This window comes from Janibacter sp. LM, assembly GCF_039631275.1.
Taxonomy (GTDB): Bacteria; Actinomycetota; Actinomycetes; order Actinomycetales; family Dermatophilaceae; genus Janibacter; species Janibacter terrae.
Genome location: NZ_JBDIVG010000034.1, coordinates 1 through 52529, shown reverse-complemented (window position 1 = coordinate 52529; position 52529 = coordinate 1). Strand labels below are relative to the sequence as shown.

59 protein-coding genes and 1 pseudogene are annotated in these 52529 nt (G+C 69.2%); 35 read left to right on the top strand and 25 right to left on the bottom strand.

The window, feature by feature from the left end:
* A partial coding sequence (locus tag ABC138_RS15945) for a transposase (protein ID WP_345914295.1) occupies positions 1-732 on the bottom strand: 732 nt, incomplete at its 3' end.
* A gap of 89 nt (positions 733-821) precedes the next feature.
* Here ABC138_RS15945 and ABC138_RS15940 point away from each other — a divergent pair.
* On the top strand, positions 822-1325 hold the full coding sequence (locus ABC138_RS15940) for a hypothetical protein (protein WP_174522862.1): 504 nt from the start codon (positions 822-824) through the stop codon (positions 1323-1325).
* Between the two features lie 60 nt (positions 1326-1385).
* Here ABC138_RS15940 and ABC138_RS15935 read toward each other — a convergent pair whose 3' ends face one another.
* Positions 1386-2150: an IclR family transcriptional regulator gene (locus ABC138_RS15935; RefSeq protein ID WP_068329746.1), complete on the bottom strand. Its 765-nt coding sequence runs from the start codon at positions 2148-2150 to the stop codon at positions 1386-1388.
* Between the two features lie 72 nt (positions 2151-2222).
* Here ABC138_RS15935 and pcaH point away from each other — a divergent pair, with 72 nt between their 5' ends.
* From pcaH to ABC138_RS15890, 9 genes and pseudogenes are all read left to right on the top strand, one after another.
* Positions 2223-2996, top strand: coding sequence for a protocatechuate 3,4-dioxygenase subunit beta (gene pcaH / locus ABC138_RS15930; protein ID WP_032491514.1), 774 nt, complete (start codon positions 2223-2225; stop codon positions 2994-2996).
* Positions 2989-3543: a protocatechuate 3,4-dioxygenase subunit alpha gene (gene pcaG, locus ABC138_RS15925; protein WP_068329749.1), complete on the top strand. Its 555-nt coding sequence runs from the start codon at positions 2989-2991 to the stop codon at positions 3541-3543. Before pcaH ends, pcaG begins: the two co-directional genes overlap by 8 nt.
* Positions 3540-4745, top strand: a complete 1206-nt coding sequence (locus ABC138_RS15920) for a lyase family protein (RefSeq protein WP_068329753.1) — start codon at positions 3540-3542, stop codon at positions 4743-4745. The genes pcaG and ABC138_RS15920 overlap by 4 nt, the downstream gene beginning before the upstream one ends.
* A complete protein-coding gene (locus ABC138_RS15915) occupies positions 4738-5526 on the top strand; it encodes an alpha/beta hydrolase (protein ID WP_068329756.1) in 789 nt (262 codons plus the stop codon). Before ABC138_RS15920 ends, ABC138_RS15915 begins: the two co-directional genes overlap by 8 nt.
* On the top strand, positions 5523-5906 hold the full coding sequence (gene pcaC, locus ABC138_RS15910) for a 4-carboxymuconolactone decarboxylase (protein WP_068329759.1): 384 nt from the start codon (positions 5523-5525) through the stop codon (positions 5904-5906). The genes ABC138_RS15915 and pcaC overlap by 4 nt, the downstream gene beginning before the upstream one ends.
* The gene (locus ABC138_RS15905) at positions 5899-7089 is read left to right on the top strand and encodes a thiolase family protein (protein ID WP_032491509.1); all 1191 of its coding nucleotides are present in this window, start codon (positions 5899-5901) and stop codon (positions 7087-7089) included. The genes pcaC and ABC138_RS15905 overlap by 8 nt, the downstream gene beginning before the upstream one ends.
* On the top strand, positions 7086-7784 hold the full coding sequence (locus ABC138_RS15900; protein WP_032491508.1) for a 3-oxoacid CoA-transferase subunit A: 699 nt from the start codon (positions 7086-7088) through the stop codon (positions 7782-7784). Before ABC138_RS15905 ends, ABC138_RS15900 begins: the two co-directional genes overlap by 4 nt.
* Positions 7781-8437 carry a 3-oxoacid CoA-transferase subunit B gene (locus ABC138_RS15895; protein ID WP_032491507.1) on the top strand — a complete coding sequence of 219 codons (657 nt, stop codon included), beginning with the start codon at positions 7781-7783 and terminating at the stop codon, positions 8435-8437. Before ABC138_RS15900 ends, ABC138_RS15895 begins: the two co-directional genes overlap by 4 nt.
* 580 nt (positions 8438-9017) lie before the next feature.
* Positions 9018-10296, top strand: a pseudogene (locus ABC138_RS15890) (IS256 family transposase).
* A gap of 19 nt (positions 10297-10315) precedes the next feature.
* On the opposite strand, the gene ABC138_RS15885 reads toward ABC138_RS15890, so the two are convergent.
* From ABC138_RS15885 to ABC138_RS15785, 21 genes are all read right to left on the bottom strand, one after another.
* Positions 10316-11131: an RES domain-containing protein gene (locus ABC138_RS15885; protein WP_032491504.1), complete on the bottom strand. Its 816-nt coding sequence runs from the start codon at positions 11129-11131 to the stop codon at positions 10316-10318.
* Positions 11128-11517 (bottom strand): hypothetical protein, encoded by a 390-nt coding sequence (locus ABC138_RS15880; RefSeq protein WP_345914294.1) that lies wholly within the window; start codon positions 11515-11517, stop codon positions 11128-11130. Before ABC138_RS15880 ends, ABC138_RS15885 begins: the two co-directional genes overlap by 4 nt.
* Before the next feature lie 114 nt (positions 11518-11631).
* Positions 11632-11784, bottom strand: coding sequence for a hypothetical protein (locus ABC138_RS15875; RefSeq protein ID WP_345914293.1), 153 nt, complete (start codon positions 11782-11784; stop codon positions 11632-11634).
* A gap of 74 nt (positions 11785-11858) precedes the next feature.
* Positions 11859-12770 (bottom strand): hypothetical protein, encoded by a 912-nt coding sequence (locus ABC138_RS15870; protein ID WP_345914292.1) that lies wholly within the window; start codon positions 12768-12770, stop codon positions 11859-11861.
* Between the two features lie 211 nt (positions 12771-12981).
* On the bottom strand, positions 12982-14334 hold the full coding sequence (locus tag ABC138_RS15865; protein ID WP_032491498.1) for a hypothetical protein: 1353 nt from the start codon (positions 14332-14334) through the stop codon (positions 12982-12984).
* A 237-nt stretch (positions 14335-14571) separates the two neighbouring features.
* Complete coding sequence (locus ABC138_RS15860; RefSeq protein WP_032491497.1) at positions 14572-15078, bottom strand: hypothetical protein; 507 nt, start codon at positions 15076-15078, stop codon at positions 14572-14574.
* A gap of 114 nt (positions 15079-15192) precedes the next feature.
* Positions 15193-16137, bottom strand: a complete 945-nt coding sequence (locus ABC138_RS15855; RefSeq protein ID WP_345914291.1) for a hypothetical protein — start codon at positions 16135-16137, stop codon at positions 15193-15195.
* Positions 16086-16664: a hypothetical protein gene (locus ABC138_RS15850; RefSeq protein WP_032491495.1), complete on the bottom strand. Its 579-nt coding sequence runs from the start codon at positions 16662-16664 to the stop codon at positions 16086-16088. The genes ABC138_RS15855 and ABC138_RS15850 overlap by 52 nt, the downstream gene beginning before the upstream one ends.
* A gap of 12 nt (positions 16665-16676) precedes the next feature.
* A complete protein-coding gene (locus ABC138_RS15845) occupies positions 16677-19913 on the bottom strand; it encodes a BTAD domain-containing putative transcriptional regulator (RefSeq protein ID WP_032491494.1) in 3237 nt (1078 codons plus the stop codon).
* On the bottom strand, positions 19910-20320 hold the full coding sequence (locus ABC138_RS15840; protein WP_345914290.1) for a hypothetical protein: 411 nt from the start codon (positions 20318-20320) through the stop codon (positions 19910-19912). Before ABC138_RS15840 ends, ABC138_RS15845 begins: the two co-directional genes overlap by 4 nt.
* Entirely contained in the window at positions 20320-20754 is a 435-nt protein-coding gene (locus ABC138_RS15835) for a TadE/TadG family type IV pilus assembly protein (RefSeq protein ID WP_032491492.1), read from the bottom strand. Before ABC138_RS15835 ends, ABC138_RS15840 begins: the two co-directional genes overlap by 1 nt.
* On the bottom strand, positions 20751-21197 hold the full coding sequence (locus ABC138_RS15830; RefSeq protein WP_032491491.1) for a TadE family protein: 447 nt from the start codon (positions 21195-21197) through the stop codon (positions 20751-20753). Before ABC138_RS15830 ends, ABC138_RS15835 begins: the two co-directional genes overlap by 4 nt.
* Before the next feature lie 16 nt (positions 21198-21213).
* Positions 21214-21438, bottom strand: coding sequence for a hypothetical protein (locus tag ABC138_RS15825; RefSeq protein ID WP_032491490.1), 225 nt, complete (start codon positions 21436-21438; stop codon positions 21214-21216).
* A gap of 63 nt (positions 21439-21501) precedes the next feature.
* Positions 21502-22404, bottom strand: a complete 903-nt coding sequence (locus tag ABC138_RS15820) for a type II secretion system F family protein (RefSeq protein ID WP_032491489.1) — start codon at positions 22402-22404, stop codon at positions 21502-21504.
* Positions 22401-23267, bottom strand: coding sequence for a type II secretion system F family protein (locus ABC138_RS15815; protein ID WP_032491488.1), 867 nt, complete (start codon positions 23265-23267; stop codon positions 22401-22403). The genes ABC138_RS15820 and ABC138_RS15815 overlap by 4 nt, the downstream gene beginning before the upstream one ends.
* Positions 23264-24871: a CpaF/VirB11 family protein gene (locus tag ABC138_RS15810; RefSeq protein ID WP_032491487.1), complete on the bottom strand. Its 1608-nt coding sequence runs from the start codon at positions 24869-24871 to the stop codon at positions 23264-23266. The genes ABC138_RS15815 and ABC138_RS15810 overlap by 4 nt, the downstream gene beginning before the upstream one ends.
* Entirely contained in the window at positions 24871-25623 is a 753-nt protein-coding gene (locus ABC138_RS15805; protein ID WP_345914289.1) for a hypothetical protein, read from the bottom strand. Before ABC138_RS15805 ends, ABC138_RS15810 begins: the two co-directional genes overlap by 1 nt.
* A 55-nt stretch (positions 25624-25678) precedes the next feature.
* Entirely contained in the window at positions 25679-26311 is a 633-nt protein-coding gene (locus ABC138_RS15800; protein WP_345914288.1) for an SAF domain-containing protein, read from the bottom strand.
* Positions 26312-26474: 163 nt separating this feature from the next.
* On the bottom strand, positions 26475-27236 hold the full coding sequence (locus ABC138_RS15795; RefSeq protein ID WP_345914287.1) for a hypothetical protein: 762 nt from the start codon (positions 27234-27236) through the stop codon (positions 26475-26477).
* A complete protein-coding gene (locus ABC138_RS15790) occupies positions 27236-28219 on the bottom strand; it encodes an AAA family ATPase (RefSeq protein ID WP_345914286.1) in 984 nt (327 codons plus the stop codon). The genes ABC138_RS15795 and ABC138_RS15790 overlap by 1 nt, the downstream gene beginning before the upstream one ends.
* A gap of 352 nt (positions 28220-28571) precedes the next feature.
* Complete coding sequence (locus ABC138_RS15785; protein WP_345914285.1) at positions 28572-29357, bottom strand: hypothetical protein; 786 nt, start codon at positions 29355-29357, stop codon at positions 28572-28574.
* 281 nt (positions 29358-29638) lie between these two features.
* Between ABC138_RS15785 and ABC138_RS15780 the strand changes: the two genes are divergently transcribed.
* The 8 genes from ABC138_RS15780 to ABC138_RS15745 are packed head-to-tail and all read left to right on the top strand — an operon-like array spanning position 29639 to position 38844.
* A complete protein-coding gene (locus tag ABC138_RS15780; RefSeq protein WP_032491481.1) occupies positions 29639-29869 on the top strand; it encodes a hypothetical protein in 231 nt (76 codons plus the stop codon).
* A complete protein-coding gene (locus ABC138_RS15775) occupies positions 29866-30921 on the top strand; it encodes a conjugal transfer protein (protein ID WP_032491480.1) in 1056 nt (351 codons plus the stop codon). The genes ABC138_RS15780 and ABC138_RS15775 overlap by 4 nt, the downstream gene beginning before the upstream one ends.
* 5 nt (positions 30922-30926) lie before the next feature.
* Entirely contained in the window at positions 30927-31229 is a 303-nt protein-coding gene (locus tag ABC138_RS15770) for a hypothetical protein (protein ID WP_032491479.1), read from the top strand.
* A complete protein-coding gene (locus ABC138_RS15765) occupies positions 31226-31747 on the top strand; it encodes a hypothetical protein (RefSeq protein ID WP_345914284.1) in 522 nt (173 codons plus the stop codon). Before ABC138_RS15770 ends, ABC138_RS15765 begins: the two co-directional genes overlap by 4 nt.
* 20 nt (positions 31748-31767) lie before the next feature.
* Positions 31768-34356, top strand: a complete 2589-nt coding sequence (locus ABC138_RS15760; RefSeq protein WP_345914283.1) for an ATP-binding protein — start codon at positions 31768-31770, stop codon at positions 34354-34356.
* Positions 34353-36608, top strand: coding sequence for a hypothetical protein (locus ABC138_RS15755; RefSeq protein ID WP_345914282.1), 2256 nt, complete (start codon positions 34353-34355; stop codon positions 36606-36608). Before ABC138_RS15760 ends, ABC138_RS15755 begins: the two co-directional genes overlap by 4 nt.
* Positions 36605-37234 (top strand): hypothetical protein, encoded by a 630-nt coding sequence (locus ABC138_RS15750; RefSeq protein WP_345914281.1) that lies wholly within the window; start codon positions 36605-36607, stop codon positions 37232-37234. Before ABC138_RS15755 ends, ABC138_RS15750 begins: the two co-directional genes overlap by 4 nt.
* Complete coding sequence (locus ABC138_RS15745; protein WP_345914280.1) at positions 37234-38844, top strand: M23 family metallopeptidase; 1611 nt, start codon at positions 37234-37236, stop codon at positions 38842-38844. The genes ABC138_RS15750 and ABC138_RS15745 overlap by 1 nt, the downstream gene beginning before the upstream one ends.
* 168 nt (positions 38845-39012) lie before the next feature.
* On the opposite strand, the gene ABC138_RS15740 is transcribed toward ABC138_RS15745, so the two are convergent.
* Complete coding sequence (locus ABC138_RS15740; RefSeq protein ID WP_345914279.1) at positions 39013-39195, bottom strand: hypothetical protein; 183 nt, start codon at positions 39193-39195, stop codon at positions 39013-39015.
* 422 nt (positions 39196-39617) lie between these two features.
* On the opposite strand from ABC138_RS15740, the gene ABC138_RS15735 reads away from it, so the two are divergent.
* From ABC138_RS15735 to ABC138_RS15655, 17 genes are all read left to right on the top strand, one after another.
* On the top strand, positions 39618-41672 hold the full coding sequence (locus ABC138_RS15735; RefSeq protein ID WP_345914278.1) for an FtsK/SpoIIIE domain-containing protein: 2055 nt from the start codon (positions 39618-39620) through the stop codon (positions 41670-41672).
* Between the two features lie 54 nt (positions 41673-41726).
* Complete coding sequence (locus tag ABC138_RS15730; protein ID WP_345914277.1) at positions 41727-42065, top strand: hypothetical protein; 339 nt, start codon at positions 41727-41729, stop codon at positions 42063-42065.
* A gap of 20 nt (positions 42066-42085) precedes the next feature.
* Positions 42086-42346, top strand: a complete 261-nt coding sequence (locus tag ABC138_RS15725; protein ID WP_345914276.1) for a WhiB family transcriptional regulator — start codon at positions 42086-42088, stop codon at positions 42344-42346.
* Positions 42343-42618 carry a hypothetical protein gene (locus tag ABC138_RS15720; RefSeq protein ID WP_345914275.1) on the top strand — a complete coding sequence of 92 codons (276 nt, stop codon included), beginning with the start codon at positions 42343-42345 and terminating at the stop codon, positions 42616-42618. The genes ABC138_RS15725 and ABC138_RS15720 overlap by 4 nt, the downstream gene beginning before the upstream one ends.
* Entirely contained in the window at positions 42615-42911 is a 297-nt protein-coding gene (locus ABC138_RS15715) for a hypothetical protein (RefSeq protein WP_345914274.1), read from the top strand. Before ABC138_RS15720 ends, ABC138_RS15715 begins: the two co-directional genes overlap by 4 nt.
* 98 nt (positions 42912-43009) lie before the next feature.
* Positions 43010-43804 (top strand): helix-turn-helix domain-containing protein, encoded by a 795-nt coding sequence (locus tag ABC138_RS15710; RefSeq protein ID WP_345914273.1) that lies wholly within the window; start codon positions 43010-43012, stop codon positions 43802-43804.
* 174 nt (positions 43805-43978) lie between these two features.
* Positions 43979-44845, top strand: a complete 867-nt coding sequence (locus ABC138_RS15705; RefSeq protein ID WP_345914272.1) for a hypothetical protein — start codon at positions 43979-43981, stop codon at positions 44843-44845.
* Entirely contained in the window at positions 44842-45108 is a 267-nt protein-coding gene (locus ABC138_RS15700) for a hypothetical protein (RefSeq protein WP_345914271.1), read from the top strand. Before ABC138_RS15705 ends, ABC138_RS15700 begins: the two co-directional genes overlap by 4 nt.
* 39 nt (positions 45109-45147) lie before the next feature.
* On the top strand, positions 45148-45360 hold the full coding sequence (locus tag ABC138_RS15695; RefSeq protein WP_345914270.1) for a hypothetical protein: 213 nt from the start codon (positions 45148-45150) through the stop codon (positions 45358-45360).
* Positions 45361-45391: 31 nt separating this feature from the next.
* Entirely contained in the window at positions 45392-46297 is a 906-nt protein-coding gene (locus tag ABC138_RS15690) for a hypothetical protein (RefSeq protein ID WP_345914269.1), read from the top strand.
* Positions 46297-46476, top strand: coding sequence for a hypothetical protein (locus ABC138_RS15685; RefSeq protein WP_345914268.1), 180 nt, complete (start codon positions 46297-46299; stop codon positions 46474-46476). The genes ABC138_RS15690 and ABC138_RS15685 overlap by 1 nt, the downstream gene beginning before the upstream one ends.
* 161 nt (positions 46477-46637) lie before the next feature.
* Positions 46638-46841, top strand: a complete 204-nt coding sequence (locus ABC138_RS15680) for a type II toxin-antitoxin system HicA family toxin (RefSeq protein ID WP_345914267.1) — start codon at positions 46638-46640, stop codon at positions 46839-46841.
* Between the two features lie 105 nt (positions 46842-46946).
* Positions 46947-47507 carry a helix-turn-helix domain-containing protein gene (locus ABC138_RS15675; protein ID WP_345914266.1) on the top strand — a complete coding sequence of 187 codons (561 nt, stop codon included), beginning with the start codon at positions 46947-46949 and terminating at the stop codon, positions 47505-47507.
* 16 nt (positions 47508-47523) lie between these two features.
* Complete coding sequence (locus tag ABC138_RS15670; protein WP_345914265.1) at positions 47524-50094, top strand: hypothetical protein; 2571 nt, start codon at positions 47524-47526, stop codon at positions 50092-50094.
* Positions 50095-50140: 46 nt separating this feature from the next.
* Positions 50141-50737, top strand: coding sequence for a hypothetical protein (locus tag ABC138_RS15665; protein WP_345914264.1), 597 nt, complete (start codon positions 50141-50143; stop codon positions 50735-50737).
* Between the two features lie 2 nt (positions 50738-50739).
* Positions 50740-51417, top strand: coding sequence for a helix-turn-helix domain-containing protein (locus tag ABC138_RS15660; RefSeq protein WP_345914263.1), 678 nt, complete (start codon positions 50740-50742; stop codon positions 51415-51417).
* A gap of 304 nt (positions 51418-51721) precedes the next feature.
* The gene (locus tag ABC138_RS15655) at positions 51722-52162 is read left to right on the top strand and encodes an endonuclease domain-containing protein (RefSeq protein WP_345914262.1); all 441 of its coding nucleotides are present in this window, start codon (positions 51722-51724) and stop codon (positions 52160-52162) included.
* A 16-nt stretch (positions 52163-52178) separates the two neighbouring features.
* On the opposite strand, the gene ABC138_RS15650 is transcribed toward ABC138_RS15655, so the two are convergent.
* Complete coding sequence (locus tag ABC138_RS15650; protein ID WP_345914261.1) at positions 52179-52466, bottom strand: hypothetical protein; 288 nt, start codon at positions 52464-52466, stop codon at positions 52179-52181.
* Positions 52467-52529: the final 63 nt, after the last annotated feature.

Sequence of the window (52529 nt, the reverse complement as noted above, 5' to 3'; positions counted from 1 at the left end):
CGCCCAGGACGAGGAGTGTCGGGAGTTGTCGGCGAAGCTGGTGATTGCGACGCGTGCAGGCTTGTTGGCGGTGTAGCGGAACCCGACGGTGCGGGACTTGCCCGAGGCGCGGGTGACGGGGACGGCACCACACATGGCGGCGACCTGTTCGGGGTTGTCGCAACGCTCAAGCAGAGCCCCGATCTCCGCAATCAGTGCTGCCAGGCTGACCGTGGCAGCACGGGGAAGCGTCTGGAGCAAGGTCGTCTTGGGGCGAGCCGCGAGCGCGCTGGCGAGGTCGCGTTCCAGACGGGTGATCTCGGTGTTGAGCAGCCCAATCTGAGCGACCGAGCCATGGACGACTGATTCGAGGATCCTCGGTGCGAGCGGGCTCGCGCTGGCAGGAGCCGCCCGGAGCCGGCTGAGGAGCTCTGCCGGGGACTTGCCGCCGCGGTAGCTGTGTCGACGGCAGAACTGACCCATCCGCCGCTCGCCAAGCAGTGCTGCGGCCTGAGGTGTCGGATAGTCGCTCAAGAACGCGAGCGCGATCTGAGAGGTCAGCTTCTGGAAGACCACAGCGGCGCCGGGCCAGTGCTCGGCCAGGACAGCCCACAGCTGGTTGGACGCCGCGGTGCGCGCCTCGACCAGTGCCGTTCGTGCCCGCACCAACGCGGCGAGTTCACGAGTCGCCTGCTCAACGGGCTCGACCCGGCGCAGCCGATGGCCGTCGGTTCTGGCGTAGTCGGCGAGCATGAACGCGTCACGAGATCTGACTTCGCACCGGCCAAGCCCCACCGTGGACGGGCGGCCTTGAAAGCGGCAGACTCGACCATCCAGACCGGGTGACCAGCGCCAGCGATCAAGCCGACGACCAAGCCTTCTCCGCGTTCGATCGCGACCGGCACTTGCGCCACGTCGCCTCCCTCGACGAGCTCGGCAAGTTCGCAGAACAACTTCATGAGTTGGTCCTCGGTGTGCTGAACCAGCCATCTCTTGATAACCGCGCCCTGGTCATCGATGAGGCACACCGCGTGCACGGTCGAGCCCCAGTCCGATCCACAGAACATCTGTTGACCTCCCGGCCGGACATCGCCGCTGGAGCCGGGCCGACCGTCGGATCCTCATTGTTCGGTCCTCACCGGGGCTGCTCTCTCGCGCCGATCAGGGGACCCGGCAACGACGAGGGCGACCAGCTCAAACAGGCCATCGAGTGGCGAGACATCGAGGCCGTCCCTCGCCGTTCCCGACGAACAGACCAACCTGGCCTGCCGGGCCATACTCGTCCAATGAGGCAGCGGCCGATCTCCTTGCTGGTCTTGCCTTCGGCCAGCCGTCGCTCGATGTAGGCGCGGGTCGCAGGATCGATACGCAATCATGTCAGGAGTTCTGGGTTCATGCCGGACTGATTAACTCAACTCCTCCAACGACCGGCCGATACCCTGAGCGGCCACCTGGAGGGCCGCGACCAGGCGGGGGCGGTGCCGCTTGAGTGTGGGTACGACGACGCCGATGGCCGCGACCACTTCGCCGCCGGCTGCGCTGCGGTGTACGGGCACCGCGACTGAGCAGGCACCGAGGGTCATCTCCTCCTCGGTGATCGCGTAGCCGTCGCGGCGGACCCGCGCCAGTTGCCCGCACAGCAAGGAGCGCTGTGTGATGGTGTAAGGCGTCATCCGCGACAGGTCACCCAGCACCTGTTCTTGCATCCGCGCGGGTGCATGGGCCAGCAGCACTTTGCCGACACCGGTGGCGTGCAGCGGCAACCGCGATCCGGCCGTGCTGACCACCGGCACGGATGCGCGGCCGGAGAGCCGGTCGACGTATAGCGCCTGCGTGCGGTCCCGGACGGCGAGATGCACCGTCGCCAGCGTGGCGGCGTGCAGGTCGTTGAGGAACGGCGAGGCGATCTCACGGAGGCCAGACTGCAGCGGGGCTAGCAGGCCGAGGTCCCAGAGCCGACGGCCGATGACGTACTCCCCGGACGGCCGGCGCACGAGCATCCCCCCGCGCACCAGCTCGCCGGCCAGCCGGTACGCCGTGGGGGTGGGTAGATCGGCCCGTCGGGCCATGTCGCTCAAGGTTAGATGCCGGTGGGCGGTGTCAAAGGCGGACAGCAGCGCGAGCGCCCGGGAGACCACGGTGGCGCCGGGTGTGGAGGTGTTGCCTGCCATTTGATCCATGTCTTTCGCTCAGCGAAAGTTCAGTGTCGCTGAGAGAGGTGGGGCACGTCTACCTTGAGGACCGTGAGCACACCGCAGAGTCCCGACCTGGCGCCCCAGTCGGTCATCAGCGAGGAGATCGGGAAGATCCACGCGGATGCCCCGGCCGGCGAGACCCAGCCCATGATCGACTTCCCGCCGTACCGCAGTTCACTGCTGCGGCACCCCACCAAAGGCCTCCACCACGCCGACCCCGAGGGCATCGAGCTGATGGCACCGGTATTCGGCCATTCCGACGTCGACCCACTCGAGGCGGACCTCACGATCCAGGGCGGCGGCGACCCGATCGGCGAGCGGATGGTCGTCACGGGGCGCATCACCGACAGCGACGGTCGGCCGGTGCGCCACCAGCTCGTGGAGATCTGGCAGGCCAACGCCGCCGGTCGTTACGTCCACAAGCGTGACCAGCATCCCGCGCCACTCGACCCGCACTTCACGGGCACCGGCCGCTGCCTCACCGATGCCGACGGCTCCTACCACTTCACCACGATCAAGCCAGGTCCCTATCCGTGGCGCAACCATCACAACGCCTGGCGCCCCGCGCACATCCACTTCTCGCTTTTCGGCACCGAGTTCACCCAACGGATGATCACCCAGATGTACTTCCCCGGGGACCCGCTTTTCGCACTCGACCCGATCTACCAGTCGATCACCGACCAGGCGGCGCGCGACCGACTGGTGGCGGCCTACGACCACAACGTCACCTCACACGAGTTGGCGACCGGCTACCGCTGGGACATCGTGCTCACCGGCAGCCACGCCACCCCGCTGGAGCGAGAGGGTCACCACGATGCCTGAGCAGTTGCCCGCTACCCCGGGTCAGACCATCGGCCCCTTCTTCCACTACGCGCTGCCCTACGAGGGGGGCCACGAACTGGTGCCGGCCGCCACGCTGGGAGCGGTCCGCCTCCGCGGCACCGTGTACGACGGCAACGGGTCACCTCTGCCCGACGCGATGCTGGAGATCCGGCAGGCCGACCCGGGCGGGACCATCCCGCAGCTCGAGGGTTCGTGGCGCCGGGACCGCGATTTCACCGGATGGGGCCGCTGCGCCACCGACCCGGCTGGACGCTACTCCTTCACGACGCTCGAGCCCGGCGCCGTCGACGGAGGCGCGCCCTTCTTCGCGGTCGTGGTCTTCGCACGTGGTCTGCTCAACCGGCTCTTCACGCGGGCCTACCTGCCCGGTGAAGCGGTCGGGTCCGATCCCTTCCTGGCTGGGCTCTCCGCCGAGCAGCGCGAAACGCTGATGGTGGTCCGCGAGGACGACGGGAGTCTGCGCTTCGACGTCCACCTGCAGGGTGACCGGGAGACTCTCTTCCTGGCCTTTCCGGGGCACGCATGACGGGCTACTCCCTGCTGACCCCCGGCTCCCATCGCAGCGCCGGGGCCCTAGAAGACGCCGCGTTGGTCGGGGCGATGCTCCAGGTGGAGGTTGCCTGGCTGCGTGCGCTGGCTCGGGTCGGTGCCGTCGACGGCGACCTCGCCGGGCAGGTGGCGAAGGTCACGCAGGACTGGGAGGTCGACATGGCGGCGCTGGCCGCGGAGTCTGAGTCCGCCGGCAACGCCGTCGTCCCGCTGGTGAGACTTTTCCAGGAGGCCGTGGGCCAGGACGCCGCGCAGGTCGTGCACCGCGGGCTGACCAGCCAAGACGTTGTGGACACCGCGCTGGTGCTGTTGGCCCGCGACGCGCTGATGCGGATGGGTGACGACCTCGCCGCCACCTCGCGCGCGCTCGCGGCGCTCGCCGGTCGGCACCGTTCGACGCTCATGGTCGGGCGCACGCTCACCCAGCACGCAGTGCCGATCACGTTCGGGCTGAAAGCCGCCCAGTGGCTCGCCGGTGTCCTCGATGCTGTGGCGCAGGTCGACGACGTTCTCGGGACGCTGCCGGTGCAGTGCGGTGGTGCGGCGGGAACCCTGGCCATGGTCGGCGAGCTCACCGACGAGCCACTCGCCGCAGCGCGGGCCTTCGCCGACGAGCTGGCCTTGGACTGGCCAGGTGTGCCGTGGCATACCAACCGTTCCGTGATCACCCGCATCGGCTCGGCCGTGGTGAGCACCTGCGACGCCCTCGGGGTGGTGGCCGCCGACGTCTCCACGCTGTCCCGGCCCGAGATCGGCGAGCTGCGCGAGGGCACGGTCGCAGGTCGTGGCGGCTCCTCGACCATGCCGCACAAGCGCAACCCGGTGCTCAGCGTGCTGATCCGCAGCGTCGCACTGCAGGCACCGCTGCTCGGTGCCCAGCTCCATCTCGCCGCGGCCCAGGCGGTCGACGAGCGACCGGACGGTGCCTGGCACTCCGAGTGGCCTGCGCTGGTCCGGCTGCTGGAGGCGGGCGTGACCGCGGCGTCTCAGGCCGCGGAGCTGACCGCCGGGCTGGAGGTCGACGGGAAACGGATGGGAGACCGTGTGGCTGCCGCCGCCGACGAACTTCTGTCCGAGCGGGGTGGCGGGGGGAAGCCCGCCGACTACCTCGGCTCGACCGACGCCTTCATCGACACCGTGCTCGCCCGCGTGCCCGAGGGAAGGGCTGCGCATGGCTGAGCCGGACCTGACCGCGACTCGCCTCGCCGGAGGACCTGAGTCACCTCGGCTGCTGGTCGTCGGCCCATCTCTTGGCACCTCGGTCGAGGCACTGTGGGAGGCGACAGCACGCCGCCTCGTCTATGACTTCGAGGTCGTCGGCTGGGACCTGCCTGGGCACGGCCGCAGCAAGCCGGCGACCGGGCCGTTCACGGTCGGCGAGCTGGCCGCGGCGGTGCGCCGCCTCGCCGCCGACGTCGCTGGCGACCGACCCGCGGCGTACGCCGGCGTTTCGCTGGGAGGCGCCGTCGCGCTGGAACTTGCCCTCGATCCCGGCGTGTTCACCGCAGTCGCTTGCATCGCGAGTGCGGCGAAGATCGGCGAGCCCTCTGCTTGGCATGAACGGGCCGCCCTGGTGCGCAAGGCCGGCACCTCCGTGATGGTCTCCGGCTCCTCCGAGCGCTGGTTCGCGCCCGGCTTCCTGATGCGCGACCCGGCCACCGGCACCCGGCTGCTCCTCTCGCTGGCCGACGCGGACAAGGACTCCTACGCCCTGGCCTGCGAGGCGCTCGCCGACTTCGACGTGCGGGACCGGCTCGCCGACGCCACGGTGCCGCTGCTCGTCGCCCCAGGCGACCAGGACGTCGTGATCTCCCCGCACACCGCCCGGAAGATCACCGCGGACCGTGCGCCGAACAGCTCGATGAACGTGTTCACCGGCTGTGGCCACCTGCCGCCGGCCGAGGACCCCGACGCGGTCGCCCGGGCCCTGAACGACTTTGCGACCGGAGGGAAACGATGAGCGACACCTACGACGACGGCATGCGGGTGCGCCGCGAGGTGCTCGGAGACGCGCACGTCGACCGCGCCGAGGCACACAAGACACCGTTCACCACCGACTTCCAGGAGCTGATCACCCGCTACGCGTGGGGCAGCGTCTGGACCCGCCCCGGCCTCGACCGGCGTACCCGCAGCGTCGCGGTGCTCACCGCGATGATCGCGCTCGGCCACTGGGAGGAGTTCGCCATGCACGTGCGCGCCGCGCGCACCAACGGGCTGACTCCTGAGCAGATCGCCGAGGTCATCATCCAAGCAGGCATCTACTGCGGCGTGCCTGCCGCCAACCACGCCTTCGCCGTCGCACAAGGGACGCTCGACTCCCTGGAGACCCCTGATGAATGACGCGTTCGTGTACGACGCTGTCCGCACCCCCTTCGGCAGGTACGGCGGGGCGCTGGCGGCGGTGCGCCCCGACGACTTGGCAGCCCTGGTGATCCGCACGCTCGTGGAGCGGACCGGTCTCGAGGGGGGCCAGGTCGACGAGGTCGTCTTCGGCAACGCCAACGGGGCCGGCGAGGACAACCGCAACGTCGCCCGGATGGCCGGTCTGCTCGCCGGGCTGCCCCCCTCGGTCCCGGCCTCGACGGTGAACCGGCTGTGCGGCTCCAGCCTGGACGCCACCATCGCCGGCGCCCGCCAGCTCACGCTCGGGGAGTCCGACGTGGTGCTGGTCGGTGGTGTCGAGTCGATGTCCCGCGCCCCGTGGGTGCTGCCCAAGCCCGAGCGGCCCTACCCGGCGGGCAACGCGGAGCTGGTCTCGACCGCGCTGGGGTGGCGGCTGGTCAACGCGGCGATGCCGACGGAGTGGACGGTCTCACTCGGTGAGGCCACCGAACAGCTCCGAGAGCGCGAGGGCGTGGCCCGCGAGGACCAGGACGAGTTCGCGCTCCGCTCCCATCAGGCCGCCGCGAAGGCGTGGGACAGCGGCTTCTACGACCCACTGGTCGTGGCCGTCCCCGGCGTCGACCTCCCCCGTGACGAGTCGATCCGCCCCGACTCCACGCTCGACAAGCTCGCCGGATTGAAGCCGGTCTTCCGCAAAGATGGGACGGTCACCGCAGGCAACGCCTCACCCCTCAACGACGGGGCGTCCGCCGCACTCCTCGGCAGCGCCAACGCCGCCCGGCAGATCGGCACCGAGCCGCTGGCGCGAATCGCAGCCTGGGGTGCGTTCGCTAACGAGCCACAGTTCTTCGGCTTCGCGCCGGTGGAGGCGGCGAACATCGCCGTGCGGCGTGCCGGCATCACCTGGCGCGAGGTCGCAGCAGTGGAGCTGAATGAGGCCTTCGCTGCCCAGTCGCTGGCCTGCATCCGCGCCTGGGACGTCGACCCCCAGATCGTCAACCGGCACGGCGGCGCCATCTCGATCGGCCACCCTCTCGGCGCGTCCGGCACCCGGATCCTCGGTGCCCTGGCCCGGTCGCTGGAGTTCACCGGCGAACGCTGGGGCGTGGCCGCGATCTGCATCGGCGTGGGCCAGGGCCTGGCCGTCGTCCTGGAGAACACCCGGGGGGGCGGCGCGTGAGCGCGTCCCAGTTCGTGGAGACCGCCAAGGAGGCGGTCGCCGATGTCGCCGATGGAGCCACTGTGATGATCGGCGGCTTCGGCACCGCGGGTCAGCCGGTGGAGCTGATCGAGGCACTGATCGAGTCCGGGGCCAAGGACCTCACCGTGGTCAACAACAACGCCGGCAACGGTGACCGCGGCCTCGCTGCGCTCATCCGCGAGGGTCGGGTCGGCAAGATCATCTGCTCCTTCCCGCGGCAGTCCGACTCCCACCACTTCGACGAGAAGTACCGCACCGGGAAGATCGAGCTCGAGCTCGTCGCGCAGGGCAACCTTGCTGAACGGATTCGCGCTGCCGGTGCCGGCATCGGCGGCTTTTTCACCCCCACCGGCTACGGCACGCCGCTGGCCGAGGGCAAGGAGGTCCGCGAGATCGACGGCCGCCACTACGTGCTGGAATACCCGATCCATGCAGACGTGGCACTAATCAAGGCCTACGCCGCCGACCGGCTCGGCAACCTCGTCTACCGCAAGACCGCCCGCAACTTCGGGCCAATAATGGCCGCCGCCGCGAACACCACGGTCGTACAGGTGCACGAGATCCGGCCGCTCGGCGGCATCGACCCCGAACACGTGGTGACCCCGTCGATCTACGTCGACCGCGTCGTCGAGGTGCCGTCCGAGCGCCCGGCGACCCCCGAGGAGGGGCGATGAGCATCACCGCAGAACGCATGGGATCCGGCCCGCTCGCCGCAATCGTGGCGCGCGACATCCCACCGGGTTCGTTCGTGAACCTGGGCATCGGCCAGCCGACCAAGGTCTCCAACCACCTCGCCCCTGGGGCCGACGTCATCCTGCACACCGAGAACGGCATGCTCGGCATGGGGCCGGAGGCACACGGCGACGAGGTCGACCTCGACCTGATCAACGCCGGCAAGGTCCCGGTCACCGAGCTGCCCGGCGCGTCGTACTTCCACCACGCCGACTCGTTCGCGATGATGCGCGGAGGCCACCTCGACTACTGCGTGCTGGGCGCCTTCCAGGTCTCGCCCACGGGTGACCTGGCGAACTGGCACACCGGCAAGCCCGACGCCATCCCAGCCGTCGGCGGGGCGATGGACCTCGCCATCGGCGCCAAGCAGACCTTCGTGATGATGAGCCTGCTCACGCGGGACGGTCACTCCAAGCTGGTTCCCGAGTGCACCATGCCGCTGACCGGCGTCGGCTGTGTCAGCCGCGTCTACACCGACCACGCGGTGTTCCTCCTCGAGCCCCAAGGGGTGGCCGTGCGCGACCTCTTCGGCATCTCCTTCTCCGAGCTCCAGGACCTCGTCGAGGTTCCCCTCGCCGACAGGACGGACTCCTGACGGCAGTCACACCCTGGAGGCATCGAAGCTTCTGGGAGTGACCAGGGCCCGGGTCAACCAATTGCTACGACGCCGACGTGCCGGGGATCCCGATCCGCTGACCACAACGACGATCGCCAAACCTTGATAGCCCGCGAGGCCGCAAAATCTACAAGAAGAGAGCCGCGAGCATCGAACCCGTCTTTGCCCAGATCAACCACAACCGCCGCATCCGAACCCTCTCTCGACGAGGCCTCGCCGCCGCGGACAGCGAGTGGAAGCTCATCTGCGCCACCCACAACCTCCTAAAGGCCTACCGGATGGCCTGAGGGCCAGGCCATCCGCCGGACTACCCGCGGTCCGGTCACCTCGTCAGGCGGCTGAGATATTCGTGCGACAGCCTCCCGACCGCAAGATCGCGTTCTCTTCACAAGCTCGGCATCGGGAAGGAGACCCTGGGTGAGTCCCGCCGAGTGGTGTAAGTAGCCGGCGGCCCCTTGGGCCCTTCGGGAACCGATGTCGTGTCGGTCCCACACATGAAGGGGCCACCGCGTGAGGCTCTGCGAGAACGACCAAGAACTCGTAGAGAAGGAATCACACGATGGCCCAACTCCAGTCTGCCCTGCTCCAGCTGCTCGGTACTGCGCGACACGGACGAGGACGAGGTGATGCGCCGGCTGCTCGGTTCGGCGCTGCAGATGCTCGTCGATGCCGAGGCCACCGAACACATCGGTGCTGCCAAGCACGAGCGGACCACGGCCCGCACGACTCAGCGCAACGGCACCCGTGAAAAGCTCGTAGCCACTACCGCAGGTGACGTCACGGTGAAGATCCCCAAGACTCGCACCGGGTCGTTCTTCCCCTCCCTGCTCGCCCCGCGCCGGCGGGTCGACAAGGCTTTACACGCGGTGATCTGCGAGGCCTACGTCCACGGGGTATCCACCCGCAAGGTCGATGACCTGGTGGCCGCCCTGGGCATCGAGTCGGGGATCTCCAAATCCGAGGTCTCCCGCATCTGCGCGACCCTGGATGAAGAGGTCGGGGCGTGGCGGAACCGGCCGCTGGACCACACCTGGTTCCCCTAAGTTTTCCTCGATGCCACCTACTGCAAGGTCCGCATCCGCGGGCGGGTGGTCTCCCAGGCGGTGGTCATCGCCACCGGGGTGTCCATCGACGGTCGCCGGGAGATCCTGGGCCACGCCGTCGGCGACAGCGAGAACGAGACCTTCTGGACCGAGTTCCTGCGCTCGCTGCGCGACCGCGGCCTGGCCGTGAGCAGCCCGGACAACCCGCTGGGGGTGCAGCTGGTCATCTCCGACGCCCACCGGGGCCTGACCAGTGCGATCGGCGCGGTACTGCCCGGGGCGGCCTGGCAGCGCTGCCGAGTGCACTTCATGCGCAACGTGCTGGCCAAGGTCACCAAAGGCAACGCCGAGATGGTCGCCGCGACCATCAGGACCATCTTCGCCCAGCCCACCGCGCCCTTGGTGCGCGAGCAGGTCGACACCGTTGCAGACATGCTCGCCACCCGCTTCCCCGCCGTGGCCGACATGCTGCGCGAGGCCAAGGCCGACATCACGGCCTTCGCTGACTTCCCCGAGGCCCACTGGCGCAAGATTTGGTCCAACAACCCCATCGAACGGCTCAACCGGGAGGTCAAGCGCCGCACCAATGTCGTGGGCATCTTCCCCAACGTCGCCGCCCTGGACCGGCTCGTCGGCGCGGTCCTGATCGAGGCCCACGAGGAGTGGCAGGTCTCCGATCGGCGCTACCTCTCCGAGGCCTCCATGGCCCAGCTCAACCCACCCGCACCGACTGCGATCACCGCGGCCCGACACACCGCGGAGGTCATGGACACCCCCGCCCTGCAAACGGCATAGTCAACATCAGCAGAGCCGCTCACGCAGCAGGCCTACTTACACCACCCCCCGGGGCCTCCATCGGCGCGTTGCGGTCCGGAGGCTCGATCCGGGTCTCGTGGAGCACCCTCGTCGGCTCTGAGATGGGCTCAGCGCCGTCGGCTACGCGGCGCAGCCAGACGGCCCAACATGCTGCATTGCTCCCGTGCTTGGAGCTGAACTCCAGACCGTGAGCCAGCGATCCGTCGTCGAGGATCTGTTCGTAGATCCACCGGGCCGCGAGGACCGTCCAGCGGCGATCTTCTCCGCATAGGTCCCCGAGGGTGAGACGACCCTTGCCAGTCTCGTGGAGCAACCGCGCCAGGCCGTGATTCAGTGCATCGAGCGAGTCTTGGTGGGCGATGTCGACGAACCATCCCGAGCTCGGCAGCATCAACCTGTAGAGCGCCCGTGCCTCGCGCCAGCCCTGGACGATCTTCTTCGGGTGGATCGACCACAAGTCATCCCAGTCAGCGGTGATGGCTTCGATCAGTGTGCGGTGATCTCCAGAGCCTTCTTCCGTGAAGACATCACTCAGTCGTGTGTTGCGCAGCCCCGGGGAGGGGGCGAGGTAGGCGAGCACCTCGCGGAAAGCAGTCTCTGGGTTGGCGGCGGCGTAGACCGTTGCCGCCCCCGTCGCGTCATAGCGACCCCACGATTGGATCGCCTCGCGGGTCGGGGTCATCTCGCGGACCTGGGGCCCTAGCGCCCCGTAGGACGGCTTGGCGATGCGCACCACCCGACGGTCGTGGTGGGCGACGATCCGCAGCCCAGTGCTCGTGCACCGGCGAGCGGCATCGCTCACCGTGGGCCTCATCCGTCAGTGCCCTCGACGAACGCCTGAGCGGCCTGCAACGTCAACGTGACTTCACCCTCGCGCAGCACCTCCAGCGGCGACCTCTCCCCCAAGCGGGGGTTGGCACCGATGAACCAGTTGCGCGCGACGTACTCATTCTCTGCGGAGGACAGCGTCTGCCACGCCCGATGGGCAGCGATGAGCCGAGCGGCCGCCTTGTCTCTGGGGTTGGGTCCATCGGCCCGCTGCCACTTCGATGCCTGCTTGCTGTCCTTGGCGCCGGCCAGGAACGACACAGCGGTCACCCCCAGACCACTGACAAGCTGCCGGGTGGTCTCGTGAATGTCCTGCGTCGTGGCCCGCTCATGGGTGGAAACAGCCAACCTGTTCATCGCGACCCCTCTCATCCGTGAGCACCCCATTGTAGCCACCAAAAAGCCACTTAAATACCCCCCAAAAACTTCCCATGTTGCGGAGGAGCTATCACGAGGTGACGTCGTCCACCACGAGGCCCGACGAGGTCAACGGGTCCTCTCCTCCGTCAGGATCGACCAGACCCAGAAGACCCCCGAGATGACCAGCGCCCAGGTCTGGACGGTGGCCCATCCCGAGGTTGCTGCCAGCGCGACAAGCACCCCCATCCCGAGTGTCGAGATCATCAGTCCCCAGCTCATCGTGAATCCCTCCTGCTGCCGCGTTGGTTGTCGTGCTGCTCTGATCCTGCCGATGCCTTGTGACAGCACCCTGGTCAGGCGACGTGGTGCAGGGCGATCCAGTTGCGGCGCAAGCCCTCGAGGATGTCGGGCCGCTGGGCTCGTTTCGCGCAGACCTCGACTGCGTCCTTGGTGACTCCGAGGCGATCTGCAGCGCCAGCGATGTCCAGGCCCCAACGGATGCAGTCCTCGAGGTCGTCCAGATGCATCCGCCGGCGTCCGGACCCGAGGTCGCTGACCTCTTGCCATGGCGCGGGCTGCGCGTCGGGGTCGTCGATGCTCTCCTCGTCCCAGGCCATCGGTGGGGCCCACCCCTTCAGCAGGGCTTCGCGGCGCATCCGCTGCGAATGGGCGTGTTCGTACCGGCTCGAGCACGGCGGCTCCTGGTCCCACAGCTGCTCGTACAGTTCCCGCACGTGCAGCGCGAACCGGGCCACGGTCGGCTCCGCCTCGTCCTTGGTCAACGCCAGGCGCAGGTTGGTCGAGCTGCACCCGGCGTGCTCGGCCAGACGCACCGCGGTCCAGCCCTGCGCGATCAGTGCCCGCAGACGCCTGCGGGTGCCTGCGCCGTCGACGAGCATCGCTGGCGGCGTCTCGGCAGTCACCTCGTGGCGGCCGGGCAGGACCTCCAGGAGCTTGTCCTGGGTGCTGGTGCGGGTTCGGTGACCGGCGATCACTCGCCGAATGGTCACCGGCGCGATGCCGCTCTCGCGAGCTATGGCGCGGATGCTCAACCCGCTGCTGCGCAGGTGCTCGATGTGGGCTCTCGCGTGGGCGCCGGTCACGTAGTGGTCGACGGCGAGACGCCCGTACGCGATCCGGCGGTTGCGGTCGGCCCCGTAGACGCGCCACGCCTCGCGGCACTCGACGCGGCGGCATCCATGGTCGACGTAGCAGCGCCAGGTGCCGTGCTCGATGGTGCAGTCCGGGCTGTGTCGGTGGGCCATGCTCATGCTCCTGTCGTCTCGCGGTGGCTGGGAAGGGGACTCATCCTGGGCGCGTTGTGCGACGCGGCTCGGCCCTGCTGTCGATCGAGCGATCGGCTCTTCTGGTGGCGTCGCTGGAGGCACGCTCGCCGCGCCTCCTGGGAGGGCCCGCTGGATCGGCTCGTGGGCGTTGAGGGCGGTCCCGGGTGCAGCGGGTTCAGTGCACGCTCGGTCATCGTGAGATCACGTCCGGGAGCGCTGCCATGAGGTCCTCGACGCTTGGGGCGCTGGTGGGCTCGTGCTGCTCGTGGCACCAGTCGCACAGGCCACGGGTGAGGCGTTCCTGGTCAGCGTCGAAGGCCGTGCGGCCGCAGTCGCGGCAGGCGTCGCCGAGTCGGGTGTCGATTGCCAGGGCGGTCAGCCCGGAGCGGGCTGCGGGGATCAGAGGTTGCTGGAGCTCTTCGGCATCGTCGAGGTCTCCGGCGATGCTGGGGCTGGTGAGGCAGTGGGCGATCGCCTGCGGGGTCAGGCCACGCTCGAGGGCGGGTGCGACGGCCTGGGCGAGGATCCCGTTGAGCCACCGCCGGCGGGCGCCCCACTTCCAAGCACGGTCCAGCTCGAGCAGGTCGACGACGTGGTTGATACCGGTCGTGGAGTAGATCCCACCCGTCGGCCGCGTGCGGCCGCTCGTCGCGCTCGATGCGCGGTCACTCAGGTGACGAGCACTACGTGAGGAGGAAGGAATGTCGTCGGGGGTTAGAACCCTCTCGGGGGGTAGATCCCTATAGGACCCCACATCTGACGACAGGGCCGACCCCACATCTGTGTCCGGGCCCTCGTGGCCGATGCCCGGCTCGGCGGGCTGCCCCTGGGCGCCGTCTCGAGCCTCGTCGACCACGGCAGCCTCGGCGGCGCCAGCGAAGCCCAGAACCTCGTTCTCCGTCTCGACCGGCGCCTGCTGCTCATCATCGACTCGCTGCAGCATCCACAGCCCCGGCGCGGCCGGCACACGCTGCACCTGCAGCACCCCAAGACCGACCAGGACGTCGACGTGCCGGCGGAGCGTGCGCGCGCTGACGCCCACACGCTCCGCGATCTCGGCCGATGAGTCACTGGTCCAAGCCCGCGCGCCCATCGCCGACGTCACAAACGCCCAGGTGCGCACCTCACCCGCGCCGCATTCCCCCGCCTCCAGCGCGCGCACGATGGCCCACGGGATGACGTCGTAGGAGCCATGCAGGTCGAGGAACTCGTAGCGGGTGAGGCCGGTGCCCCTGTCGACCCGGGAGGTCGCGATCGCGCCGGCCTCGATCAGTCGCGCCGTGACCCGGCCGACCTGCTCGGTACGAGCGCCGGGGTCACGGCCGAGCTTCTCGGCGATCTTCGCCTGCCCGACCGTGACGTCCCGCGCGCCTCGCGAGCGCATCGAGAGCAGCACGACCAGCTGTGCGTACTCGGCGGCGGCGAGCACATCGCGCCACCTGCGGGGCACGTGCACGCCGTGCTGGCCGCGCCGGGCTGCGCGCAGGAAGCGCTCATCGGTGGCGTAGTCGGTGGCCATCGTCGCGGTGATCAAGAGGACCACCGCAGTCCGTAACAAGACGACGTAACAAGGGCCGTAACAGGTGGCGTAACACGCCACATAACAAAAGGTGCAGGAGGGTAGGCGGTACCCACCTCCGGTGCTACAGTCATGAATGACTCCCACGGAGTTTCTGGAAACCGAGAGGTCGAGCCGGCGAAAGCAAGACCCTCAATCGTGATCAGCAGTTGGCGCTGCTGATATCTGGAGCGGCCCCCTCGGGGGCCGCTTCTTCGTTGTCTAGCTAGCCAGACGAACCTCCTCTTGAGCGTCCTGAGCAGTGAAGTCGAGCTTGTCCTGGGTGCCGATGACTTCGGCGTCCTGACCGATGGCGATGCGGAAAATCGCGCGCAGGTACTTGCTGACGTCCACGCCGAGGCTCTCGGCGATCCCCTCGATCTCGACCGCGAGCGGCTCGTCGAGCTTGATCGGCAGTCGAACCGACAAGCCCTTCTCCGGCAGCGCGAAGTCGCTCGGTGAAATCTGGCGGACCAAGCGCACGAGGTCATCCCCCGTACTCGGAGCCATGGTCAGAGGCACCGCGATCTGGTCCATCCGGTCACTGCTGAAGCTGTGGGCCAGGGAGATCAGGATCTCCCTGTACGTCGCGGCCTGAACTCCCGAACGAGCTGCACGGTTTGCCAGGGCCGTGGACATGGCTGGCGAGACGCGCGGGTTCCACTGCCGACGGTCGACGCCACGGGGCGGGCGACCGCCGCGACGGTGGGGCGAAGTCGTGTGTGCCATGTGCGTCACCCTTCCATGTCGGTTAGCGAAAACCCGGAACTCGATCCGGTGTGTCGTGGACCAGTAAGTGCCGTTGCCGCTCGGGTTGTGACATCCGATCCAAGAATTTTTTCCTCAGCCCCCGGCTTGGACGCCGATGGCCTGGACTTCGCCGATGGTGACGTTGCTGCTGGCGGTCGACGTCACGTTCTCGGCAGGCCGGTTGACTCCGGTGTAGGTGACCTCGTGGTGGAAGGTTGCCGTGACCGTGTACTGGCCCGCCTGGGTGTATCCCTTGGGTACGCCGCAGTCGGGGCTGGTGGCCCAGCCCATGGACGGGTCGTAGGCGGTGCCGGAGCCGTTGCAGGTGATCGTCGTGCCGTTGCCGAGGTCCCAGGTGACCTTGGTGACCCGGTCCGAGACCGTGACCGTCCGGCCGCCGGCCGACGCGGACTCGCTCTGCGTGGGAAGCGCCTGAGTCCACAACCAGACGGGGACCCCGACAGCGCCCTGGCACCCGTCCCCGGTGCACGGCGCAGACCCGATGCGTGGCTTAGCGAGCCGGATCTTTGCCTTGGCGCGCTCCGCGAGCTCCTCCACCGACACAGTCGTGCGGCGCGTTGTGTTCGTGGTCGTAGTCGTTGTCGTCGAGGCGACCTGCTGAACAGTCGGCGCTGCCGGATCGGCCGTGGGGCAAGGCGCCGACGGCGGCGGCCCACCGCACCCTCCAGGCAGGACCGCGCCGTAGATGTCCCGCTGGATGCCCGCCGTCAGCTGCGCGATCCGCTGGGCCTCAGTCAGCACCACCGGCTGTGCGCTCGATGATGGGGTGCTCGGGCCAAGGATCGTCTGCAGGATGGGATTGGTCGTCGTTGTGGTCGTCGTGGTCGTCGTGGTCGTACTCGTTGTGGAGCTGGAGGTGTCCTCTACTGTCACCTCGCAGATCAGCGTCGGGCAGGCCAGCGCAGGAGTCGCTGCTAGCCCGACTGTGGACGCCGCGATGAGTGTCGCAGCGGCACCTCTGGTGATCACCCTTCGGTGGCGCACGGTCCCTGCTCCTTGATGCTGTCGATCAGCCATGTCCCCTCCTGCTCCCCTTCTCCTGGCACGGTGCGCACCAGGAACTCGGCTTTCGATCCAACCTTGACGGGCTTGCCGTTCTGGTCGCCCCGGATGTCCTTACCCTGCTTATCCAGCAGGCGCGCACTTCGCTCAATGCAGACTGTTGAGGCCACCTGAGGTCCACCGACGACTCCGGGCTTGCGGTCCCAGGAGGTGGATTCGGTCTCGATCGAAGCCACCTTGTCGGCACCCTTGACGGTCTGACCCTTCTGCTTCGCCGCCTTGATGGCCGCGTCCTGCTCGGTCACCAGACTCTCGGTGTAGAGGGTCTCGGGGTACGGGTCGAGACCTGGCCGAGCGAATGCCGTGCGGATGGTCTTCTCAGAGGCCTTGATCGCGGCCTGCTTCTCGGCGTCCTTGTTGTCCTGACCGCTGGAGGTCGCGGTGCTCTCCGGCGGCGGCTTGGGGTCGTCACCGCACCCGGCCAGCGTGATCGCGGCCGCGGCAGCGGCGACGATGGCGGTGATGGGTCGGGTGGTGCGCATCTGGAAATCTCCTCAGGTGTGGACGGGCTCGGGGGTGGCTTCGGTCTGGGCGGCGCGCACTCGGGTCAGCACGTCGTTGATCAGGTCGATGGTCTCGTCTTCGAGGTCGCCGTACTCGTCGAGACGACGCCGGCAGTCGGCGATGACCTGCTGCGCGCGACCAGGGCGGCCGGTGCTCCACGCGGCGGCGATCGCATCGCGCCACAGCGCCTCGCTGACGGGCTCGACGTCCAGGCCCTTGGCAGCCGCGAGGGTCGCGGTGCGGGCGTCACCGATGTCGAGGGCCCTGCGGGCGAGCTCGTGGGCCACGTCGGCGACGGCCGCGACGATCTCCTGCCGGTCGGTGTCGGCCCACGCGTACCGGTCTTCCTCAGTGCCAGACAGGGGCTGCCCGGTGACCAGGTCGAGCGCTGCACGCAGGTGCGACGTGGGGGTCTGGTCCAGGCCGTCCTGGACGAGCTCCTGGAAGAGCCACCAGTCGACCGCAGTCGACTGGTCCAAGTGATAGCCGTCCTGGTCGACGATCGCGACGTAGGGCTGCCCCTGATCGCCGTGGCCGAGCCAGTTACGGGCCGACGCCATGTACTGGTTGCGCTTCTGCCCGGCCTTCTTGGACCGGTCGAGCGGGAAGATCGCCTCGGTGAACGTCTGCGGCCCGGCACCGCCGTGCAGCGCGAGGTAGGCCACGACCTCGGTCATGCGCCTCGGAGCGGTCGGCTTCTTGCCGGCGGCCCCTGCGACGTGGACCGGCCCGAGGAGTCGGACCTGCGGCCTGTCGGTAGGCAGTTCCCCGACAGGCGTCTCGACGTCGACGACGTCCTCTCCCCCATTCGCGGGCTCCTCGAGGTCCCCGTCGAGAGGCTCCGCTTCGGAGGCGATGACCGGCTCCTCGTCGAGGTCCTCGCCATCGCTGACCTCGAGCGCATGGTCTTCGCTGGACGTCGGCTCGTCGACCGGCTCGTCTTCGCGGTCCTCTTCGAGGTGCTCATCCTCGGGGCGCGTGGACTCGACCGAGCCGGCTTCCTCGACCTGAGTCATGTCTGCCGGCTCCACCTCCTCAAGAGCGTCGAGGCCGTAGGGGTCATCGTCGATGTCGGTCATCGCCGGCGAGGCCGTGGGGATGGTCTCGAGGTCGATGGCCTCCAGAGTGATCCCGTCAGCCCACTCGGGCCCGTCAATGCCGTCGAGGTCGTCCGCGGCGCGGAAGGCGTCGAGGGTGGCCTCGTAGGTGGCTCGGGGCAGCATCTGGGGGGTGACCTGCAGTCCTATCGGGGCCAGGGTGGCGTGAGCACCGTGGACTTCGTCGCCCTCGAGGGTCAGGGTCCACTCCCCCGTCGGGGTCTGGCCGGCGGTCACGGACGCGACCGCCACTCGGGGGGTGGCCTGCAGGACTGCGTCGAGGCGCTGCTGCTGGTCGAGGTCGATGGGGCCGGTGAGCAGGATCAGGTGAGGGGTCCACGACTCGTCGACGACGCCGTCGGTGCGAGCCTGCTGGGCATCAGTGACGCCAGCTTCGGTCAGGGCTCCGCGGACCACGCCGGCGGAGTATTCGAGGGCGGTGAGGATCTCGTCGAGGGTGTCGACGTACGTGGCTCGGTCGGAGCCGATGGCGTCGATGAGGTCCGGCAGGACACCCACGAGCGTGATGCGGGTGTCATCGCTCCACTCGCACCCGAGGAGCTCGACGGTCATCGCGGTCAGTACCGCAGTGCTGAGCTCCTCCTCCCCGACGAGCGAGAGGCTGCGCAGCTCTTCGAGGTTGAGCAGCAGGTGGGCCCGGTCGGCGTCGTATCCGATGGTCACCAGCGACGGGTACGGCGCGATCTGCTCGGCGGCGTCCTCGACGCTCAGCAGGACCTCGTCGGTCATCTCCTGACGCTGCAGCACCCACACGCCGGGACCGTCCTGGGCGAAGGGCTCGGGCAGGTCCTGATCGGCGTCGACGAGGTACAGCTCGAGGGAGTCCTCGCACAGACGGGCTGCGCGCAGCGCCGGCATGGGCTGCTCGAGCGCGGTGAGGTGGGCTGCCAGGCTCCGCAGGACCCTATCGAGGTCAGCAGCGGCGACGGGGTCGGCCGCCGCCCTCAGCTGGGCCTCGGCCACGGCAGCCTCTCCCGCGGGGAGCTTCACGCGCCGGCCCGGCTGACGGTGCTGGGACTGACGCTGCCGCCGACGGGCGAGCAGCGTCAGCAGTCCTGCGGCAGCGAGAGAGCCCAGACCCGCCGCTGTGACGACGACGCTTCGCCTGTCTTCCGGCTGCTCGACCGAGGGCGTGGCGGCCGAGCTCGTCGGGGTGGAGGTCTGAGTCGGCGCCGGGGTCGTGGTGGGCGTCGACTGGGGGGTGGCGGTGGTGGGCGGGTCGCTCGGAGGGGATGCAGTCTCCGAGCGACCCGCGGCCCCGGCCGTCTGAGGGGATGTAGTGGCCGGGGTGGACGCCTCGGAGGAGGGACTCTCCGGGGCGCCGGTCTTAGCCTGGCGGTCGCCAGGGGTGCTCTGCGTGCTGGGGGTGGCCTTGGCGCGCGACTGATCGGTCGGCGTGTGGTCATCCACGCTGGTCGAGTTGGGGACGGTGATGGTCCACCCCGGGTGGATCAGGTCAGGGTCGCTCAGCCGCTGCCCGTCGGGCTGGACCCGTTCCTGGCTGGCGTCGACCAGCTCGTCGTAGCGGGACCCGTCACCGAGCTCGTCCTCGGCGATCTCCCACAGGGTGTCCCCCTGGGCGACGGTGACGTCGCTGCTGCGTGGAGGCGACGTCGGTGCCTTCTCGCTGGTGGTGGCGGCGGTCTGCGCGGCCACGTGGCTGGCTTGGGTGGCCGGGGCCATTGCTGCCGTGCCCGAGGCGCTGGCCTGAGGGGCGGCAGCGGCTGCGGGAGTGCTCGCGCTGACGCCGAGCATGGCCACGGCCGCGACGATGGCGCCGACGAGCACCGCCGACGACCCTTGGGTAAGGCCCAACGGTCCGCGCAGCTGCGGGACCTTCACGTGAGTGAGCGCGGCCCACCCTTCGACCAGGGTGCTGACCGCGAAGGACGCCCAACCGAGCCATCCGACGATCGTCATCAGCGCGATGAACATCGACCCGGAGGCGTCCGGGGTGCTGACCGCGGTCCACGCCTCCTGCAGGCTCGGCAGGTGGTCAGGCAGGGGGTTGCCGCCCAGGACCGCCAGAGCGACCGGGACACCGACGAGCGCGGCGAGCAGCGCGACCAGGGCGAGCAGACCGGAGATCAGGGTGCGTGCGCGGCTCATGAGGGTCCTACCTGCTCGGGGGACGCCGAGGCTGTCCCGGTGACGGTGCCGCCCTTGACGAAGGGAGTGAAGGTGGGCGACCAGGTCCCGGTGGTCGTGACGGTGACGGTGTTGCCGCTGACGGTCACGGTTCCCTCGTGGCTGGTGCGGCGCAGGTATGCGCGCGCGGCTGCGGCCCCCCGAGAGGGGTCGACGGTGCTGGTCTGGCCGGCGATGACGTCACCGGTCAGCTCCTGGCTGGCTGCTCGCGCAGCTTCCAGGGCGGCGAGCTCAGTCTGGTGGGTGGCGCGGATCTTGCTCGAGCCGTCGTAGATCATCCCGGCCAGCGCGAGGAGGCCGACGGTGACGACGACGAAGTAGACGCTTGCGGCGCCGCGCTCGTCTCGCAGTCGTGTCAGGGGCCGCATCACTGCCTGCCTCGGTAGCGGTCGAGAACGGACGATCCTTCGCCGGTGACGGTTCGCGTGCCGGGCAGCCCGGGGACGGCGAGGTCACCCAGGGGCACGGGGCAGGTGACGGTGACGGTGATGGCGCCGCTCTCCCCCGGCGCGGAGTTGAAGGCGCTGGTGTCGACGGCGATGTCAGCGGGGCAGTCCAGCCCCTTCTGCGTGAGCACGTCCTGGGCAGCTTCACGGGCGGACCCGCTGGCCTCCCCCGGGGTGCGGGAGATCGACGCAGCTCGCGCGGCGGCGTAGGCGGCGGAGTCGACGTTCATGTTGGCCTGGCCCACGCGCGCGAAGCCCATGGTCAGCGCGAGCACGATCAAGACCGCGGGCGCGATCAGGATGACCTCGAGCGAGACCGCTCCGTGGTCGTCATGGATCCTGTGGGCGGTGCTCATGGGGCGGTCACCCGCTCCACGGGGCTGGAGGCGTGCACGTCGATGCCAGGCAGCGGCAGGATCGGGACGATCTGGGGGTACTGCGCCCGAACGCGGACGGTGACGGTGTCCGCGGACCGGTCCGCGTCGACGTCGAGACCCTCGAGCTCGCTCTGGTCGAACCGCGACAGATAGGTCGTGGTCGCGGCCTGGGCGTCGTCGGCTGTGGCGCCGTCGACCCGGCCGGACTCGACACCGAACTGCGCAGCCGAGGTGGCCACGTTGCGCCAGTGGTACATCATCCCGGCCTGCACGCAGGCGAACACGAGGCCGATCATGATCGGGGCCAGGATTGTCGTCTCCAGCGAGATAGCGCCGCCGTCACCACCGAGCAGACCCCTGCGCGCCCCGACAGCGCGGCGTGCGCAGTCGAGGCGTTGGGGGGTGCGTGCTCGGCTCGTCATCAGGGGGCCTGTCGGCTCAGAGGCCGGCGCCCTTGGACCGGACGGCCGCGATGATCAAGCCACCGACGGCGACAGCGGCAGCGGACAGGCCGATGGCCACGAGGATCGTCTCGATCGAGATGGCCCCGGACTCGTCCTTGGAGCGCTCGATCGCCGCCGCGGCGCGGTCGCGCGAGGACATGAGGATGGCAGTGGCGATCGCCGACAGGACGATCGTCAGGTGGGTGACGGTGCGAATCATGGTTTTCCCCTCTGGTGTGTGGTGCTTAGGCCCATTCCAACGGACATGTCAAGATTTTTCGCTTCAACTCCCGATCAGGCTGATGCCCATAGGGAAGAGCAGCGACGCCATAAACAGCATGATTAGGACCGCCAGGGGCGCCGACAGGCTGGTCGTGGCGTCGGAAGCGCGGACCTGCTCCTTGGACAGCAGCCGGTCGCGCATGCTGGCCGCGCGCGACATGAGGCTGTCGGTGATCGACCCTCCGGAGCTGGTCAGGCGGGTGATGTCGGCGATCTCGTGCAGCTCCGGCACCTGCAGGTCGTCCGCGAGCTCGTCGAGGGCGTCCCACGGGGGGACGTTGGACCACTGCGCGCGCTGCAGAGTCTCGCGGATGCGGGTGAACATCCACTCGTCTGAAATCCGCGCGGCGCCGCTCATGGCGGAGACGACGCCCTCGTGTCCCAGCCGGCGGATCGCCACCAGGCGCAGGTAGGAGATGGTCGCGAACGCGAACTCCTCCCGGCGTTCCTTGGCCTGGTCGCGCACGACAAGGTCTGGGGCGAACCACAGCACGCCGGCGATGAGCAGGCCGACGCCGAAGGGGACGGCGAACGGCAGGCCGAGGTTGAGCGCCGAGAGCAGCACTCCCAGCATGGCCAGGACGACGAACCCGAGGAGAGGCACGAGGAGCTTCTGGGCCCAGAAGCGGCGGGTGGAGATGCCCAGCAGGTCCAGGTCGGCTTCGGGGGCTGTGGCCCAGCTGCGTCCGGCGACCAGTCGCTCGAGGCCAGCGCCGAGTCTCTCGATGCCTTCAGCAGGTGCATCGCTGGTCTTGGTGGGGCGCGCGGTGGCGGCGAAGTTGGCCGGGGAGAGGTTGCCGATGGCCACGTCCAGGCGGGTGTGCACGGGCATTAGTTCACGGGCGATGAGCGTCAGGCCGATACCGACGCCCATCCCGCTGAGCACGACGAGCATCCAGGTCATCGGGATCCCTCCTGGGGGCGGGAGAGGAAGCGTGGTGAGGGCGTGGTCGAGGCGCGCTGGCGCAGCCAGTACAGGACCGCGGCGAACAAGCACGACAGGGCGAGTAGCACGGTCTGTCCCAGGGCGGTGTCGCGGTAGACGCTGCCGAAGGGGGTGAGGAAGACCAGGACGATGACGGACGCGATCGTGATGATGCTGATCCACCGTGACTCAGTCAGGGGCTTGGCGCGGTCCACCTCGATCTCGCGTCGGGCGCGGACTTCGACCGCAACCTCGGCTGCGATGGCTTCCAGCGCTGCGGAGAGGCCGGCCCCGGAGAACTGCGCGGCTTGAATCAGCGACGCGGCGATGTAGTCACCGGTCTGTGAGTCGAGCTCCTCCGCGAAGGAGTAGAGGGATGCCTCCAAGGGCGCGTTGCCGCGCAGCCGGGCGACGAGCCGCTCGACCTGGGGGCGGATGGCTGTGGGGGTGGAGGGCAGCGTCTGGACGATGGCGGTGGCCATCGAGGCGTTGGACGAGAGGATCCCGCGCAGGGCGCGGACCCATTCCTCCAGCGCCTCGAGCTCGTCGGGGTCGACGCCCTTGTTGGGGCGCACCAGTCGCATTCCGCCGACGGCGGCCGCGGGGGCGATGAGGATCATGACGATCCAGCCGAACAGCGCGGCGACGACGACGCCGACGGCCAGAGCCGCTCCTGCGGCGATGGTTTCCTGCCGGGTCAGGGACAGCAGCCCGGATCCGGCGGCCTTCTTGCGCCGTGTGCGTCGGGGTCCGCGAGGAGCGGCGGGATCCGCAGGGGTGAAGCCGGCAACGACCAGCACGATGCCCAGCGCCAGGCAGATGCCGATGAGTGCGCCGATCATGCCGCTCCCTCCTCGTCGTTGGGGATGATCAGGTCCAGGGGGCGATCCCAGGTGGAGTAGCCCTCTGTGAGCCACTTCGGGTCGAACCCGCGTCGCCGCAGATCGGTCAGCCACGGGGGGCGCTTGCCGGTGGGCACGGCCCGCCCATCGGGACCGGGGGCCCACAGTGGCTCGATCTCGATGGGGTTGAGGTCGTTGCTGACGTCCAGTGCGATGACCTCGTCGACGAAGCGGTGCTTGCGCCCGCCCTCGAGCTCGGACTCGTCGATGACGCCGATGTGGACGATCAGGTCGACGTGCTGGGCCACCAGTCGCGTGGCGTCCCGGTCAGAGATGTTGGCCATGTGCGAGGTGATGAGCGTGACCATGCGCGAGATGGTGTCGACACCGGACTTGGCGTGGATGGTCGAGACCGATCCCTGCCCGCCCTGCATGGCCTGAAGCATCGCGAGGACCTCGCTGCCGACGACTTCCCCGATGATCAGCCGGTCGGTGTTCTTCTGCAGCGACGTCTCCACAAGGTCCGTCAGCGACATCCCTCCCCCGCTGCCGTCCCCCTCCCCCGCGGCGACGGCCTCGGCCGCCCAGATGCGAGGGTGGCGCACGGTGTCGTGGTGCAGACCCAGCTCGTACATCGACTCCATGGTCGCCAGGCGAACCATCGGGTGAAGCGCGTTGAGGATCGAGCGGATGAGCGTGGTCTTGCCGGACCCGGCAAGACCGGAGACGACGATGGACTTGCCGGCCCGGACAGCGGCGGCCAGGAAGGCATTGAGGCCGGCGTCGATGGATCCCAGGTCCTGCATGTTGTCCAGGTCGGTGTCGAGGTGACGGTGCACGCGGATGGAGATCGAGGGGCGGTGGCAGATCCACGCCTCGGCCGCCAGACGAGACCCGTCGGGCAGGGCCATGCGCAACTTGGGGGTGCGCTGGGAGAAGTCCTTCTCCCGGGGGCCCATCGTGCGTGCGATCTGCTGGACCATCTCGATCAGCTGGTCGTCGCTCTCGGCGATGACCGGTCCTCGCTCGATGCGGCCATCGGCGAACGTCAGCCAGACCATGTCGTAGCCCTCGATGTCGATGTTCTCCACCAGCGGCTGGTCAATCAGCTGCTGGATGCGGCCCAGCCCGAAGATCGAGTCGAGCACGCCCTGCGACAACGCGACCCGCTGGTCGTAGGGCAGCGCGTCCCTACCCTCGAGGACCTCTCGTGAGCTGTAGTCCTCGATCTCCTGCTCGGCGTAGGTGCGGATCTCGTTCTCGTGGAGGTCCCGCGAGGGGGTGCGCCCTGCCTGCCCGCTGGCCTGCGTGAAGCGCTCCACGGCCCGACGCTGCAGCTGGGCGACAACCGTCCAGTCGACGTCGGCGGGGGTGGACTCGACGGGCTGATCCCCGGCCGGATCAACGTGCGCTGGCTCGGACTGCCGCGGTGCCGGCGGGTGGGGCGCCGGCGGCGGCGGAGTGGGCCCCGCGGGTGGTGCTGCAGGGGCGGTCGATGGAGTGGGGCCCGCAAGGGAGCGGGCAGTCGGCGCGGCAGGGCCTGCGGAGAACAGCGGCAGGGCGGCCGGGTCGTTGGGCTGCTCGGGCACGTTGTGGGCGCTCATCAGGACTCCTGAAGGATGGCTCGGGCGCGGTCCGCGTGCTGGGCAGCCGCCTTGACCAGGTGGTTGATGGAGCGGACGTAGCCGCTGGAACCGTGGCCGCGGGAGGGCGCGATGGAGGCCCCGTAGACCGCGGCCCGTGCTTCGTCGCGGGCGACCTCGGCCACGACGGCGGTCGGGCCGACGATGCCTTGGATCTCCCGGGCCCCGTAGGGGCGGATGTCCGGGCCCTTGTCGCGGCCAGTGACCGGCACCAGGCCGACGCGGTCAGGGGTTCCGCTCTGCTCGAGCCGACCGCGAAGGGCCTGCAGGCCGATGACGGTCGTGTTCAGCGCCGGCAGGGTCGTGTCAGTCAGCGCCAGCACGCAGTCCGCAGTCTCCAGCAGGGTCCACGCTGCGGAGTCGCTGACCCTGCCGGCGTCAATGATGACGTCCACTCCCCCTTCGGCGCTGATGGTGCGCAGCGCCGCGGACAAGGGACGCCACACGCCGGCCAAGGGGTGGGCGTGCTCGGGTGAGGGGATGGCTGGCAGCAGGCGACGATCGGTCGTGCCCGGCAGCAGCAGGGTCCGCTCGTGCAGGAACTCGACGTAGCCGGCTCGGTCACGGTTGGCCAGCTCGAGGATGGAGGTGGTGTGCGGCTGCTGGCCGGCCCACACCCCAGCCAAGATCGGGGATCCGCCGCGGGTGTCGGCCTCGACGATCAGCGTCGGGCGCGGCGAGAGGTTCGCCCAGGCGATCGCAGTGGTGGTCACTCCCGGGGAGGCAGAGAAACTGGTCAGGGCGTAGATGGCCATGTCGTCCCCCGGGTCAGCGCGCGGAGGGGTCGAGGGCGATCGCCAGGCGGCCACTACCGCCGGCAGCCATCAGCTCGCGTGCCGAGTCGCTATTGAGGGTGACGTCGATCGTGCGGGCGCCGTCGTCGCCGGGCTCGCCCACCGAGGCCACCGTCGCCCGCCACGTCTTGCCCGTGGTCAGGGCGGCGGTCTCACCCGGCTGGCCGGTCTGACCGCTGGCTTGTGGACTGTGCGCGATGACGACACTGACCGTGTCGCCGGGTCGCAGACCCAGGGCAGGCATCTGCGAGGGCTTGACGGAGACCCCGACGATCGACATCCCCCCGTCAGGAGTGACCTTGTTGACGAACATCGCCGGGGACAGGACCGTCCCCTCAGGGATGTTGGAGGTCGCGAGCAGGCCGGCGGTGTTCTGCAACTGCTCGGCCGGCATGGTCTCGATGCCGCCACCCCCGGCGATCTCGGTGGTGGACAGCTGCTGCACCTTCACCGGCTTGCCGGCCTCGATGTCGGACGCGGCCACGAGCACCGTGTGGGTTTGAGCGCCCCGGGCGGTGAACCACCAGCCGAGAAGTCCGCACAGGACGACAAGGGCGACGCCGAGCCCGATGAGTGCGGGTCGACGGCGCTTGGCTGCGGTGGCCACCGGTGGTGCCGGTACGGCGGGCGCCCGAGTTGAGCGCGTCGGCGCGTCTGGTTCCGCAGGCGTTGTGAGGGCCTGAGTGCTGGTCATTAGCGTTTCTCCCCTGGCGAAAGGTCGGTCAATGGATGCGCGATCGACGCTATGCGTCGAGTCAAGAAATTGCCGGTCAGCCGAAGAACTCGTCTACCGGCTCGGTGGGCTCTGCTGGCCGGGCCTGGGGCGGGTGCTTGACCGCGACGGCCAGTGAGGCGGCCACGAGCGTGGTGCGACGCACCCGCTTGTCGTCGACGGTGCCCGCCTCCTCGGTCAGCTCCTGTAGGAAGGCCGCGTCCCCGGGGCTGTAGCGGGGGCCAATGGGCACCTGCGGCTTGGCCCGACGGGTTCCACGCGGCGATCGGTTGCCGCGCACGTCCTTCGTCATGCCACTGCGCAGCCCGTGAATGGTCTTGGCGCGCTCGATGACCTCCTCGCGGTGGTCCTCGCAGGCCCACACAGACAGCTGTGCGTACGTGGGCACGTCGGTGCCGCGCCAGTGCTCAGCCTTGTAGTCGGCGATCGCGGCGTGGAGCGCCGCGGGGATGTACAGCTGGACCTGCACGTCAGAACCGGCGGTGGCCTCGAGGTCAGCCGAGGCCGACACCTTGGCCCCGGGGGCGCCCGCGGCCACAGGAGTTGCCGCGGGTGCTGCGGCCGCCGCCGACTGCCCCTCCCCCACTGTCGGTGTGGGCGTCTTCTTCACGGCCGCCTTCGTCGCCCGCTTCTTCTTCGTCGGCGCCGGGCTCGACGTCGTGGTCGAGTCGGGCTGGCTCGAAGCGCTCTCCTGCGGCTGCTCGGGCGTGGCCGGAACGTCGCCGTAGGGGTCGTCGTCGGGGAGGCTGGCGGGAGGGGGGACGAAGAGTCCACCGCTGCGCTGTCTGGACCGGGCCATCACGCACCTGCCTTCTCGTGAGCGGCGATTCGCTCGAAGATCTCGCAGGTGAGATCCGCGTACGCGGTGATCAGCTTCGAGGGATCCTTGGTGCGCAGCCGGCGGGTGTCGTCGTCGGGCGTGAGCTTGGATCGCAGGGCGGCGATCACGCTGCGGTTGCGCTCGGTGATGGCCTCAACCATCTCGCGGGGGGTGACGCCCAGGGCGCTGCCGTCCTCTGCGGCGATCTTCACGTTGGGGATGACTGAGCGGAAGGGCCCGGCCTGCTCGCCGACCATGCTGGTCAACTCGGCGAGGGTCTCGTCGACAGCCCGGGTGCCGGCGCGGGACCCGGGGGCGAAGAGCACGACGCCGAGCAGTCGAGTGACGGAGCCGTACTTGGCGGCGTCGGCGAACAGCTCGCTCATCATCTCGATGCCGTCGATAGAGCCGCTGTCTGCGGGACTGGGCACGATCAGGTAGCGAGCGGCGCGCAGCCAGGTGCGCATCAGCAGGTGGTCGCCGGGGCCGGTGTCGATCATGACCAAGTGGTAGCGGCGCTCGGCGCACAACGCGGACAGCGCCGCGGCGAAGTTCTCGCGCATTGCGCTGGCCTGCTCGCGGGTCATGGTCTGCTCGGGAGGCAGGTCAGGGTCGATGGCTGCCGCGCGGCTGGTGTGGGGGCCCCCGGCGATGATCTCGAGGTTCTCGCGGCCGGTGGTCACCGGCTGCAGCGGGGTGCCGTGCAGGAGCGTGTTGGTCAGCCCCTCTCCCCCGTCGCCTTCGAGACCGAGGTCGCGCTGAGTGAGGTTGCCCTGAGGGTCGCCGTCGATGAGGAGGACTCGTCGCCCTGCGGCGGCTGCTTCGGCGCCGACGGCTGCGGTCACGGAGCTCTTGCCCGCGCCCCCCTTCTTGGTGCCGACCAAGACCACGCGGCGCAGCCAGTCCGGTTGCGAAGTTGCCATGTCAATCCCTCTCTTGCGGTTCGAGCCTGCCGAGCGCATCCCAACGCCCGGGTCTGAGTACACACGTTATGGCGGGTGTCAAAGTTTTCAGGTGATATGCCGACAGCTGTCGGCAACAGCAGGTCAGCACAGCATGACGCAACGTGATGTAGACACATGCTGTGTACGACGCAAGGGAGAACTAGAAGTGCACACCGCAACTGGCCAGCGCATGGGCAAACAGGCGCTGGCAATCGCAAGATGCAACGACATGTGGACAACGCAAGAGAGCAATGCAATGGAAGATGCAAACGCACATGCAAACAAACCTGCAAACAAGACGACGTAACAGTGTTACGTAACAAGAGGACGTAACAGCGTGGGTGAAGGCCTCAGCACCTGGATCTCATCCTCAAGCCGCGAGGGCGCCAGTGGCGTACTCGGCGCGCACGGCGTCGGCGAGCTTGCGCACGGCGCGGTGCTGGCGCTGCCGAAGCGCGGCCGCGCTCAGGCCCCGTGCGGCACCCAGCTCCGCGCTGCTGGCGGAGGCCTCGCCGGTGATGTAGATCGAGGTCAGCAGGGCTACCTCGTCCCGGGTGAGCACTTCGTGGTCGAGGGCCCACAGCAGGGCCTCTGCTGCCTCCTCGGACGCCGAGGGCCCCTGTGAGCCGCTGAGACGCCCGCAGGCCTGTTCCCAGTGTGCGAGGTCCGTGAGGCCGTCAGAGGCCGGCAGATCGCTCGACAGGGCCTTCTGGAGGGACGACAGCGCCTCGAGTGCCAGGTTGGCAGCGACCTTGCTCGTGCGGTGCAGCGGATAGGACGCGATCGCGTCCCACATCGCTGTGATCGCGTCTGCCTCGCCGTCGACCAGGCCGCGACCGCGGGCGGTGGCCGTCAGCCGGTGCACCGAGCCGAGCATGGTCTGCAGCAGCACCCTGCCGGCGTCCTCCTCGCCGGCATGCTGAAGCTCGAGCAGCGCGTGCAGCAGGGCATCCGAGTCGGCGGCGCTGCAGATCGCCTCGAGGACGTCCTGAAGGGTCTCGATGGGGGAGTCGCAGGGCAGGTCCCAGGCGCATGTGCGGTGGCTGATCTGCGTCCAGTCAAAGTTGAGGCGGCCGATGTACGTGGCGTGCACGTAGTCGCCAGGTCGGGCGTTGGCGGTGCGAGGCGATGTAGTCACGAGGTGCTCCCAGGTCACGGCGTTGATCAGTGGATGCCGTGAGCCTCGGGAGGTCCCCCTGTGCGGATTCCTATGCGCAACTCGGTCCTGATAGGGGCATCGACCCCTGCTAGCCGCGACTGATTTCTCCTGGTGACGGACAGCGTTTCCGCAGGTCAGAGGGGGTGCTGTCCCCTATCAGCGGGTGTGGTCGCCGGCGGGGTCGAGAAAAAATCCGCAGCGATGTCACAGATGCCGCCGCAGGGGCACTTACTGCACCTCGAGGAAGCACCCGCACCCGACTCGATGGAGACGCACTCATGGACCAGGCAGACGCAGCGGACCAGTCGACCCCGACTGACCAGCTCTTCCAGGACGTCTCCACGGTGCTGTCCACCGACGCGGCGTGGCGACGCGTGCTGCGCCGAGAGATGGCCGCCAAGGGACTCAACGGATCAACCGGTGCCGAGGTCGTGGCCTTCATCGCCGACGGGCACCTCGTGCGTGGCTCCGACGCGATTGCCCGCCTGAACGGGGGAGGCGCGGCATGAAGCTCCTCGACCGCCGAGCCAAGCCCGCCCAGGCTGCGCGTCCCCGTCTCGGAGGGGACATCACCCAGGCGCCGGCCCCGGCCACCGCGAAGGCCGAGACCGCCGCGCCCGTGCAGGAACGGTGGAGCCACGGCTCCCACCTGCTGACGCGCGCCATGTCCTGGGGCCTGATGGCGGCCCTGCTCAGTGGACCCGTGGCCATCGGCCTCTACGTCTTCGACGACGGCGCACCGGTCGTCGCACAGGAGAAGGCCGAGGTGACCCACGACAGTGTCGCTCGCCGATCGGTGGCCAGCGAGCAGGCGGCAGCCTGGGTCCAGGCCTGGCTGACCACTCCCGAAGACCGGGCCGCCGAGCTGAAGACCTGGTGGTCTGGGCCCCTCGACCTGCCCAAGGTGGCTGGACAGGCCACCGACGTGCGCGTCGTCGACGCCGTCCCCACCGCACCCGGCGTCTGGGCCGTGACCGTCGCAGCCAGCGTCACGCCCGCGAAGGGCCAGCCCACCACCCGACGCCACTACCTGGTCCCCGTCCAGGTCGACGGCGGAGCGGGCGACGCGTCCGCTGCGGTCAAGGCCATCCCAGCGATCGTCCAAGCGCCGGCGACGGCGAAGACCCCGTCCTCGCCGTACAACGTGACCCTGCCCAGCGACTCACCGGTCGTGCAAAGCACGCAGGCGTTCATGAGTGCCTACTTGGCCGGTGACGGCGACGTCGCGCGCTACACGACCCCCGGATCGCCCCTGCACGCGGTCTCGGAGGCGCCGCTGTACGAGGAGGCCGAGGTCGTCAGCGTGCGAGCCAGCGAGCGCGTGGACAACGTCGGCAGCGGTCAGACACCCACCGACGGGCAGATCGTGCAGGCGCTCGTCGACGTGACCCTCGTCGACCCGGGGCCGGGGGAGGCCTCCACGCGCAAGCGTTCGGCGTCGTGGCCGCTGACGCTGACCGCTCGAGATGGCCGGTGGGAGATCACCGCCATCGACGGCACCTTCCAGACGACCGCGGAGAGCAGCTCCGCGGCAAGCAGCACCACCTCACCCAAGGAGTGATCCCTATGTTCCGTCCCTCTGCCGTTCCCTCCGCTGACCTCTTCGAGGCCGGCGAGAACCTCTTCGGGAGTATCGAGAGCCTCCTCTTGGCTCTGGTCACCATGGCGATCGTCGCCGTGCTGGCCAAGGAGGTCTTCAAGAAGCCGACGGTGATGTCCATGATCAGCGGGATCGTGGTCGCGATCTTCGTCGGCTGGCTGGTCACGCAGTACCAGAACGACGACATCAACGAGGTCCTCGACGAGACCGTCACCGACACCGTCGGGGCCCCGGCCTCCCCGACGGGGAGTGACTGGGGGATCTCGTGAGCACGGACCAGGAGCAGGTGGAGGTCGCGCGGTGGTACACCCCAGCGCTGCGGATCCCCAAGCTGGTCGGCAAGCTCCCCTCGGGTGAGCGGATCTGGGGCGGGCCCTACCGCCCGGTCCAGCTCGGGCTGGGCGTTGTCACGGCCGGTGTGGGCATCAAGACCATGGGCCTGTGGGGCACCTTCCACCCGCTGCTCAACTACGTCGTGCTGCTCGTTGCAGCCGCTGGGGTGACCTGGGTGGCGCGATACCTGCCCAATGGGTCGACGAACCCGCTGGACGTGGTGCGCGGCGGGGCTCGGGTGGCGCTGAGCTCGACCCACGGCAACTGGGGGACCTACCCCGTGCGGGTCGTCGACCCGGTCCTGGTGCTATCCCGCGTCGCGGTCCATGCGCTCCCCGACACCCCGGTGTTCGAGGCGCGGGACGTCATCGACACGCCCCCCAAGAACCTGTCCCAGCCCCTGCCGGCGACGCCGCGGGTGGAGAACAAGCTGGCCGCGCTCCTGACGCGCTGACGAGAGAAGAGACCTTCGCGATGACGCCGACGATGATCTCCCGCAAGTCCCCGGTGACGGACCTGGCTGGGCACTTGATGTGGACCCGCACGGGCACCGTGTGGGCGACCTGGCGGCTGTCGGGGCTGCGCTACAGCGGCACCATCGCCGACAAGCGTGCCGTGCGAGACCTCCACCGCCTCCTGGTGCGGTCCCTTGACGGTGAGGCGCTGATGCTCAGCTACATGCTCAGCGAGGACCCGGTGCAGGTCGTGGAGCGGATGATCGACGGGGTCGACCTGAGCCAGACCCCTGGGTGGATCGAGGAGTGCGAGGCGACCCTGGATCTGCTGGACGACATCCCGATGGGGGAGCGGTTCCACTGGCTGGCGGTGCCGTTGGCGAACACGGGCCGCTCCCGCTGGACGAGCGCCGGGCGATCGGCCTGGCGCGACTTCAAGGACCGCCTGGACCTGCCGCTGGAGCGTAGGAGCCCGGGAGACGTCGAGCATCGCGTGCAGCAGGCCGCGCAGATCGAGGCGCTGATCCCGCGCCCGTTCAAGGCTCAGCGGGTCAGCGCCGCCGAACAGGCCTGGATCGCCAACCACGCCCAGCGGCGCGGGATGCTCGACGAGCCGGTCCCCAGCCAGATGCCGCAGGGGATGCACCTGACCGCGCCGGCAGTGATCTCCGAGCCGATCCTGGACGAGGGGGCCCGCACCGACCTGGTCGACGCCGGCATGTTCGCCAAGGCCAACGTGATGCGCCAGCGGCTGCTGAAGGTGGCCAGCCCCGACACCGGCGCCTCCCACCAGGCGCTCATGGCCGTGGCCGAGACCCCCAGCGGTGGCCTGCGCTTCCCCGGCAGCGAGTTCCTGCTGCACCTGGACCAGACCGGCTACGACGTCGACTGGGCCCTGCGGTTGCGGATCAACTCCCGCGACAAGGTCCTTCCGCGCAACCGCAAGGCAGTCAAGGACCTCAACGAGCAGTTCGACCACCGCGACAAGGAGGCCCTCACCGGAACCGGCCTGCACGACCTGCAGCTGGCCGCCGAGCTGCTCACCGAGTACGACAAGATCTTCGCCGACGACAAGCTCGAGGTCGAGGTCGAGCACACCATGGTCTTCGCCATCGGGGTGGCTCGCGCGCACGAGGAGCAGAGCGACGCCGAGCTGAGCGCCATGGTCGACGAGCACGCCACCGCGCTGGCCAAGACCCTCAAGGACTCCGTTGGGATGCGCCTCGAGCGCTTGGCCGGTCACCAGAGCGAGCTGTGGTGGGCCATGCAGCCCGGAGCGCCGCGCACCCCGATGGTCAAGACCTACGCCCAGTTCACCTCGAGCGAGCACTTCGCCAAGCTCGTGCCGTTCATCGGCAACAAGCTCGGCGGCAACCGCGGCGCCGCACTGGCCCTCAACCGCGGGACCTCCCGACCCCAGGTCGTCCACGTCAACCTTGCCGGCTACCCCGAGCTCGACGTCTCCGGCGCGATGATGGTGGTCGGGGAGATGGGCGGCGGCAAGTCGGTGCTGCTGAAGACCTGCGCATCCGACCTGGTCGACCAGGGCGGGCAGTGGTGGGCCATCGACAAGTCCGAAGACGGCGAGTGGGCGGGCTACGCGCGTACCTTCGGCACCGCGGACGAACCCGATCACCAGGTCGTCGACGCCATGGACCCCGCCGTGACCATGGACCCGCTGAAGACGCTGCCGCCGGACCAGGCAGGGGACGTGCTGCGCACCTTCCTCGTGCAGCTGCTCAACATCGACACCACCTCAGGCATGGGGGTGGTCCTGGGCGAGGTCTCCGAGCAGGACTACCTGCAGCGCCACCAGATCACCTCGACCATGCAGCTGTGCCGGCACCTGGTCGACGGGGAGTGCGACCTCGAGGACGAGGACGACCGCAAGCTCGCGCGCCAGCTGGGGCAGGCGATGAAGAACTGGTCGAAGACCGGGATCGCCCGGGTCATCTTCGACGACACCCTCCCGCCGGTGGACCTGACCGTCTCCGCGACCGTGTGGCGCACCCACGGCATGGAGCAGCCCACCGACCGCGAGATGTCCAGCGCTCACCTGTTCAAGCAGCTGCCGCCGGAGAAGATCTTCGGTCGCGCCTACTACCGGCTGCTGTGCCGTCTGGCGCGCCAGCTGTGCTTCGCCGACCGCTCCCGAGCGGCGGCCTTCATCACCGACGAGATGTACGACCTCACGCAGAACGTCGAGAACGTGGGGGACCTGCAGCACTTCCTGCGGCGCGGCCGCCGCCCCAAGGCGCTGCTGTTCGCGGGCACCCACGACGTTCACGATGTGCACGACGAGGTCCTCGCAGGGTTGATCCCCACTCGAGTGCTGATGCGGCACCGCGATGCCACCTTGGCCGGCAACGGCCTGCGGTGGCTGGGCATCAAGGAGGGCGACCCCCAGTACCCGGACCTGGTCAAGGCCGTCACCGAGGACACCTCCCCGGTCATGGGCGACGAGGGAGTGCCCGCGGAGCGGCGCGGCGAGGGGTACCTGCGGGACGCGTTCGGTGGCATCGGGCCGATCAAGGTCCTGCCCCCGGCTCGCCCAGCCCGCCGCAAGGCCGTCTTCACCACGCCTCCCAAGTCGCGGAGCGCGTCGTGAGAGCCCCCGGATCGGCACTGCTGGTCGATGTCCTTGGCCGCCGCGTCGCCTCCGCGAGGGCCCTCGTTCGCCGCGCCGTGCGGGTCAACACCCGCAACCGTCTGACCCGCACCCGGACCCGGCTGGTCTTCGGACTGCTGATCCTGGCCGCACTCATCGTGGTGCCCGCTGGGATCGCCATGGCCGACCCCGGCGACGGCGCCGCCAACACCTGGGTGTCGCCGTTCAAGACGAAGGACTCCCACGGGATCCCGATGAGCGACTACAGCCTCTCGATCGACGAAGGGGGAGTGACCAACCCCAAGAACCAGATCTCCTCGTTCTTCCTCAGCAGCGGCTGGGACATGTACCGCATCTATGTCGGGATCGCGCTGTGGGTCTTCGACTACGCGCTGCAGTTCCAGATGCTCGACCTGCTGCACGGTCCGGCCATGGCAGTAGCGACCGCCCTGGAGCAGACCGTCGGACAGCTCGGCGTCATCCCCGTCTTCACCCTCGTTGCCTTCGGGATCTGCGCCGTCTGGATCCAGACCGGCAAGTCGGCGGCGGGCTTCTCCGGGGTGTGCATCGCGCTGCTGATGGGATCGCTGCTGACCACGGCGGCGGTCAAGCCGATGGACACCCTCGCTGGCGACGACGGCTTGATCCTGGGCGCACGCGACCTCGGAGTCGGATTGTCCTCCCAGATCGTCACCGGCGGCGAAAGCCAATCCACCGATGGCGAGAAGCTGCAGTCCAACTCCAGCGCCAAGCTCGTCGACACCTTCGTTCGCACTCCGCACCAGCTGATCAACTACGGCGCCTCGATCGACAAGGACTCCAAGTGCGTGAAGGTCTACGACGCGGACCTCAAGAAGGGCTATCCCGTCAACGGCGGGGACGACGACCGGCCCCGCAAGAACATGGGGAAGTGCAACAAGGCGTATCTCGCGGCCGCGGACAACCCGATGAACGGGCTGATCGGCCTGGCGATGATCTACCCCTCCGGCGGGCTGCTCGTGCTCTTCTTCATCGTCCTGGCGGCAGTCCTGGGCGTCCTGACCGCCCTGGCGCTGTTCGAGGCCACCCGGGCCGCCTGGGTCATGCTCAAGGCCATCATCCCCGGCGCGGGCACGGGTGAAATCTGGGAGTCGATCTGCATCGTCGGGGTCGTGCTGGCCTACATCGTGGTGACCCTGATGAGCGTCGGCGCATTTCTGCTGCTGCTCGAGGCGCTGATGACGGCCGAGGGCGTAGACGTGCGGATGATGTTCATCCTCGTCGACGGCGTAGTGCTCGTCGCCTCCATCATGCTGCTGATCCACATGGCCCGGGCCCGCAAGGCCGGCAAGAAGCTCGGCCAGAAGGTCACCTCCAAGGTGATGCCCCAGGCCAAGGCCGTCGACGTCAACAAGGCCAACCCCATGCGGGTGATCAGCACCGCCGCAGGCATGGCCAGCCCCGCCATCAGCATGGCTGCCCACCGGCGCGCGACCAGCAGCGCGATGGGAACCGCCGCCGCGCCGGCCCCCAACAGCGCAGGCACGGCGCACGGCGGTCCGACCCCTGGCAAGACCGGGCTGGCCAAGGGCGCCACCAAGCTCGCCTGGGGGGCAACCAAGCTCGGCCTGGCCAGCACCGTCGGCGCCCCCGTCTACGCCCCCCGAGCCGTCGGAGCCATCAAGGCCGGAATGAACGCCAAGCGCACCCAGCTCGGCCACAAGTTCGCCCAGGCCAAGACCAGCGCAGCGCAGCGCGTCGACACCAAGCGCACCCAGGCCACCGACTTCGGCCGCGAGTACATCCACAACGTCGGCGCCGCGGGGCGCTTCGTGGCCAGGTACAGCGGCGCGGCCCGTGTCGCCGGCGCCGCGATGACCATAGGGGCTGACCCCATCAGCGCCACCGCAGCCGGCGCCGCGATCCACCTGGCCCGCGGCCCGCGCTCGACCGAACCCCAGCAGCGGCCACCACAGGCCCAGCACCGTCCGGTGAGTCAGGGCGTGCGCCCACCGCAGCACGAGCCCACGGGTCGGCCAGCGACCCCGTCCGGGCCCACGTCCACGAAGCGACCGCAGCCCCCGACACCGGCAGCGCCTGCACGGTCGGCGACAACCCTGCCGAGCGTGCAGGCCCTGCCGGTGAGCAAGACCCGGCAGGAGCAAGGAGCTGCCGTCGACCAGCTGATGGAGCGGATGCGCGCCCGACACGCGGCCCGCGGGGTGCGTGACGAGCAGATCCCCCGCACGACGGTCGCGAGCCTGAACCGATGAGCCGCACGGACCGTCTGATCCGCCTGGCGCAGGTCGCTCTGGCCGTGCTCGGAGCCGTTCTGATCATGGTCGCCGTCGTGATGGACCGCAGCAGCCAGCAGCGCGCCGACAACCAGCCCGGGAACGCGCCCGCGACCACCAGCTCATCGACGCCACCGCCCCCCGCCACCTCGAAGACGCCCTCGAGCACCGCCAGCGTGACGAGCACGTCCAGCGCACCCCCCACCCACGGCCACGACGATGACACCTCCGCCGAGGAGGTGCGTCAACTTCGCGCGGCCACCCGAGGAGCACCAGCGAGCGCCGAGCGTGTCATGCGGTTGCTCAGCCAGGCCCCCGAGATCGGGTACAGCCGGTGGTGGGCGAAGACGCGTGGGTTGCTGTCGGACCAGGGGCGCACGGAGATGGTGGGTATCGACCCCCAGCGGGTCCCCTTCCGGAAGGTCACCGGGCAGGCGCAGCTCGTCCTTCCCTCCGAGCTCGACACGGCTGATGAGCACGGCCTGGAGGAGATCTCCGTGTTGGTGCCCACGGACGTGGGTCGCTGGACGGTCCTGCTGAGCCGGGAATCGGAGGAGGGCGCCTGGCGCGTGTCCTCTCTGCGTGCTCCCGAGGGAGTGCACTGATGAACGGCAAGTACCTCGCGGCCGGTCTGGTGGTGCTGCTGGTGGCGGCAGTGGCCGTGCCGGTGGGCATCGTGCTGGCGATGGTCAGCTTCTTCGCGACCATGAACCAGCAGGCGGCTCAGCAGTCCCAGGGATGCGACGTGCTCGGTCAGGACGTGGTGGTCTCCAGCTCCGGGCCAGCGCGTGTGCCCGTTGTCGGCAAGTTCGTCTACACCTCGGCCTTCGGGCAGCGATTTCACCCCATCCACCAGGTGTGGCGCCTGCACGCCGGGATGGACCTGGCGACCACCCCGGTCGGCGGTCAGGTCGTCGCAGCGAAGGCCGGCAAGGTGGTCACGGTGGTTCACGGCGACCCCGGCGCGGGAAACTTCGTCGAGATCGACCACGGCGAGGGCGTGAAGACGCGCTACTTCCACCTGGCCAGCATCTCCGCGAAGAAGGGCAGCACGGTCACGGCGGGGGAGAAGGTCGGCGTCGAGGGCAGCACGGGCAGCTCGACCGCCCCTCACCTGCACTTCGAGGTTCACCAGGGCGGATCCGCGACCGACCCGGTGGCGTGGCTGAAGAAGCAGGGCGTGCAGATGCCCGATGTCGATGGCACAGGGACCGGCCCGGCCGCTGGCGCCGGGGGCAAGGGGCAGGGGCCGTCAGGCGACGTCGAGGTCGTCGGGGCCAAATCGAGCGCAGACGGAGCGAAGGGCGTCGCCAGCCCAGTGGGCGCCACGCGCGGCATCGGTCAGTGGAACGCCGAGCAGGTGCGGGTGGCCGCAGAGATCATCCGCGCCGCCAAGGCCCGCAAGCTCGACAAGTGGACGACCACCGTCGGGGTGATGACTGCCATGGGGGAGTCCACCCTGCGTGAGCTCGACTACGGCGATGACGTGGGACCAGACTCCCGTGGGCCGTTCCAGCAGCGCACCAACTGGGGCCCCGAGTCGAAGCGCAAGGACGCCTACTCGTCAGCCCTCCTGTTCTTCGACGCCCTGGTCAAGGTCAAGGGCTACCGCAACCTCTCGCCGACCATCGCCGCGCACCGCACCCAAGGGAACGCTGACGCGAACCACTACACGCAGTCGTGGCCGGCCGCCGTCAACCTCGTCGCGAAGATCACCGAAGACCCGGACCTGGCCGCCTCCTTGGCCAAGGGCGCGGGAGACGACGTGGGCTGCGACGGCGCCGACGTCGAGCAGGCGATCGCCGACATGCCTGGCAAGCCAGGCGCCACCTGCAAGGCCACCTCCAGCCCCGCCGAGAAGGGGCTGCAGTCGAGTGCCCTGCGGGGACTGCGCTGCACAAAGACCTCCTTCACGTGGATCCAGACCATGCACGGTGTCGGCGAGCGAGACGGGCCCTCCGACCACGGGTCAGGGAACGCTGTCGACTTCATGATCCCCAACTACGCCTCGACCGCCGGCAACGAGAGGGGTTGGCAGGTCGCGCAGTGGACCCGCAAGCACGCCAAGGAGCTCGGCGTGACCTACGTGATCTGGGACAAGAAGATCTGGTCAGTCCAACGCGACGAAGAAGGCTGGCGCGAGTACACCCGGTACGCGCCCACGGCTGGGGCCACTCTTCTACACCGAGACCACGTCCACGTCTCGTTCTCTTGAAACGCTGACATATTGCAGTAGACGCACGCTCGGCGCGCCAACGGACCACGCCCCAAGGCCCTATGAGGCAGGGGAGAGGGCCTGCCGGGATGCAGCGGCACGGGTGCTCCTCTGTCGGCTCCTGGCCCGGAACCTCAGGCATCTCACGCCCCCCTTGAAGGGGCAGGCTCATACCCCTTCAAGGGGCATCGAGCCTCGCCAGCCGGGGTCGAGGTAGCTCTCGCCGGTGCGGTGGAAAGCGGGCCGCACGAGCTTGCTCTGCGAGATGTGCATCCGTGGGCGGATGACCTCATCCAGCGGCACCCACCCGGGAGCAACAGGATCGTCGTGCCGGACGAGCCGGCGGGGCATGCCGCAACCCACCAGTACCCAGGCGTGGATCCACAGACAGCCTGTCGCCCCCATCGACACCGACCCCTTCGATCTCCCACACCCGATCGAAGGGTGCACGCCAGAGCGTCGACAGCGCGTGCAGGCCCAAGGGTGCCTGTTGCACAGAGGGTCCGTGGCCCCAGTCCGAGGTGGCAGTCGGCACGGCATAACAGGGATGCAAACAGGCCTGCAAACACTGACGTGAAGGGGGTGGGCCAGATCGTCCTTACCTGGCTCGCCACTCGGCGGGCCTCGGACGGCCACGCGGCCGATCGTAACCACGCCCGCAAGGGAAAGTCACAGATTCTGAGAAAAGTCGGGCGCCCCTGTCACAGATCCCGGCTCAGCGGCACTTACTGCACCTCGACATGACGTCCTTCGAGCGCAGGAGATGACTGCAGATGATGCGAGCGATTCCCGGGGCTGCCGGCCAGGCCCAGAGCGCGTTCGCCCCGAGCCTTGCGATGGCGGCCGCCGGCGGACTCGGTGTCGTGGCCGGCGACCTGACCCCTCTCGACGGCCCCATCCAGTTCGCCGGTGCCGGACTGATCGCCGGCAGCTTCGCCGGCGTCCTGATGTCCTGGCGCGCACGTGAGCGGCAACGCCTCCTGGACGACGCGTCCACCGGCTTGGTGCCGCTGGTCGGTCGAGGGCCCAGCGTCGAGGTCCGCGCCTCCGCATGGAAGGGCCCCGGTGTGGTCGGCGCCCCGAGCAAGGTCCGGGTGACCTACGACCCCGCCGTGATCCCGACGCCCGACTGGCTGACCAAGGTCAAGGACCAGCTCGAGGTCCGCTTCGACCGGACCTTCGAGGTCGCCAAGCACGACACCCGCCGCCACCGCATCACCTTCCGCCCCGGCACGCCGCCGGTGATCGACGAAGAACCGGCCCCGGTGATCGCCGAGCGAGCCCTCGGCATGGTCGAGAACCTCCTCGGGGCCGGCGCGACGCACCGCAACACCTGGGACGGGCAGGACCTCGTCGCGGTCGAGGTCACCCACGACGTCGGCATCAAGGTCACCAGCTCCACCATCCGCAGCAACATCGAGAAGGTCTGGCAGGCCATGCTCCCCGGCCGGTGGCGAGCGCACTGGGACCTGGAGCGTGACTCGGTGCGCTTCGAGATCCGCCCGAAGATCCCCGCGGTCCTCGAGCGCAGCTTCGAGCCAGTGCCGGAGGAGCTGGTCGACAAGGTCGAGTACGCCGTCGACGAGGACGGCACGACCCTCTACTGGAACCTCTCGCCCTCGGCCGCGCAGCCGCACTGCCTGATCACGGGTGGCACGGGCGCCGGCAAGACCAACACCATGCGGGGGATCATCACCGGCCTAACCCGCCGTGGCAGCACTGAGCAGGGCAAGCGCCTTCCCCCGAGGGTGTTGCTGTGCGACCCCAAGCGGATCGAGTTCGCTGGGTTCCGTGGGTGGCCCAACGTCGAGATCGTGGCCACGAGCGTGCCGGACATCGTGGCCACGATCCGCTACGTCTTCCTCGAGATGGAGCGGCGCTACGCCCTGATCGAGTCGGGGGAGTGTGCTACGGAGGACTTTCCTCGGCTGGTGCTCGTCGTTGACGAGTTCCGGTACTTCTACGGGGTCTGCAACACCTGGTACGCAGGGGTCAAGGGCACGGGTGGCACCAAGGAATGCCCGATCTTCAACGACTTCTTCGCGATCGCCTCGCTGGGGCGCTCTGCTGGGGTGCATCTGCTGCTGGGCACCCAGCGCCCTGACGCCTACTGGCTCGGCGGCGACGTTCGCGACCAGTTCGCTGCCCGCTACAGCCTGGGTCGTCTCTCTCCGGAGGGGGCCCGGATGATGTGGGGCTCCCACAGCATCGGCGTCTCCGTGCCGCGCGGGATCCCTGGCCGTGGCACCTCGGTCTTGCCCGACGGGACCCCGGTGGAGTGCCAGTCGTACTGGACCCCCGACCCGCGCAGCAAGAAGGCCGCTGACCAGGAGATCCTCGCCCAGCTGCGTCCGACGACCAGCTACTGGCCGCAGCACGTGATCGTCCCGCCGTCCGAGGTCGACGACGAAGGGCAGCCGATCGAGCCCAAGGGCCGATACAACGACTACGCCAACGCCGAGTACGCGCCCGCGGCGGATCACCCGGACCTCGTCGCGGCACTGACGTCGGCCAAGACCATGCTCGCCGCCCCGGTCGCGCCGGACCCGTCGGAGGCCGTCGCGAAGAGCGGGCCGGACAAGGACTACGGCGAGCCGGTCACCGTGCGCGCGGCCGACGCCATCGAGCACGAGGGCTGGCTGCTGCTGGTCGACGAGGCCAGCGACACGTGGGGCGTCATCGAGTCCATCGAGCAGGACCGGCTCGACGAGGACCACCTGATCATCAGCTGGCGCAGCGACCAAGACGACACCGACGAGGGGCTGCTGGCCGCAGACAGCGGCGGGCATCTGGTCGTGCGCGAACCCACCGAGACCAAAAAGCCATAGAAAACTAATAGAAACCTATTGACGTTCTATTGACTGGGGGACAGGCTCATGACCATGGCACTTCCGCAGAGCATCAGCACCGGCCTGGATCAGGTCAGCGCCCAGACCTTGGGCTGGAGAGCCCAGTGGCTGCGACTGCACCTGACTGGCCCGGCTGCCGGCGGGCTGACGCACCGCGACCGCGCGGCCCTGACGCTCGTGGCCACCTCGGTCGACGGAGTGTCGGCCAGCCAGCTGGTCGACGCGCTGCGACTGCTCGGTGTCGACCAGAGGTCGGCCTGCATGCGGGTCAACCAGCTCGTCGAGGAGCGGTGGCTCGAGCGCAACGGCGAGGTCGTCGACCTGCCCGCGGCGGACGTGCAGTGGATCCGAGAGCGGGTCGTCCAGGCATGAACGGGAAGAGGGAGAACACCGTGGAGCGCACCATCAGCACGCCCTGTCACTCGCCCGGGGAAATCGACCCGGACATCTGGTACTCCGACGCCCGCCGCAAGCAGCGGCAGGCTAAGGCCGCGTGCGCGGCCTGCCCGATGCGGCAGCAGTGCCTGCGCCAGGCCCTCGTCGAAGGGGAGGAGTGGGGCATCTGGGGTGGCCTGACCACCAGTGAGCGCGAAAGCCTCAAGGAGCGCCTGAGCGCCACCCCCGAGGCCGGCCGAGCTGGAGCAGCGGCATGAGGGAGCAGAGCAACCCCTGGGACGGGCTCATCCTCATCGCCCTGGCTGCCCTCGTCATCCCCGCGCTGCTGCCCAAGATCCGTGACGCTGCGCTGGGCTGGCTGCTCGAGAAGCAGGTCCTCGTCTCCGCCGACCAGGCCCTGTTCGAGATCCCGACCACCGGCGCCGGCCTCGACCTGCGCCGGATCCTCGCACTCGTGCTCGTCGTGGCCCTGATCGCCTGCCTGCGGTGGGCCGCCAGCACCCGTAGCCCCCAGGAGCAGTCGCGATGACCTCCACGATCAACACCAACACCCGCCTCGTCGATGACCCCACGGACGAGGGCGAGCTGTACATCCAGGACGAGACCGTCACGGTCTACAGCCATGGGGGAGTGGTCATCGCCGGCCTGGGCTCGGTCGTCTACGCCCACCCGGGAGTGACCGTCGACATCGAGACCGGCGGAACGGTCCACCTGGCCCCCGGAGCCTTCCTGCTCGAGGACCGTCCCGGCGCACTCGAGCACGGAGACATCACCGTCTGCGACTGGATCCCCGCACCCACCACGCGCGGTGATCACCGATGACCACCGCAGCCGTCAGCGGTACCATGAAGACGTCAGCGACCGATGCCGATCTCCTTGGCGTCTGGTCAGTGGATGACACCGGTCCGGGTCTACCGTGGGTGGCCCCCGCGGCGGACCCGGACCACCCCCTGAGCGCGACCTGCGACCCCGACGAGGCCATCGCGCACCTGCAGCACCTGCGCGCGACCTACGACCTGTCCCTGGCGAGCCTGACGACCTTGGTCGGGTGCGCGCAGTCGACCATGGTCGCGCTGCTCTACCCATCGTCTGCTCAGCGCCGCCAGCGCATCACGCGCCGCCTGAACGAGGCGATCCTCGACGCGGACTTCGACCTCGATCAGCTCGAGGACTCCGCCCTGATCACCGGCTGCGGTACCCGCCGCCGACTGCAGGCGCTGGCGACCCTCGGGTGGTCGCTGGCCAACCTGGCGGCCGACCTGGGCTGCTCGGCCGCGATGGTCTCTCGCCTGCGTCGAGCCGATCACGTCAGCGTCGGCAACGCCCGAGCTGTGCGGGAGATCTACGACCGACTGAGCATGGAACCCGCGCCGCAGACCCCTTCGCACACCCTCACCCGTGACCAGGCCGGATCCCAGGGATGGAGCTCCCCGCTGGCCTGGGACGACGACCGGATCGACGACCCCAGCGCCGGCACGGCCGCCGACGAAGACTGCCCGAGACCGGCCGTCGATGACGTGGCCCGCCGCCGCGTCGTGATCGACCAAGACAAGGTCCTCGGACTTCCCCTGAGCGAGCGACGCGAGATCGCCGCCCATGCCCGCGACCGCGGGATGCCCGCCCGAAAAGTGGCCGAGTGCCTCGGCGTCAGCCTGCGCACGGTGCAGCGCTGGGACGCATCCCGACCCACGACCGACATGCAGGAGGCCTGCTGATGGAACAACACCTGGACGCCATGACCGACAACCACCAAGGAGGCGGAACGCGCCCGGACATCGTCGATCGCCGAAGGCTCCTCGAGGACCTCGAGGAGTCCCTGTTCGGGGACTGGTCGTCGTGAGTTCTCTGACGGTCGCACCATCGAAGATGACAAGTGGCAGGAGTGCCGGATGCGTCGCCAGAACTGGGAGGACGCGGTGAACTACCCCGGGTTCGAGGACACTCGCCTGCTCCGGGATGCACTGGACGTCCCGGGCTTCGACCCCATCGTCGTGTGGTACGGGCACCAAACCCCACAGGTGGGGTACGTCCCGGAACAAGAACTGCGCGCCACCGGCCCTGTCGAGACGCCGAAGACTTGGGCCTACAACCGGGAACTGGTGCGCGTCGGCGGGGCTGCTGGCGGCGCGCTCGGGTTCTTCGGGCACGTTGTCGCTGCGCCGTTGCTGCCCGACGGTGGGGGTCTGGGAGGATTTCTCTTGGAGCTGCTCGCCTTCATCCTCGTCGGGGTGATCATCGGGGCCTACGTGGCCGTCGCGGTCGTCAAGCGCTCCCACCGTCCGTGGGCCGCCTACTCGGACAAGCTGGACAGCCTGGCGCATGTGATGCTTCTCGACACCGAGCCGGCGGTCGTCCAAGTCCATGAGGCGTTGATGCAGTACCGCATGGCGCGCGTGGCGGTCGGTCAGTTCCCCGAACTGGCGCACGAGATGCCGGATGTGCCGCGCCTGGCGCACGAGCTCTTCCAGACCGTCATCGACGCACGGCGTGCGCGCCCACTGGCCGTGGCCGAGCGCGCCGAGGTCGACGCAGTCATCGGCGACTTCCCGCTCGACGAGGATGACGCTGCCATGGCGCAGGTGAGGGCGCGTGGACGCGCAGTCGATGTCGAGATTCAGCGCCTGGACACCCTCGAGGTGGCGGCTCTGGATCGGGTGGCAGACGCCGCTCGAGCGGCAGCCCGGGTAGACGCCCAGGCGCGTGCCCGTATCTACCTCGCTAACTACCCAGTCGCAGCACGGGAGGAGACGGCATGAGCCGCGTGCCGAAGCTCATGACGGTGACGATCCTCGACAGATCGTCCTGGGGTAGCCCGGCCCCCTATCCGCGGGTCGTCACCGTCGAGATCTCCACCCAGTGCCCACAGTGCGGCGGCCCGCGAGGGGTGCCGCAGTCGGTCAGGTTTCACGAGGACGGCCAGTGGCTGTCCTGCGACCGCTGGCACAACCCGTGTGAACACGTCGACATGTACGACCAACTGCTGCGTGAGGTCAAGGAGCGCGAATGTGGAGCCCGGTAGCCTGCGGGGAGCTTGCCCCCGATGAGACGAGGTATGACGATGGCCCAGCCGGACGGCTATGTGACGGTCTCCGCCGAGGTGCCCGTCTCGCGCAAGACTGCTCTGGAGGCGGCCAAGAAGGGCGACGGGTTCTCGGCCAGCGTGCGCATCAATGCCCTGCTTGCCCTGTGGGAGCAGGACCCGAAGCTGCAGGACGCCGTCAGCGAGGCCATGCTGCGGGTGCAAGCCGAGCGACGCACCGCCGCTCGCTGATCTACCGCCCGCACTCCACCGGGGGGCTGTGATGGCCCGCCGCTCCCGACGCATCGACCCCGACGCCGCCAGCGGTCGGACCCCCAGCGTGAAGGTGGGCGACCGCACGACCGTTGACGTGCTCGACGCCCGCTCATCGGCTCGACAGGGACTGCGTGACCTGGACGGGATGATCCAGGGCAGCTCAGGGTTCACCCAGTCCCACAAGGACGCGCAGAGGTCGTACCCCCGCGAGACCACGGCTCCTCTGCGTCCGCGCACCCACCGCGGTCTCCCTCACCCCGACGAGACGCGCGTGCCCATCAGCGGCCGCCAGCGCAAGGCGCGGTCGAAGGCCAAGAACCAAGCTCTCGCGCGCACCCCGGCAACCGAGCGCCGCGAAGCCGAGCGCCTGCTGACCGACCCCGAGCAGTGGCGGCGGGTCAACGACGAGCTGTCGACGGTCACCGGCGACGTGCACCACGACGACGTCAGCGACGCCACGCGCCGCACCTGCCAGCGGGTGGACCGCATGATCCAACGGGCAGAGCGGTACAACGACCGGTCGCACGTGGTCTACACCAACGGGATGCTGCCGGAGATCAAGCCTGCAGGCCTGCGCGCGACGGCAGCCCATGAGTTCCCCGTCGGCGAGCACGTCGAGTTCGACCGGTACACGGCAGCAGCCCACACCATGCACGAGATCCAACCCGAGGACCGCGCCGACGAGGAGCGATCCGTGGTCTACGAGATCTCCACCCGCCGCGGGATGTACATGGGGCACTCCGCCGGCGGCCAATCAACCGGCCACCTGCTGCCCAGGGCCACCAGGTACGAGATCGTCGGCACCCACACGGCCACCTACGTCGGCCCGGGCGGTGTCCTGAACGAGCGCGTCGTCGTCCAGCTGCGCGACATCCCTGACCACACTGAAGCACCACAAGAAGAGGAGGCGTGATGAGCGCAGCGAAGAAGGGCACCCCGCAGGAGAAGATCCGCGCGAAGGCCGAGGTGAGCCGGCGGCGCGGGAAGAAGGGTGGCGCCGAGGAGTTCGACTTCGTCATGCCCACGTGGCTGCTGCGTCAGCCAGCCCGCGCTCGCGTGGTCCGTGCAGACGAGGACTCATCGGCCGACTGACCAACGGTCGGGAGACAGACGCGCCGGAGGCCCGCACGTGGCGGTGGCCTCCGGCGCACCCAGCTAACTCGAAGTGAGAGCGACTCTACCCCCGCTCGAACTTTCCTTAAGACAAGTGATTGTGTTATTGTTACTTGTGTCAACGAAAGGAGAGTGAGAGCATGGACAAGGACACGCGGAAGATCCTCAAGGCGCTGGAGGCCCAAGGCTTCACCGTCCGCCGCACGACCAAGGGGCACCACCAGATCAGCCTCGACGGCCGAGTGGTCACGGTGTTTGCCGGCACCGCCAGCGACTGGCGATCGACGCGTAACAGCCTCGCGCAGGCGAAGCGAGCCGGGTTCATCTGGCCGCCACCGAAGTGAGGCAGGGCCGTCCGGGGCAAAGGTAGTGCCCCGGACGACCCGCCGGCGTCGCATCCGCGACACCACAGCACACAGTGACAGACCCACGAAGAGGAGGAGAGAGCGATGCACTTCGTCGTCACGATCGAGACCGCCGAACGGATCCAGGGCGACTCCGAGATCGACCAGGTCATGGACGCGCTGGCCGATTTCGGCGTCGCCATCGGCGATGCCGATGCTGCCGGCAGCCAGATCACGGTCACCATTCCCGCCGACGACCTCGAGCAGGCTGCGCGACTGGCGCTCAGTCTGATCCGGCCCCTGGCGACCCCGCTGGCCATCACCGAGGCGCTGCCTGAAGAGGTCCGCGACGCCCGAGAAGGGTGGACGCCTGTGCCCGACCTGGTCGACGTCGCCGGCGCCGCTCAGATCCTGGGCATGACCCCGCAGTGGGTACGCCAGCTCATCGACGCGGGGACCCTGCCCGCCACGACGGCCGGGACCCGTGCCACCGTGCTGCCGCGCAGCGCCGTTGAGGCCCTGGCCAAGACCCGCACTGCCAAGGAGGCGGGCGTGACCAAGGCTCGTCTGCCCAAGGAGAGCCGCGTGACCAAGGGTCGCCTGCCCAAGGAGGCGGGCGTGACCACGACCCGCAAGGCCAAGTCCGCCGCCGGCCGCAGCCGCTGACCACCGAAAGGGCGACATGAGCACGGCTCCACGTCTGCTGTCCGGGATCCTCGGGCTGGACCCCCTCACGCGAGAGCGGCTGTCCCACCTCCACGTGGACACCGCCACTCCTCGAGTGACGTTCTGGACCTACGGTCAGGAGCAGCCCGCGCTCACCGGCGACCTCGACGCGGCCACGCCCGTGGGCGAGCAGCTCGACGAGCTCGAGGCCTTCGGCTTGCTGGGCGGGCTGCGGCGAGAGCGAGTCCCCGGAGCGGGGGAGCACCTGTTGCGCGTTGAGCTGTGGTCGGCCACCGCCAAGGAACGCGCGGCGTGGTTGAAGCGGATGGAGGCGGCCAGCACCCCGAGCGCTGATGAGCTTCTGGCCGCCGGCGGCCAGCTGCGCCTGGCGCAGCTGCGCCGCGACCAGGCCCTAGCGCACGTCATCGCCCGCGCCCGGGTTGGCGACGAGCAGCAGATCCCGCGACGCACCCTCGCGGTCCTCGCCCAGATCTCACCGCAGACCCTCTACCAGGGCCTCAACGCACCCGCGCCCCAGAACGAGACCGCCACCTCCGAGATCCGCCGGCAGCCGCCCCAGACGCAGTCGACCCCCCAGCCGGCCACGCCATCGTCCGGCGAGCCGGCCACGGCGGCCGACGACGGCGGTCACGAACCTAGCCCGGCGCACTTCGACGAGCGCGCCGCGACGAGCGACGACCTCGTGCGGATGCCGGTGGGGCACACCCAGATGTGCGTGATCTGCCGGACGCCAGCGACCCACACCCTTGGCGGCATCCCGGTCCACCGCGGCGAATGCCTGCGGCAGCTGCGCGAGGACCCTGACCGCGCCCACCAGTCGGAGGCAGCCGCGCAGTCTCCGGTAGTTGTCGACCAGCAGCCCACCACACCCGAGAAGCCCGCACCGGCTGCGTCCTTGGCCCCCGGCCCTGCCAGCCGCCAGCGCTCAAGGCGACCTAGCGGCGCGAGGTCCCGTAGCGGCCGCGACTTCGATGGGCTCATCGCTGCGCTGAACGCCACCGACGTCTTCCTGCCCACCGGTGACACCGAGCCCTGGACCGCCCGCCACCTCGGAGATATCGCACTTCTGGCGCCCCGGTACCGACTCGGCGGGCCGGGCCGACGCGTGCAGAAGGGTGAGCTGTGGCTGTGGCCCGGGGCCCTCGAGCGGCTGGGACTGCCCGTGGAGGTCGACCTCAACCTCGAGGGCAACTTCGCCGCCCGACGCGAACAGCGCGAGCAGATCCTCGAACCGCTGAACGAGACCCCGGCCGTCGCGGCCGCCCTCGAGGACGGGTGGACGATCGGCCAGGGCTGGCTGGGCCCACGCACCCACCTGAAGCACCCGGAGCTGCTGCCCCAGGGCGCCACCATCGTCATCCCCACCTGGAGCGACTTCGCCGGCATCCCCGTGCTGACGAAGGGCAGTGAGAACGAGCAGGACCAGCGCACTCTGGCCCGTCCTGCTGTGGTCGTCGACCGCGTCAACGAGCTCGCGACCTGGACCGGCGTCGGATTCCGCCTCACCCCCGGCGTCACCGGCCTGGACTCGATCGACTACCACCGGCCCCCGCGCTGGCCCGGGGACGGAATCCGCGACAAGGGTCGCGCAGCGGCCGTGATGATCAACGAGCCCGCCGAGCTGCCCCCGTGGCTCGAGGAGGGTGACGCGCGCCTGAGCAGCATCGAGCGCGACTTCTCCTACTGGCGCCAGATGGCGGCCCTCACCACCGAAGAGCAGGAGATGGAGTGGGTCCACGCCTACGACCACCGCTCGCACTACCTCAACCCGTGGTCCTCCACCCTGCTGGGCATCGAAGGCCTGCGGCACCAGCGCGGCGCCGCCGCGGCGTGGGACGGCACCGAGAAGCCCGGCTACTTCCTGCTCGAGGCCACCGACTGGACGACGTGGTGGCAGGACTGGCGCTACCCCGACCCCCTGTCCGGGACGGCTGGCTTCGTCGAGAACCCGGACGGTCCCGGGCGCCGACGCTGGGTGACCAGCCACACCCTCAAGCAGCTGCACAAGATCGACGAGCACCTTCCCGAGACCCTCGAGATCCTCGAGTCCTACACCTGGTCCGAACCGGCCAAGTACCTCGACAAGATCGGAGCTGCCCTGGCCGAAGGGCGCGCCACGGCCTCACCGGAGGTCGCCGACACGATCAAGCAGATCTACTCCGCGACCACCCGCAAGCTCGGCCAGCTCGACGGCAAGCCCGTCGTGCACCTGTGGCGCCCCGACTGGAGCGACCACCTGCGAGGAGCCTCCCGAACCGCGATCATCAACGAGCTGATCAAGATGCAGACCCGAGCTGCACTCCCGGACGCTCCTCCCACCAGCCCCCACGCCTTGGTCGTCGACCGCGACACGATCATCCTGGCCAGCAACGACCCCAATCCCGAGACCGCGTGGATCGGAGACCCCGGCAAGCTCAACAGCCCCAAGGGAGGCTGGCGCCCCACCGGCACCGCACGCCTGCAGGACTGGGCACCCGAGGCGCTCAAGGGCGACTACCGCAGCGGCATCACCTGGCGCTACGTCGAGCACATGGACCGCATGTCCGAGCCCGGCTCGCTGTCGTAGAGCCACGACATGATGAACCCGACCAACAGCCCAGGAGGTGAGCAGCGTGCCTGACGACCAGGACCCGGACGAGTACGTGATGAGCTACAAGGCCACCCCTGCCCCCGAGCACCGGCCTGCGGACCGAGGAGGATCGAAGGTCCTGAGCGCCCTGGCCGACAGGACTCCCCGGCCACGAGCCAAGCGCATGCTCACCGACCTGTTCGGCAAGGCCACCCGCGGCGACGGACCCGACACCGCCAAGGCCGCCGAGGAACTCGGCGTGGGCCGCCGCACCGTCCAACGCTGGCTCAGCGAAGGGCTGCCCGGGGCGCGCTCAAGCGCTGCCCAGGACCTCTCCTCACGCTGGCAACAGTCCCCAGCCGGCCGCAAGGCCTCCATCTCACCCCAGCGCCGCCGCCACCTCATCAGCAGCGGCTTCAAGGGAAAGGTCCGAGGCCAGTTCCGCGTCAGCGCCAAGGACAAGCAGGCCAAGGACAACCGGTGGGTCTCCATCGACCTGACCCCCGCCGAGACCCAAGCGCTCTACGAGGCCTCCCTGCTGGGCGACCGTGAAGCCCACGCCCAGCTCGAGCAGGCCCTCAGCGGTCCCTTCGGTGGCAGCGTCAGCATCACCCACCTGACCGACATGACTCAGGACTGATCGTGGCCGACGACGAACTCGTGCCGCTGGCCACCCCAGCCACCCCCGACCTGGTGTGCTGGATCTGGGCAGCGATCCCACCGAAGGACGGGCGGATCCACGTCGCCCGCGTAGCGGAGGCCCTGGGCGTGTCCAGGTCGACCATCTACCGCTGGCTCCGCGACCCCGAAGAGCGAGAGTTCAACGAGACCGGGATGAAGATCGTGCGGCGCCGCGCGATCCTGCGAGGGCACGGCGACTACCTGTGGCCGCCCCTGGACGACGGCAGCCGCCGGCGCATCGACGCGCTGCGGGCTGACGCCCAGCGTGCCCGTTCAGCCCTCACCACCGGCCCCGAGGGGATCTCGGAACTCGCTCGGCTGCGCGGTGCCGTCGACCACCACGACGTCTACCTGGTGCACTACCCCAAGGCCCGCGTCTACGGCGTCGCCTCCGGGCGCACCCACGACACCGAACGCAAGATCCGCGCCCGTCACGGCGAGGTCCTCCAACGCCGATCCGTGCCGGACAGGTACGCAGCCCGGCTGCTCAAGTACGCCGCGCTCGACCAGGTCGACGAACACACCTGCATCCCACCCAAGGCCCTCGTTCCCGTGGGCCGCACCGAGACCTGGCACCAACGCGCCGGTCGCATCGACCTCGAGCAACTCGACTACCAGGCCGGCGGCGCATCGGCATGAGTCGGCCCGAAGCCGTGACCGCGGGAGCCGCCACCGACGACCACCCCCGAGCGGCGTACCTGTCTGACCTACCGGTCCGCCGCCGGAGGGACGTCGCACGATTCATCGCCAGCGAACAGGACTACGACCTCGTCCGCAGGATCATCGGCAGGTGCATGCACCGCCCGGCCAGATTCGACGCCGCCGGATCGACGGGGCCCGCCTGGGCAGTGATGGCCTCTACCATCTGGCGTCTGGGGACTCGCCGATCTGCAGCAACGGCCGGTCAATGAGGCAACACCCGCGGTCGGACCGAAAGGGCACGATGCGGATCTCGCTCGAGGGCGCCGTGAGGGAACCGGCCAGCATCCCCACCCAAGAGCGATGCGCCGAGAGCGCGGCGTTCTGGCCCAGCTTCCTCAACGCCAAGAACGACCCGGTCTCCCGGGCCCGACGAGTGCTCACCGGCCAGTTCGGCTCCGCCTGCATGATCTGTGGCGCCTACGCGGTCTTCGTCGATCACGACCACGAGACCGAGCTGGTGCGCGGCCTCCTGTGCCGTTGGTGCAACAGCAGAATCGACTTCTGCGTCCACCTCGAGGGCTGCCGCTACGCCGAGTACCTCAACAACCCACCGGCTGCGCACCTCGAGCTGCCGTACCCCAACCGCAAAGAGCGGCGGGCAGACGCCGACAGCGTGTTGGAACGAATGCGGCACATGCTCGCCAACCCCCACACTGTCGACCTGCGTCAGAGACAGAAGTAAGGCGCACCGCGCGGTACTACTCGGCGACCCGCACCGGCTGAAGATCCGAGGCCGGCACCCACTGCTGCACCGTGACATCACCTCCGGGCCGAGGCTGCACGAAGACCACCAGGGCAACCCACCCACGCTCATCCTGAGCCCACTGCAGCACCAAACCCTCGAAGCGCTCCCCGTCGATCCGCACCCAGCAGTGCCTGGTGCGCCGCGCCGATGTCGCCGGCGTCGAGACGTCGGCGCCCGCGACCGGGCGATCGCGCAAAGGAATGCCAGGCCGCGTCGGAGGATCCTGCGGAGTGCTGCTCACCTCACTGATTCTCCGCGGGGGACTGCTGCACGATCAGGTGACAGGTTGGGTCACGCAGCCTGA

What these genes read in the sequence shown, in the direction of transcription:
- ABC138_RS15935 (WP_068329746.1), bottom strand. Translation starts at nt 2,150, where the DNA reads ATGGCAGGCAACACCTCCACACCCGGCGCCACCGTGGTCTCCCGGGCG.
- pcaG (WP_068329749.1), top strand. Translation starts at nt 2,989, where the DNA reads ATGCCTGAGCAGTTGCCCGCTACCCCGGGTCAGACCATCGGCCCCTTC.
- ABC138_RS15920 (WP_068329753.1), top strand. Translation starts at nt 3,540, where the DNA reads ATGACGGGCTACTCCCTGCTGACCCCCGGCTCCCATCGCAGCGCCGGG.
- ABC138_RS15915 (WP_068329756.1), top strand. Translation starts at nt 4,738, where the DNA reads ATGGCTGAGCCGGACCTGACCGCGACTCGCCTCGCCGGAGGACCTGAG.
- pcaC (WP_068329759.1), top strand. Translation starts at nt 5,523, where the DNA reads ATGAGCGACACCTACGACGACGGCATGCGGGTGCGCCGCGAGGTGCTC.
- ABC138_RS15905 (WP_032491509.1), top strand. Translation starts at nt 5,899, where the DNA reads ATGAATGACGCGTTCGTGTACGACGCTGTCCGCACCCCCTTCGGCAGG.
- ABC138_RS15895 (WP_032491507.1), top strand. Translation starts at nt 7,781, where the DNA reads ATGAGCATCACCGCAGAACGCATGGGATCCGGCCCGCTCGCCGCAATC.
- ABC138_RS15885 (WP_032491504.1), bottom strand. Translation starts at nt 11,131, where the DNA reads ATGAGGCCCACGGTGAGCGATGCCGCTCGCCGGTGCACGAGCACTGGG.
- ABC138_RS15880 (WP_345914294.1), bottom strand. Translation starts at nt 11,517, where the DNA reads ATGAGAGGGGTCGCGATGAACAGGTTGGCTGTTTCCACCCATGAGCGG.
- ABC138_RS15875 (WP_345914293.1), bottom strand. Translation starts at nt 11,784, where the DNA reads ATGAGCTGGGGACTGATGATCTCGACACTCGGGATGGGGGTGCTTGTC.
- ABC138_RS15870 (WP_345914292.1), bottom strand. Translation starts at nt 12,770, where the DNA reads ATGGCCCACCGACACAGCCCGGACTGCACCATCGAGCACGGCACCTGG.
- ABC138_RS15860 (WP_032491497.1), bottom strand. Translation starts at nt 15,078, where the DNA reads ATGGCACACACGACTTCGCCCCACCGTCGCGGCGGTCGCCCGCCCCGT.
- ABC138_RS15855 (WP_345914291.1), bottom strand. Translation starts at nt 16,137, where the DNA reads ATGGCTGATCGACAGCATCAAGGAGCAGGGACCGTGCGCCACCGAAGG.
- ABC138_RS15850 (WP_032491495.1), bottom strand. Translation starts at nt 16,664, where the DNA reads ATGCGCACCACCCGACCCATCACCGCCATCGTCGCCGCTGCCGCGGCC.
- ABC138_RS15845 (WP_032491494.1), bottom strand. Translation starts at nt 19,913, where the DNA reads ATGAGCCGCGCACGCACCCTGATCTCCGGTCTGCTCGCCCTGGTCGCG.
- ABC138_RS15840 (WP_345914290.1), bottom strand. Translation starts at nt 20,320, where the DNA reads ATGCGGCCCCTGACACGACTGCGAGACGAGCGCGGCGCCGCAAGCGTC.
- ABC138_RS15835 (WP_032491492.1), bottom strand. Translation starts at nt 20,754, where the DNA reads ATGAGCACCGCCCACAGGATCCATGACGACCACGGAGCGGTCTCGCTC.
- ABC138_RS15830 (WP_032491491.1), bottom strand. Translation starts at nt 21,197, where the DNA reads ATGACGAGCCGAGCACGCACCCCCCAACGCCTCGACTGCGCACGCCGC.
- ABC138_RS15825 (WP_032491490.1), bottom strand. Translation starts at nt 21,438, where the DNA reads ATGATTCGCACCGTCACCCACCTGACGATCGTCCTGTCGGCGATCGCC.
- ABC138_RS15820 (WP_032491489.1), bottom strand. Translation starts at nt 22,404, where the DNA reads ATGACCTGGATGCTCGTCGTGCTCAGCGGGATGGGCGTCGGTATCGGC.
- ABC138_RS15815 (WP_032491488.1), bottom strand. Translation starts at nt 23,267, where the DNA reads ATGATCGGCGCACTCATCGGCATCTGCCTGGCGCTGGGCATCGTGCTG.
- ABC138_RS15810 (WP_032491487.1), bottom strand. Translation starts at nt 24,871, where the DNA reads ATGAGCGCCCACAACGTGCCCGAGCAGCCCAACGACCCGGCCGCCCTG.
- ABC138_RS15795 (WP_345914287.1), bottom strand. Translation starts at nt 27,236, where the DNA reads ATGGCCCGGTCCAGACAGCGCAGCGGTGGACTCTTCGTCCCCCCTCCC.
- ABC138_RS15790 (WP_345914286.1), bottom strand. Translation starts at nt 28,219, where the DNA reads ATGCGCTCGGCAGGCTCGAACCGCAAGAGAGGGATTGACATGGCAACT.
- ABC138_RS15780 (WP_032491481.1), top strand. Translation starts at nt 29,639, where the DNA reads ATGGACCAGGCAGACGCAGCGGACCAGTCGACCCCGACTGACCAGCTC.
- ABC138_RS15775 (WP_032491480.1), top strand. Translation starts at nt 29,866, where the DNA reads ATGAAGCTCCTCGACCGCCGAGCCAAGCCCGCCCAGGCTGCGCGTCCC.
- ABC138_RS15770 (WP_032491479.1), top strand. Translation starts at nt 30,927, where the DNA reads ATGTTCCGTCCCTCTGCCGTTCCCTCCGCTGACCTCTTCGAGGCCGGC.
- ABC138_RS15760 (WP_345914283.1), top strand. Translation starts at nt 31,768, where the DNA reads ATGACGCCGACGATGATCTCCCGCAAGTCCCCGGTGACGGACCTGGCT.
- ABC138_RS15750 (WP_345914281.1), top strand. Translation starts at nt 36,605, where the DNA reads ATGAGCCGCACGGACCGTCTGATCCGCCTGGCGCAGGTCGCTCTGGCC.
- ABC138_RS15745 (WP_345914280.1), top strand. Translation starts at nt 37,234, where the DNA reads ATGAACGGCAAGTACCTCGCGGCCGGTCTGGTGGTGCTGCTGGTGGCG.
- ABC138_RS15740 (WP_345914279.1), bottom strand. Translation starts at nt 39,195, where the DNA reads ATGCCCCGCCGGCTCGTCCGGCACGACGATCCTGTTGCTCCCGGGTGG.
- ABC138_RS15735 (WP_345914278.1), top strand. Translation starts at nt 39,618, where the DNA reads ATGATGCGAGCGATTCCCGGGGCTGCCGGCCAGGCCCAGAGCGCGTTC.
- ABC138_RS15730 (WP_345914277.1), top strand. Translation starts at nt 41,727, where the DNA reads ATGGCACTTCCGCAGAGCATCAGCACCGGCCTGGATCAGGTCAGCGCC.
- ABC138_RS15720 (WP_345914275.1), top strand. Translation starts at nt 42,343, where the DNA reads ATGAGGGAGCAGAGCAACCCCTGGGACGGGCTCATCCTCATCGCCCTG.
- ABC138_RS15715 (WP_345914274.1), top strand. Translation starts at nt 42,615, where the DNA reads ATGACCTCCACGATCAACACCAACACCCGCCTCGTCGATGACCCCACG.
- ABC138_RS15705 (WP_345914272.1), top strand. Translation starts at nt 43,979, where the DNA reads ATGCGTCGCCAGAACTGGGAGGACGCGGTGAACTACCCCGGGTTCGAG.
- ABC138_RS15700 (WP_345914271.1), top strand. Translation starts at nt 44,842, where the DNA reads ATGAGCCGCGTGCCGAAGCTCATGACGGTGACGATCCTCGACAGATCG.
- ABC138_RS15695 (WP_345914270.1), top strand. Translation starts at nt 45,148, where the DNA reads ATGGCCCAGCCGGACGGCTATGTGACGGTCTCCGCCGAGGTGCCCGTC.
- ABC138_RS15690 (WP_345914269.1), top strand. Translation starts at nt 45,392, where the DNA reads ATGGCCCGCCGCTCCCGACGCATCGACCCCGACGCCGCCAGCGGTCGG.
- ABC138_RS15685 (WP_345914268.1), top strand. Translation starts at nt 46,297, where the DNA reads ATGAGCGCAGCGAAGAAGGGCACCCCGCAGGAGAAGATCCGCGCGAAG.
- ABC138_RS15680 (WP_345914267.1), top strand. Translation starts at nt 46,638, where the DNA reads ATGGACAAGGACACGCGGAAGATCCTCAAGGCGCTGGAGGCCCAAGGC.
- ABC138_RS15675 (WP_345914266.1), top strand. Translation starts at nt 46,947, where the DNA reads ATGCACTTCGTCGTCACGATCGAGACCGCCGAACGGATCCAGGGCGAC.
- ABC138_RS15670 (WP_345914265.1), top strand. Translation starts at nt 47,524, where the DNA reads ATGAGCACGGCTCCACGTCTGCTGTCCGGGATCCTCGGGCTGGACCCC.
- ABC138_RS15655 (WP_345914262.1), top strand. Translation starts at nt 51,722, where the DNA reads ATGCGGATCTCGCTCGAGGGCGCCGTGAGGGAACCGGCCAGCATCCCC.